Annotated in this window: 49 protein-coding genes and 1 pseudogene; 26 read left to right on the forward strand and 24 right to left on the reverse strand. The window is 64.6% G+C overall.

The annotated features are described in order from the left end of the window. Window positions 1–71 precede the first annotated feature (71 nt). A pseudogene (locus tag QYH69_RS18785) lies at window positions 72–962 on the forward strand (molecular chaperone HtpG); the annotation flags it as partial. A gap of 207 nt (window positions 963–1169) precedes the next feature. On the opposite strand, the gene QYH69_RS18790 reads toward QYH69_RS18785, so the two are convergent. Further along, entirely contained in the window at window positions 1170–1436 is a 267-nt protein-coding gene (locus QYH69_RS18790; protein WP_075156610.1) for a hypothetical protein, read from the reverse strand. Between the two features lie 216 nt (window positions 1437–1652). Here QYH69_RS18790 and QYH69_RS18795 point away from each other — a divergent pair, with 216 nt between their 5' ends. The 11 genes from QYH69_RS18795 (at window position 1653) to QYH69_RS18845 (ending at window position 15428) form a co-directional block, all read left to right on the forward strand. Next, the gene (locus QYH69_RS18795; protein ID WP_308833334.1) at window positions 1653–3530 is read left to right on the forward strand and encodes a glycosyltransferase family 9 protein; all 1878 of its coding nucleotides are present in this window, start codon (window positions 1653–1655) and stop codon (window positions 3528–3530) included. Between the two features lie 50 nt (window positions 3531–3580). Beyond that, on the forward strand, window positions 3581–4303 hold the full coding sequence (locus tag QYH69_RS18800) for a chorismate lyase (RefSeq protein ID WP_308833335.1): 723 nt from the start codon (window positions 3581–3583) through the stop codon (window positions 4301–4303). A gap of 41 nt (window positions 4304–4344) precedes the next feature. Beyond that, complete coding sequence (locus QYH69_RS18805) at window positions 4345–4854, forward strand: DNA-deoxyinosine glycosylase (protein WP_308833336.1); 510 nt, start codon at window positions 4345–4347, stop codon at window positions 4852–4854. Window positions 4855–4884: 30 nt separating this feature from the next. Beyond that, a complete protein-coding gene (locus QYH69_RS18810; protein ID WP_308833337.1) occupies window positions 4885–5802 on the forward strand; it encodes a spermidine synthase in 918 nt (305 codons plus the stop codon). A 390-nt stretch (window positions 5803–6192) separates the two neighbouring features. After that, window positions 6193–6468, forward strand: coding sequence for a DUF3311 domain-containing protein (locus tag QYH69_RS18815; RefSeq protein WP_308833338.1), 276 nt, complete (start codon window positions 6193–6195; stop codon window positions 6466–6468). Beyond that, a complete protein-coding gene (gene mctP, locus QYH69_RS18820) occupies window positions 6465–8015 on the forward strand; it encodes a monocarboxylate uptake permease MctP (protein ID WP_308833339.1) in 1551 nt (516 codons plus the stop codon). The genes QYH69_RS18815 and mctP overlap by 4 nt, the downstream gene beginning before the upstream one ends. 274 nt (window positions 8016–8289) lie before the next feature. Further along, on the forward strand, window positions 8290–10062 hold the full coding sequence (locus tag QYH69_RS18825) for a methyl-accepting chemotaxis protein (protein ID WP_308833340.1): 1773 nt from the start codon (window positions 8290–8292) through the stop codon (window positions 10060–10062). A 160-nt stretch (window positions 10063–10222) separates the two neighbouring features. Beyond that, window positions 10223–10972: a gluconate 2-dehydrogenase subunit 3 family protein gene (locus tag QYH69_RS18830; RefSeq protein WP_308833341.1), complete on the forward strand. Its 750-nt coding sequence runs from the start codon at window positions 10223–10225 to the stop codon at window positions 10970–10972. 2 nt (window positions 10973–10974) lie between these two features. Then, window positions 10975–12747, forward strand: a complete 1773-nt coding sequence (locus tag QYH69_RS18835; RefSeq protein ID WP_308833342.1) for a GMC family oxidoreductase — start codon at window positions 10975–10977, stop codon at window positions 12745–12747. Then, the gene (locus QYH69_RS18840) at window positions 12744–14057 is read left to right on the forward strand and encodes a cytochrome c (protein WP_308833343.1); all 1314 of its coding nucleotides are present in this window, start codon (window positions 12744–12746) and stop codon (window positions 14055–14057) included. Before QYH69_RS18835 ends, QYH69_RS18840 begins: the two co-directional genes overlap by 4 nt. Window positions 14058–14261: 204 nt before the next feature. Beyond that, window positions 14262–15428 (forward strand): FUSC family protein, encoded by a 1167-nt coding sequence (locus tag QYH69_RS18845; RefSeq protein WP_308833344.1) that lies wholly within the window; start codon window positions 14262–14264, stop codon window positions 15426–15428. A gap of 48 nt (window positions 15429–15476) precedes the next feature. On the opposite strand, the gene QYH69_RS18850 is transcribed toward QYH69_RS18845, so the two are convergent. From QYH69_RS18850 to QYH69_RS18870, 5 genes are all read right to left on the reverse strand, one after another. Next, window positions 15477–15908 (reverse strand): VOC family protein, encoded by a 432-nt coding sequence (locus QYH69_RS18850; RefSeq protein WP_308833345.1) that lies wholly within the window; start codon window positions 15906–15908, stop codon window positions 15477–15479. Between the two features lie 377 nt (window positions 15909–16285). Next, a complete protein-coding gene (tal, locus tag QYH69_RS18855; RefSeq protein WP_075156619.1) occupies window positions 16286–17239 on the reverse strand; it encodes a transaldolase in 954 nt (317 codons plus the stop codon). A 342-nt stretch (window positions 17240–17581) separates the two neighbouring features. Beyond that, window positions 17582–18805 carry a benzoate/H(+) symporter BenE family transporter gene (locus tag QYH69_RS18860; protein ID WP_308833346.1) on the reverse strand — a complete coding sequence of 408 codons (1224 nt, stop codon included), beginning with the start codon at window positions 18803–18805 and terminating at the stop codon, window positions 17582–17584. 161 nt (window positions 18806–18966) lie between these two features. Next, window positions 18967–20142: a VWA domain-containing protein gene (locus QYH69_RS18865; protein ID WP_308833347.1), complete on the reverse strand. Its 1176-nt coding sequence runs from the start codon at window positions 20140–20142 to the stop codon at window positions 18967–18969. Between the two features lie 30 nt (window positions 20143–20172). After that, entirely contained in the window at window positions 20173–21015 is an 843-nt protein-coding gene (locus QYH69_RS18870; protein ID WP_075156621.1) for a MoxR family ATPase, read from the reverse strand. Between the two features lie 508 nt (window positions 21016–21523). Between QYH69_RS18870 and QYH69_RS18875 the strand changes: the two genes are divergently transcribed. Next, on the forward strand, window positions 21524–21892 hold the full coding sequence (locus QYH69_RS18875; RefSeq protein WP_308833348.1) for a c-type cytochrome: 369 nt from the start codon (window positions 21524–21526) through the stop codon (window positions 21890–21892). Between the two features lie 73 nt (window positions 21893–21965). Further along, the gene (locus tag QYH69_RS18880; protein WP_374992449.1) at window positions 21966–22352 is read left to right on the forward strand and encodes a c-type cytochrome; all 387 of its coding nucleotides are present in this window, start codon (window positions 21966–21968) and stop codon (window positions 22350–22352) included. A gap of 134 nt (window positions 22353–22486) precedes the next feature. On the opposite strand, the gene QYH69_RS18885 is transcribed toward QYH69_RS18880, so the two are convergent. From QYH69_RS18885 to rsxB, 3 genes are all read right to left on the reverse strand, one after another. Then, window positions 22487–22921, reverse strand: a complete 435-nt coding sequence (locus tag QYH69_RS18885; protein WP_308833349.1) for a DUF1841 family protein — start codon at window positions 22919–22921, stop codon at window positions 22487–22489. A 215-nt stretch (window positions 22922–23136) separates the two neighbouring features. Next, on the reverse strand, window positions 23137–23781 hold the full coding sequence (nth, locus tag QYH69_RS18890; RefSeq protein ID WP_308833350.1) for an endonuclease III: 645 nt from the start codon (window positions 23779–23781) through the stop codon (window positions 23137–23139). A gap of 18 nt (window positions 23782–23799) precedes the next feature. Then, a complete protein-coding gene (gene rsxB, locus QYH69_RS18895) occupies window positions 23800–24807 on the reverse strand; it encodes an electron transport complex subunit RsxB (protein WP_308833454.1) in 1008 nt (335 codons plus the stop codon). Between the two features lie 340 nt (window positions 24808–25147). Between rsxB and QYH69_RS18900 the strand changes: the two genes are divergently transcribed. Next, entirely contained in the window at window positions 25148–25780 is a 633-nt protein-coding gene (locus QYH69_RS18900) for a TetR/AcrR family transcriptional regulator (protein WP_308833351.1), read from the forward strand. Between the two features lie 121 nt (window positions 25781–25901). Here QYH69_RS18900 and QYH69_RS18905 read toward each other — a convergent pair whose 3' ends face one another. Both QYH69_RS18905 and QYH69_RS18910 read right to left on the reverse strand, forming a co-directional pair. Continuing rightward, entirely contained in the window at window positions 25902–27179 is a 1278-nt protein-coding gene (locus tag QYH69_RS18905) for a polyhydroxyalkanoate depolymerase (protein ID WP_308833352.1), read from the reverse strand. A 194-nt stretch (window positions 27180–27373) separates the two neighbouring features. Then, the gene (locus QYH69_RS18910; RefSeq protein ID WP_308833353.1) at window positions 27374–29242 is read right to left on the reverse strand and encodes a glycoside hydrolase family 15 protein; all 1869 of its coding nucleotides are present in this window, start codon (window positions 29240–29242) and stop codon (window positions 27374–27376) included. Between the two features lie 283 nt (window positions 29243–29525). On the opposite strand from QYH69_RS18910, the gene QYH69_RS18915 reads away from it, so the two are divergent. Beyond that, window positions 29526–29771, forward strand: coding sequence for a hypothetical protein (locus QYH69_RS18915; protein ID WP_308833354.1), 246 nt, complete (start codon window positions 29526–29528; stop codon window positions 29769–29771). Between the two features lie 200 nt (window positions 29772–29971). Here the strand turns inward: QYH69_RS18915 and QYH69_RS18920 are convergent, their stop codons facing one another. Beyond that, window positions 29972–30112, reverse strand: a complete 141-nt coding sequence (locus QYH69_RS18920) for a DUF3096 domain-containing protein (protein WP_175113261.1) — start codon at window positions 30110–30112, stop codon at window positions 29972–29974. Window positions 30113–30471: 359 nt separating this feature from the next. Here QYH69_RS18920 and QYH69_RS18925 point away from each other — a divergent pair, with 359 nt between their 5' ends. Continuing rightward, window positions 30472–31629: a lactonase family protein gene (locus tag QYH69_RS18925; protein WP_308833355.1), complete on the forward strand. Its 1158-nt coding sequence runs from the start codon at window positions 30472–30474 to the stop codon at window positions 31627–31629. A 104-nt stretch (window positions 31630–31733) separates the two neighbouring features. Beyond that, window positions 31734–32303 (forward strand): antimicrobial peptide resistance and lipid A acylation PagP, encoded by a 570-nt coding sequence (locus QYH69_RS18930; protein WP_308833356.1) that lies wholly within the window; start codon window positions 31734–31736, stop codon window positions 32301–32303. A gap of 61 nt (window positions 32304–32364) precedes the next feature. Here QYH69_RS18930 and QYH69_RS18935 read toward each other — a convergent pair whose 3' ends face one another. Both QYH69_RS18935 and QYH69_RS18940 read right to left on the reverse strand, forming a co-directional pair. Beyond that, complete coding sequence (locus QYH69_RS18935; RefSeq protein ID WP_308833357.1) at window positions 32365–36180, reverse strand: DNA translocase FtsK; 3816 nt, start codon at window positions 36178–36180, stop codon at window positions 32365–32367. A 93-nt stretch (window positions 36181–36273) separates the two neighbouring features. Beyond that, window positions 36274–36777, reverse strand: a complete 504-nt coding sequence (locus tag QYH69_RS18940) for an META domain-containing protein (protein ID WP_308833455.1) — start codon at window positions 36775–36777, stop codon at window positions 36274–36276. A 362-nt stretch (window positions 36778–37139) separates the two neighbouring features. Here QYH69_RS18940 and purT point away from each other — a divergent pair, with 362 nt between their 5' ends. The 3 genes from purT (at window position 37140) to QYH69_RS18955 (ending at window position 40946) form a co-directional block, all read left to right on the forward strand. Further along, window positions 37140–38354 (forward strand): formate-dependent phosphoribosylglycinamide formyltransferase, encoded by a 1215-nt coding sequence (purT, locus tag QYH69_RS18945; protein WP_308833358.1) that lies wholly within the window; start codon window positions 37140–37142, stop codon window positions 38352–38354. Between the two features lie 135 nt (window positions 38355–38489). Continuing rightward, on the forward strand, window positions 38490–38888 hold the full coding sequence (locus tag QYH69_RS18950; RefSeq protein WP_308833359.1) for an MliC family protein: 399 nt from the start codon (window positions 38490–38492) through the stop codon (window positions 38886–38888). 591 nt (window positions 38889–39479) lie between these two features. Next, a complete protein-coding gene (locus tag QYH69_RS18955; RefSeq protein WP_308833360.1) occupies window positions 39480–40946 on the forward strand; it encodes a DEAD/DEAH box helicase in 1467 nt (488 codons plus the stop codon). 63 nt (window positions 40947–41009) lie between these two features. Here the strand turns inward: QYH69_RS18955 and QYH69_RS18960 are convergent, their stop codons facing one another. The 4 genes from QYH69_RS18960 to QYH69_RS18975 are packed head-to-tail and all read right to left on the reverse strand — an operon-like array spanning window position 41010 to window position 45945. Continuing rightward, window positions 41010–41876 (reverse strand): HlyD family secretion protein, encoded by an 867-nt coding sequence (locus tag QYH69_RS18960; RefSeq protein ID WP_308833361.1) that lies wholly within the window; start codon window positions 41874–41876, stop codon window positions 41010–41012. A 22-nt stretch (window positions 41877–41898) separates the two neighbouring features. After that, window positions 41899–42099 (reverse strand): DUF1656 domain-containing protein, encoded by a 201-nt coding sequence (locus QYH69_RS18965; RefSeq protein ID WP_308833362.1) that lies wholly within the window; start codon window positions 42097–42099, stop codon window positions 41899–41901. Next, complete coding sequence (locus QYH69_RS18970) at window positions 42089–44290, reverse strand: FUSC family protein (RefSeq protein WP_308833363.1); 2202 nt, start codon at window positions 44288–44290, stop codon at window positions 42089–42091. Before QYH69_RS18970 ends, QYH69_RS18965 begins: the two co-directional genes overlap by 11 nt. Before the next feature lie 17 nt (window positions 44291–44307). Further along, a complete protein-coding gene (locus QYH69_RS18975; RefSeq protein WP_308833364.1) occupies window positions 44308–45945 on the reverse strand; it encodes an efflux transporter outer membrane subunit in 1638 nt (545 codons plus the stop codon). Between the two features lie 159 nt (window positions 45946–46104). Between QYH69_RS18975 and QYH69_RS18980 the strand changes: the two genes are divergently transcribed. After that, complete coding sequence (locus QYH69_RS18980) at window positions 46105–47043, forward strand: LysR family transcriptional regulator (RefSeq protein ID WP_308833365.1); 939 nt, start codon at window positions 46105–46107, stop codon at window positions 47041–47043. A gap of 202 nt (window positions 47044–47245) precedes the next feature. Then, complete coding sequence (locus QYH69_RS18985; protein ID WP_308833366.1) at window positions 47246–47419, forward strand: hypothetical protein; 174 nt, start codon at window positions 47246–47248, stop codon at window positions 47417–47419. Between the two features lie 15 nt (window positions 47420–47434). On the opposite strand, the gene QYH69_RS18990 is transcribed toward QYH69_RS18985, so the two are convergent. The 3 genes from QYH69_RS18990 to wrbA all read right to left on the reverse strand — a co-directional run bounded on the left by QYH69_RS18990 (window position 47435) and on the right by wrbA (window position 49447). Then, window positions 47435–48256 (reverse strand): metallophosphoesterase, encoded by an 822-nt coding sequence (locus QYH69_RS18990; protein ID WP_308833456.1) that lies wholly within the window; start codon window positions 48254–48256, stop codon window positions 47435–47437. Between the two features lie 140 nt (window positions 48257–48396). Next, window positions 48397–48804 carry a DUF2069 domain-containing protein gene (locus QYH69_RS18995; RefSeq protein ID WP_308833367.1) on the reverse strand — a complete coding sequence of 136 codons (408 nt, stop codon included), beginning with the start codon at window positions 48802–48804 and terminating at the stop codon, window positions 48397–48399. 40 nt (window positions 48805–48844) lie between these two features. Beyond that, window positions 48845–49447, reverse strand: coding sequence for an NAD(P)H:quinone oxidoreductase (wrbA, locus tag QYH69_RS19000; protein ID WP_308833368.1), 603 nt, complete (start codon window positions 49445–49447; stop codon window positions 48845–48847). Between the two features lie 110 nt (window positions 49448–49557). Here wrbA and QYH69_RS19005 point away from each other — a divergent pair, with 110 nt between their 5' ends. Beyond that, entirely contained in the window at window positions 49558–50916 is a 1359-nt protein-coding gene (locus tag QYH69_RS19005) for a YihY family inner membrane protein (protein ID WP_308833369.1), read from the forward strand. A 101-nt stretch (window positions 50917–51017) separates the two neighbouring features. Here QYH69_RS19005 and QYH69_RS19010 read toward each other — a convergent pair whose 3' ends face one another. The 3 genes from QYH69_RS19010 to QYH69_RS19020 all read right to left on the reverse strand — a co-directional run bounded on the left by QYH69_RS19010 (window position 51018) and on the right by QYH69_RS19020 (window position 53661). Next, a complete protein-coding gene (locus QYH69_RS19010; protein WP_308833370.1) occupies window positions 51018–51344 on the reverse strand; it encodes an Mpo1-like protein in 327 nt (108 codons plus the stop codon). 98 nt (window positions 51345–51442) lie between these two features. Continuing rightward, complete coding sequence (locus QYH69_RS19015; protein WP_308833371.1) at window positions 51443–52279, reverse strand: alpha/beta hydrolase; 837 nt, start codon at window positions 52277–52279, stop codon at window positions 51443–51445. Window positions 52280–52281: 2 nt separating this feature from the next. Further along, window positions 52282–53661 carry an O-acetylhomoserine aminocarboxypropyltransferase gene (locus QYH69_RS19020; RefSeq protein WP_308833372.1) on the reverse strand — a complete coding sequence of 460 codons (1380 nt, stop codon included), beginning with the start codon at window positions 53659–53661 and terminating at the stop codon, window positions 52282–52284. 257 nt (window positions 53662–53918) lie between these two features. Here QYH69_RS19020 and QYH69_RS19025 point away from each other — a divergent pair, with 257 nt between their 5' ends. After that, window positions 53919–54371, forward strand: a complete 453-nt coding sequence (locus QYH69_RS19025; protein WP_075156646.1) for a CBS domain-containing protein — start codon at window positions 53919–53921, stop codon at window positions 54369–54371. A gap of 395 nt (window positions 54372–54766) precedes the next feature. After that, complete coding sequence (locus QYH69_RS19030; RefSeq protein WP_308833373.1) at window positions 54767–56704, forward strand: MFS transporter; 1938 nt, start codon at window positions 54767–54769, stop codon at window positions 56702–56704. Window positions 56705–56750 lie beyond the last annotated feature (46 nt).

The raw sequence follows: 56750 nt of genomic DNA on the forward strand, positions 1-56750 counted from the left end.
TAGCCATGTCGTTCTGTGAGCCAAGGAGTTGGTAGAATGTTTTGTCTTCCTAAGACCGCTTGGCCTCCGACTTGCTGCAGGAAAGCCGCGATGTAAAAGCGATCCGCGAGGGCGTGACGAAGCGCGCGCTGTCGATGCTCGAAGAACTGGCTAACCTCGAAACCGAAGCGGAAACCGACGCCGACAAGCAAAAATACGCGTCGTTCTGGAAGGAATTCGGGCAGGTGCTGAAGGAAGGCATCGGCGAAGACTTCACGAACAAGGACCGCATCGCCAAGCTGCTGCGTTTCGCCTCGACGCAGAACGATACGGACGAACAGAACGTGTCGCTGGCCGCCTATGTCGAGCGGATGAAGCCCGAGCAGTCGAAGATTTACTACGTGACCGCCGATACGTGGCAGGCCGCGAAGAACAGCCCGCATCTCGAGGTGTTTCGCAAGAAGGGCGTCGAAGTGCTGTTGCTGACGGACCGTGTCGACGAATGGATGCTGTCGTTCCTCAACGAATTCGACGGCAAGCCGCTCGCGAGCGTCGCGCGTGGCGACCTCGACCTCGGTGAACTCAACGACGAGGAAAAGCAGGCCCAGGAGAAGGTTGGCGAAGAACTGAAGCCGCTTGTCGAACGCATGAAGGAAGCGCTGAAGGACAAGGCAAAGGACGTACGCCTGACGTTCCGCCTCACCGATTCGCCGTCGTGCCTCGTGGCCGACGAAGGCGATATGAGCGGCTACCTGCAGCGGATGCTGAAGGCGGCGGGTCAGAAGGCGCCGACGATGCAGCCGATTCTCGAAGTGAACCCCGAGCACCCGCTTGTAAAGGGCTTGCATACCGATAGCGCGAACTTCGACGATTGGGCGCATCTGCTGTTCGACCAGGCGTTGCTGGCGGAAGGCGGCTCGCTCGAAGATCCGGCGAGCTTCGTGAAGCGGACCAATGCGCTGCTGCTGACGCGCGCGGCGTAACCTGCGGGCGATACAGTTGCGACGGATCGTGTCGCGCTGTTGACGACCGCCGCCGTTGATGACTGCCGCGGTTGATGACCGCGGTTGGTAACTGTTGATTCGATTTGAAATGCGCTGCCGTGAAAGAACGGCAGCGCTTTTTTTTGCCTGTTGTCTTGTTTCGTTTCTTTTCGTTTCGCTGCCGCCTTCCAGCGAGTGCCTCGGATGCTAACGTTCCGGCGCGCGCTCATGCATATTGCGAACCTGCGCGAGCACCGACCCCGCCAGTTCTTTCGCATGCTCGCATGCATGTGGATCGGCCAGCACCTTGCCCGCTATTTTTCCGATTGCCGCGCTTGTGTGCTTGAACGTGTGATGCTGTGAGAGGGCGGAACCCGCGAGTTCTTTCTCGATCGGCGATGCATTCAGTTTTGCGAGTACGACCGCGGCGAGATGCGCGATCCTCTCGGATGTTTCTTTCGAATTCTTAAGCAATTTATACTCCTTTGAGATTATTCTTGATCTAAAACGAGTGCATTCAATTGGCCAGAATGAAAGCCGATTAAGTATGGTTTACTAACTAAAAATTTTCAACGAAACTGTGGCGCTCGATGTTAATCGCCATGGCTATCTGGTTGGCGTCATGCGCTGTAAATCGAGGTAAATCGTAAAGCGAAGTAAATCGAAGTGAGCTGAAGCAAGGGGTGTTGGATGTTGCATTCGGTATCGGCGCTCGCGGGCGGGCCTTTGCGGGCGATCTGGGCGGTGTTGCGCGAGCGGGGTTTCGATGCGGCCGAAGCGTTCGCGAACGGGTTGGTCGCAAACGGCGCATCGCCGCAAATCTACGCTGATCTATGCGCAAGCGCGGGGCAGTTCGAGCGCGCCTATCACAGCGCATCGGCTGCGCATCGGGACGCAGACCCGGGCGAACGTTTCGTGCGGCTTGCGCTATTTGCCGATGCGATCGGCAATCGGGCCGCGGCGGCTGCGGCGTGCGAACAGGCAATCGAGATATTCGCGCCGGACCGGGCAATCGCATGGATCGCTTGGATAATCGACGAATGCGGCGCACCGCCGGCGGCCATTGATCTGTTGCGTGCTTACGAAAAGCGTGTGCCGAACGATGCGCGCGCGCCGTGGTGGCTCGCGCAGTTGCTGGCGGTGCATGACGAAAGCACGGTCGAAGAACGCCGTGAAGCGTTGATGCGCGCTTATGCGCTCGATCCGGACTTGCACCCCGCGTTGGCATTGCACGTCGCGCTTGGCTTTCGCGCGATGCGTGACTGGGACGCGGTGATGCAGGTCGCGCGCCGTGGGCTGTCGCGCAATCCCGTCGATGCGGAACTCGCATGGCAACTGAGCCACGCGCAATGGCAACTGGGCGACGCGCGGGCGGCCGAAGCGACGATGCGTGCGGTCGATGCGGCCGCGCCCGGCAACGCGGCCGTGCTCGCCGCGGCCGGCACGTATCAGCTGGAGCAGGCGCGCTATCGCGACAGCGAAGCGACCTTGCATGCGGCGCTCGCGCTCGATGCATCGTGTGTGGAGGCCGCCGTCGATCTCGCGGAGCTCGAATTGCGGCGCGACGACTGGGCATCCGCATGGCCGCGCTACGAGGCGCGGCTCACGCGCGCGGACCGCGACGCGCGCAATATCGTCAAGGTCGTCGAGCGGCACTATCCGCGCTGGCGCGGCGAAGCGCTGAACGGCAAGACGCTGGTCGTGCACAGCGAGCAGGGCAACGGCGACGATATCCAGATGGTGCGCTTTCTGCCGTGGCTCGCCGCCCGCATACGCGACGAGGGCGGGCGGCTCGTGCTGGCCTGCCGGCGCCCGTTGCAACCGTTGTTTGCAAGAATCGTCGAGCGTTGCATCGCGATCGAAGACGGCTTGCCCCGCGACGCGCACTACGCGCTGCCGATGATGAGCGTGCCGTTCGCCATCGGCTTGCAGCCCGAGCGGGTGGACGGCGCCGCGTACCTGCAAGCCGACGAAGACCTGTGCACCGTATGGCGTCAGTTCGTGCGGGTCGAAGGGCAAGCGCATGCGCAATCGCAAGCTCCATCTCGATCGCAACGCAAACCGTCGGGCCATCCGGTGCTGCATGCGGGGCTCGTATGGTCGGGTAGTCCGACGCACCGGCGCGATATGCAGCGTTCGATTCCGCTAGAAGCATTGCTGCCGCTTCGTGCGCTCCGGCATGTGGTGTTTCATCCGTTGACGCCGGGCAAGGAAGCGGAAACCGAAACGCTCGCGCAACTCGGCTTCCACGTTTGTAACCTGACTGCGCGCTATCGACAGGGCTTCGATGACGTCGCCGCGCATGTCGCCGCACTCGATGTGCTCGTGACGATCGACAGCGCGCCGCTGCATCTGGCCGGTGCGCTCGGGCGTCCGGTGCTCGCGATGCTCGACCATGTGTCGCACTGGTGCTGGGGTGTCGCCGAGTCGCAGCGCTGGTACCGGTCGGTCGAACTGTTCCGGCAGCCGTCTGCGGGAGAATGGGCGCCCGTCGTCGAGCGCGTAGCGCAGCGGCTCGCAGAAGGGCTCAACGAGGGCTTTGGCGAACGGCCCCGGCATGCTCGATAGCACGGCCCGCGTCGCTGCGCGGGCCCGCCGCGCACCCTATAATGCGGCGCATGCCTACTCGTTTCGATCCTGCGGACGCGCACTGGCGTGTCGAACCGCTTCCCGGCTTTTCCCCCGACCAGAAAGACTGGCTGACGCGCGGCGGTTCGCTGACTGCGCACTTGCGCACGCTCGGCGCGGTCGTGGTGCGTGTGACGCGCGAAGCGGTAGCGCTGCCGTGGGATGACGAGCATCGTGCGCTCGGCGTCGCACCGCGCGCGCCGGTGTGGGTGCGCGAAGTCGTGTTGTCGGTCGATGGCGTGCCGTTCGTTGCCGCGCATAGCATTGCGCCGGTCGCGGCGAGCACCGGCGTCTGGCAGGCGATGCGGCGTTTGCGGACACGCCCGTTGGCCGAGTTGTTGTACAGCGACAGCAGCGTCGCGCGCTCGCCGCTGGTCAGCCGCCGTTTGACCGCGCGGCATCCGTTGTTCCGGCTTGCGGCGCGCGAGGTCGATGAACTCGACGCGCGTTGCCCGCATGCGCTCGTGGCAAGGCGTTCGGTGTTCGAACGTTACGGCGCGCCGCTAATGGTCACGGAATGCATGTTGCCCGCGCTGTGGTCGCATCTCGCCGCGCGCGCGGGTATGCCGGCGGCGCAGCGTCGGCTGATCCCGCGTGAACATGGGCGTTCGCTCGAGCACACGGCGGCGCGCTCGCATCAGGGCGGGGCGCAAGCGGCGCGTGACGCAGATCGCCCTGTCCCGAGCGAAGCATCGCAAGCACGGAAGTGCTGAAGCGTTGAAGCATTGAAGTGCTGAAGCGAAGCGAGGACGTCATGACGCTCAAGCGGTGTTTTCCGCCCGTGGTGGACCAGAACACGAGAGTATTGATACTCGGCAGCCTGCCCGGCGAAGCGTCGCTCGCACACAACCAGTACTACGCTCACAAGCAGAACCGGTTCTGGACGCTGGTCGGCGAAGTCATCGGCGAAAACCTGCCTGCCATGGAGTACGCCGACCGTTTGCGCACGCTGCTCGATCACCGGATCGGTCTTTGGGATGTGGTCGCGCAGGCGCGGCGCACCGGTAGCCTCGACAGCCAGATACGCGATCATGCGAGCAACGATCTCGTCGCGCTCGTCGAAACGTTGCCCGCGCTGGTCGCGATCGCGTTCAACGGCGGCACGGCGGCGAAGATCGGCGAGCGGGCGCTGGGCGGACTTGCGAGTCGATACCGGATACTGAAGCTGCCGTCGACGAGCCCCGCGCATGCTTCGCTGCCGTATGCGGCCAAGCTCGTTCAGTGGCGCGAGATCCGCCCAATGCTATCCTTCGCTTCGCCTTGAATCCCAGCGCCTCGCGCGCACTCTTCATCAATGACGAAACTGATCAAACGCGCTTCGGCCGAAGCGCGCGCCTTCCGCCACCACGGCGACGACGCACTGGCGTCGCGGCAAAAGCTGCATCGCAAGAACCGCCACCCGTCGCGCAACGAAGCGCATCTCGACGACGCCCCGCAAATCGAAGCGCCGCGCAAGCCGCGTTTCGCTCCGGTCACGTTCTCGGAAGAGGGCGGCGTGCGCTACCTGCATTTCGGCACCGAGTGGGTGCAGGGCGCGATGCGTCTGCGCAAGCCCGATCACATCGAACTCGAATACGCGCAGCAGATGATGGCCTGGCTGCTGTTCCTCGAAACGCCGCGGCGCATCGTGCAACTCGGCCTCGGCGCCGCATCGCTGACCAAGTTCGCGTATCGCTTCCTCAAGCGCGCAAAAGTCGAAGCGATCGAGCTGAACCCTGCGGTCGTCGTCGCCGCACGCACGATGTTCGAGCTGCCGCCCGACGACGCACGCCTGAGCGTTCGCGAAGCCGACGCCTGGGACTTCGTCAACGATCGAGCGAATCACGGCACGGTGGGCGCGATGCAAATCGACGTCTACGATGCGACCGCGCGCGGCCCCGTGCTCGATAGCGTGGCGTTCTATCGCGCGGCGCGCGCGTGTCTTGCGCAAGCGGGTGTCGCGACGATCAATCTGTTCGGCGATCATCCGAGCTTCGTGCGCAACATGAAGCGCCTGAACGAAGCCTTTGACGGACGTGTCTTCGCATTACCCGAAGTGCATGAAGGCAATCGCATCGCGATCGCCTTTTCGGGGCCGCCGCTGCATGTGTCTTTCGCGGAGCTGCAGCAGCGCGCGAAGCTGATCGAAAAAGAACTCGGCCTGCCGGCGCGCCAATGGCTCAAAGGCCTGCAAGCGTCGACGGGGCAGAACGGCGACGCGTTCACTATCTGAACGATCGAACGACCGCATAAGCGGTTGCATGAGCGGCTTGCATGAGCGCCAGCCGAAAGGTTAGGCGGCAAGCAACGGATATGACCGGCGAGGCGGCACGACCGCTTCGGGTCCGCCCGGCTTGACCGGTCATTCCACGCTCTTATACTCTTTCGGAGCTTCCTGGGACGCACGGTCAGTCTTCCCGGGACGATCGCCTGTCGAACACAGGCCGCACGACAAATCAAAAGCAACCGCGTCGCATGGGACCGCAGTTGACCGCGAAGGCGGCAACCGGATCGACTCGCTGCATAGACAAGGGGGAGAGACGTCATGGCTCACGACGCCGGCGCCAGAGCACACGACAAACAGAACGCCAGAGAAGATGCAGCTGGCAACGCCAACGGCGGCATGAGCACGAGAACCCGCTCCGGCGCCGGTCAATCCGGCAAGCACTGGCTGTGGCTGCTGTTGCTGCCGTGGATCGCGATGATCTGGGTGCCGTCCTATAACAAGGTCGAGCCGCAACTGTTCGAATTTCCGTTCTTCTACTGGTACCAGTTGCTGTGGGTGCTGATCAGCGCGGTCATCACGGCGCTCGTCTATTTCAAGACCAAATCGAAATCGTCGAAATCGTCGAAATCGGCAAATTCGTCGGCATCGCGTCCGCAAGGGGGCGCACGATGAATACAATCGCAACTTTCGTCTTCGTGCTGTTTTTCATCGGCGTGACGATTCTCGGTTTCGTCGCGGCCCACTGGCGCCGCGGCGATCTCGCGCATCTCGAAGAATGGGGCCTCGGCGGCCGCCGCTTCGGCACGGTCGTCACGTGGTTTCTGCTCGGCGGCGACCTGTACACGGCCTATACGTTTATCGCCGTGCCGGCGCTCGTGTTCGGCGCCGGCGCGACCGGTTTCTTCGCACTGCCTTATACGATTCTCATCTATCCGTTCGCGTTCGTCGTGTTTCCGAAGCTGTGGAGCATCGCGAAGCGCCACGGTTATGTGACGTCGGCCGACTTCGTCAGCGCGCGTTACGGCAGCCGCATGCTCGCGCTCGCCATCGCGGTGACCGGCATCGTCGCGACGATGCCGTATATCGCGCTGCAGCTCGTCGGCATCGAAGTGGTGATCGGCGCGTTGGGCTTCGATACGACGGGCTTCGTCGGCGACCTGCCGCTCATCATCGCGTTCGCGATTCTCGCCGCCTATACGTACACGTCGGGGCTGCGCGCGCCGGCGATGATCGCAGTGGTCAAGGATGTGCTGATCTACATCACGATCGCCGCCGCGATTGTCTGGATTCCGCCGCAGCTGGGCGGCTTCGGACATATCTTCGCCGCGGTGCCGCCGGCGAAACTGCTGCTGAAGGCGCCCGACGTGTCGAGCCTCAATGGCTACAGCGCGTATGCGACGCTCGCGGTCGGCTCCGCGCTCGCGCTGTTCCTGTACCCGCACTCGGTCACCGCGATTCTGTCGTCGTCATCGGGCAATACGATCCGCCGCAACATGGCGATGCTGCCCGCGTATTCGCTCGTGCTGGGCCTGCTCGCGCTGCTCGGGTTCATGGCGCTTGCGGCCGGCGTGAAGGACATGCCCGAGTTCGCGCCTTACTTCAAGGCATTCGGCCCGAACTTCGCGGTGCCCGCGCTCTTTCTCCACTATTTTCCGTCGTGGTTCGTCGGCGTCGCGTTCGCGGCGGTCGGCATCGGCGCGCTCGTGCCGGCGGCGATCATGTCGATCGCGGCGGCCAACCTGTACACGCGCAACATCCACAAGGAATTCGTCAACCGCAAGATGACGCACGAGCAGGAGACGAACATCGCGAAGATGGTCTCGCTGATCGTGAAGGTCGGCGCCGTTGCGTTCATTCTCGGCTTGCCGCTCACGTACGCGATCCAGCTCCAGCTGCTCGGCGGCATCTGGATCATCCAGACGCTGCCCGCTATCGTGCTCGGCCTCTATACGCGCATGCTCGACTACCGCGGCCTGTTGCTCGGCTGGGCGGTGGGCATCGCGACCGGCACGTGGATGGCGGTTTCGCTGAAGCTCGCGGGCTCGATCTACACGATTCATATCGGCGGCTACGCGATTCCAGGCTATGCGGCGGTGTGGTCGCTGGTCGTCAATCTCGTGGTCGCGGTGGGGGTTAGCGTGCTCGTGCGCGCGCTCGGCATGAAGGGCGCGGAGGACCGCACGCGGCCGGAAGATTATCTGGACCCGGTCGAAGGTTGAGGTACCGGGAAGTGCCTCTGCTGTGACGGCCCGCGCGACGCGCGAAAGCCCTCGGCACTTGCCGCGGGCTTTTTTTCTGGCCGATGACGAGGCCCTCGTCATCCTCGTGCGCTGGTTCTGCTCATCAACCTTTCTAAAACCAAACATTAGTCAAACGCTAATCTTACGATTTCAATGTATTTCGCATAGTTTGAAGCATTTGCTAAAGAATTACCCTTATGCGCCGTAAATCTATGCATCGCATAAATTCAGATAAGGCCTCGGGGTTTAGCACATGCATGTCTCGATCAAATCGCGTCTCGCTCTGGCGATGGCGCTGCTTTCCGTGCTGTTGCTCGTCATTGGTGCATTGGGTATCGCGGGTATGACGAACGCGAACGACGGGAATCGCGATACCTATAGCAACAAGCTGCCTGGTGCGACCGCGATCGGCGACGCGGAAATCGATCTGCAGCGCGAGCGCTCGGCGCTGTTCCGGGCGGCGCTCAATCCCGCCGCCGCGGACCTGCGCGGCATCATTACCCATTCGCGCGACTATCGCACCGAGGCGCGCACGGCGCTCGCCAGTTATATGAAACTGCCGCGCTCGCCCGAAGAAGATCAGTTGGCGCGCGACATGATGGAACGGCGCACTGCAATGGACGCCGGGCTCGACGCATTCGGCGACGCGCTGATCGGCGGCGACAGCTCGCAGATCATGAAGTCGGCGCTTTCGAATAACGATCTGTACGCCGCGTACCACAACGCCAGCGCGAAGCTGCGCGCCTATCAGTACGCCGCCGCCAAGCAGAATTTCGACGAGCAGGAGCACACGTTTGCGCTGTTCCGTGCGATTACGATCGTGTCGGTGGTGCTGGGTGTATTGACCGCGATCGGCAGCTTCCTGAGCTTGCGTCGTGCCATTTCGAATCCGCTTGCCGACGCGCTGTCGCATTTCGACGATATCGCGCAAGGCGATCTCACGCGCTCGATTCGCGTGAAGTCGCGCGATGAAATGGGCCAATTGCTGCAGGGTGTGGCGAACATGCAGGAGCGCCTGCTGCAGACCGTGCGTAACGTGCGCACCGGCAGCGAAGCGATCGCCACCGCGACGCGGCAGATGGCCGCGGGCAATGTGGACCTGTCCGCGCGTACCGAAGAGCAGGCCGCGTCGCTGCAGGAGACCGCGGCAAGCATGGAAGAGCTGACTTCGACGGTCAAGCACAACGCCGACAATGCGCAGCAGGCGAGCCAGCTTGCCGCCACCGCACGGCACGTGACCGTGGAGGGCAATGAAATCGTGAGCCAGGTCGTCGAGACGATGAACGGTATCGGCGACAGCTCCGGCAAGATTGCCGAGATCACCAGCATCATCGAAGGCATCGCGTTCCAGACCAATATTCTTGCGCTGAACGCGGCGGTCGAAGCCGCGCGGGCGGGCGAGAACGGCCGCGGCTTCGCCGTCGTCGCCGCGGAGGTGCGTTCGCTTGCGCAACGTTCGAGTTCGGCCGCGAAGGAGATCAAGGATCTGATCGGCACGTCGGTCGATCGCGTGCGTGTGGGCACCGAACTCGTGGCGCGCGCGGGCAGCACGATGGAACAGATCAGTCAGTCGATCGAGCGCGTGCACGACATCGTCGGCGAGATTGCGGCGGCATCCCAGGAACAGAGCCGCGGCATCGAACAGGTCAACCAGGCCGTCTCGCAGATGGACCACGTCACGCAGCAGAACGCCGCGCTCGTCGAAGAGGCCGCGGCGGCAGCCGCTTCGCTCGAAGAGCAGGCGGGTCGTTTGCGCGCCGCCGTGGTCAGCTTCAAGGTCGAGCAGGGTGGAGCCGCGGCGCTCCCGGCGCCGCGCCCGGCTGCCGGGACGCCGCCGCGCGCCAGGGCAAGTGCGCCGGCTGCGTCGGCGGCGCGCGCGACGACTGCGGCGCGTCCCGCGCGCCGTGCGGTTCCCGCGGTCTCCGCCGAAGCCGGAACCGCAACCGGAACCGCGGCGGCGACGGCGGCCGCCGAGCCCGTCGCGAGCGGGTCCGCGCGCGACGATCAGGACTGGACCACGTTTTAACCACACCTGCAGCGCGCGGACAGCGGCGCGCTGCATTCACCTGGCCGCCGCCCAGCGCGCGTCCGACCGCCGCGATTCACCGAATCGCTTCCCGTGAACACGAACGCACCGGCGACATCCCGCTGCGTTTTCGCTGCCATTTGACGATCCACGCTACCCGATGAAAAACGACGACCAGCCGCGCAGAAAATTTCTGCGCCAGGTATTCACTATTCTTCCCGCCACGGCGATCGCACCGGTGATCGTGACGCAAGAAGGCTGCACGCCGTCACATGCGACTGACGGCGCCGGCGCAGCCGCGACGGTGCCCGGCGCCGCGTCGGCCGCCGCGAAATACACGCCGGCCTTTTTTACCGCGGCCGAATGGGACTTCATCCATGCGGCCGTCGACGAACTGATTCCCGCCGACGACACGGGCGCCGGTGCGCTCGAAGCCGGCGTGCCTGAATTTATCGACCGCCAGATGGAAACGCCGTATGCGTATGGGCGGCTCTGGTACATGCACGGGCCGTTTCATCCGGAAGCCGTGCCCGAACTCGGCTATCAGCTGGGTCTCGTGCCGCGCGACGTGTACCGGCATGGCATCGAGGCGTGCAACGCGGCATGCGTGCGCGATCACGGCAAGGTGTTCGCCGAATTGCCGCGCGCGACGCGCGTCGAGGTGCTCGAACAACTCGAGGCCGGCAAGCTGCATCTCGACGCCGTGCCGCCGAAGCTGTTCTTCAGCACGCTGCTGAAGAACACCAGGGAAGGCTATTTCGCCGACCCGATGTACGGCGGCAACAAGGGCATGTCCGGCTGGAAGATGATCGGTTTCCCGGGCGCCCGGGCGGACTTCGCGGATTGGGTCGAACAGCCGGGTGCGAAGTACCCGCTCGGCCCCGTATCGATTCTCGGGGAGCAGGCATAACGATGGCGATCAAAAAAGACAAAGTCGATGCGGTCATGGTCGGATTCGGCTGGACCGGCGCCATCATGGCGATGGAACTGGCCGATGCAGGGCTCAACGTGCTGGCGCTCGAGCGCGGCGAAATGCAGGACACGGCGAATACCGCGAAATATCCGAACATCGCGGACGAACTCGCGTATGCGGTGCGCGGCAAGCTGTATCAGGATCTGTCGAAAGAAACGCTGACATTCCGCCATTCGCCGGACGGCCTTGCCGTGCCGTATCGCCAGCATGGCGCGATGCTGTTCGGCAACGGCGTCGGCGGCGCAGGCTTTCACTGGAACGGCCTCACGTGGCGCCCGCAGGCATCGGACCTGCAATTGCGCAGCCACTATGAGCAGCGCTACGGCAAGTCGTTCATTCCGGACGGCATGACGATTCAGGATTTCGGCGTGACCTACGACGAACTCGAACCGTATTTCACGCACTTCGAGGAAGTCGCCGGCATTTCCGGCAAGGCCGGCAATCTGAACGGCAATATCGTGGCGGGTGGCAATCGTTACGAGGCGTGGCGCAGCAAGGAATATCCGACGCCGCCGCTGAAGGACATTTACGGCGCGCAGCTCTTTTCGCGTGCCGCGCGCGAACTCGGCTACGAGCCGTTCCCGATCCCGGCCGCGAACGTGTCCACGCCGTATACGAATCCGTATGGCGTGCGTCTCGGTCCGTGCAACCTGTGCGGATTCTGCGAGGACTTCGGCTGCTACATGTACTCGAAGTCGTCGCCGCAGACCACGATTCATCCCGCGCTGTTCCAGAAGAAAAACTTCGAGCTGCGCACGCGCTGCCAGGTGCTGCGCGTCAATCGCGACGCGAGCGGCAAGGTCGCGACCGGCGTCACGTATATCGATGCGCAGGGACGCGAGATCGAGCAGCCGGCCGACCTCGTCGTGCTCAGCGCGTTCCAGATGCACAACGTGCGGCTGCTGCTGCTCTCCGGCATCAGCCAGCCGTACGATCCGGCCACCGGCGAAGGCGTGGTCGGCCGCAACTTCGCGTATCAGATGAACGGCGGCGTGAATGCCTTCCTGCCCAAGGGCACGCAGCTCAATCCGTTTATCGGCGCGGGCGCGGCCGGCCAGGCGATCGACGACTTCAACGGCGACAACTTCGACCACGGCCCGCTCGGCTTTATCGGCGGCGCGAACGTGCGGCATATGCGCACCGGCGGACGCCCGATCGGTCAGGCGGGCGTGCCGAAGGGCACGAAGCCGTGGGGCAGCGCATGGAAGGCCGCGGTGCAGGACAGCTACCAGCGCATGCTGACGGTCGTCGCGCAGGGCTCGGTGATGTCGTATCGCGACACCTACCTGAGTCTCGATCCGACCTACAAGGATGCGTACGGGCAGCCGCTGTTGCGCGTGACGTTCGACTGGCACGACAACGAGCACAAGATGACCGAGTACACGGTCGGCCAGGCCGCCCGCATCGCGCGCGTGCTCAGCGATCACGTCGACGTGAATGTGCGCAAGACCGGTACGCGCTTCGACACGCGCGCTTATCAAAGCACGCATACGACCGGCGGCGCGGTGATGGGCGCCGATCCGAAGACGAGCGTGGTGAACCGCTATCTGCAGAACTGGGATGTGCACAACGTGTTCGTGGTGGGCGCGTCGGCGTTCCCGCAGAATTTCGGCTACAACCCGACCGGGCTGGTCGGCGCGCTCAGCTACTGGTCGGCACGCGCGATCCGCGAACAGTATTTGAAGAACCCCGGCCCGATGGTGCAAGCATGAGAAACGCGCTCAGAAAAATCCGTTCCTGCGCGGCGCTCGCCGCTGCATTCTCGCTGTTTGCGGCGAGCGGCGTGTCAGCCGCAGCTTCGTCGAATGGCGCCGGCTTCGGCGATGCGGCGCTCGTCAAGCGAGGCGAATACCTCGCGCGAGTCGCCGACTGCGCCGCATGCCATACGGCGAAGGGCGGCAAACCGTTCGCGGGCGGACTGCCGCTGCAAACGCCGATTGGCACCGTCTACTCGACCAACATCACGCCGGATGCGCAGAGCGGCATCGGCGACTACACGTACGCGGATTTCGACAACGCGCTGCGGCACGGCAAGTCGAAGGCCGGCTATACGCTGTATCCGGCGATGCCGTATCCGTCGTACGCGCGCATCCAGCCCGACGACGTCAAGGCGCTGTACGCGTACTTCATGCATGGGGTGGCGGCCGTTCAGCAGCCGCGCACGCCGAACGGCATCCGCTGGCCGCTGTCGATGCGCTGGCCGCTCGCGCTGTGGCGCATCGCGTTCGCGCCCGAGGTCGCCGCCGGCGCGAGTCCGCAAGCCGCGGACAGCGAGACGGTGTCGCTCGAGCGCGGCCGATATCTGGTCGAAGGCCTTGGCCATTGCGGCGCCTGCCATACGTCACGCGGTGCGCTGTTGCAGGAGAAGGCGCTGACCGACAGCGGCGGCCCTGCCTTCCTGCAAGGCGGCGTGGTCGAGCAGTGGTTCGCGAACAGTCTGCGCGACGATCGCGTGGACGGCCTCGGCGACTGGACCCGCAACGATATCGTCACGTTCCTCAAGGCCGGCCGCAATGCGCATTCGGCCGCGTTCGGCGGAATGCACGATGTCGTGCTCGACAGCACGCAGTACATGACCGATGCGGACTTGAACTCGATCGCGACGTATCTACAGTCGCTTGCGCCGGCGCGCCAGCAGGCCGCGCTCGCATACTCCGACAAGGCGGCGCTTGCGCTGCACGCGGGACATACCGACATGCGCGGCGCGCGGACCTTCCTCGACAACTGCGCGGCTTGCCATCGATCGGACGGCAAGGGCTACGACGGCGTATTCCCTCGGCTTGCGCTGAGCGCGACGGTCAACGCGCAGGATCCGACGTCGCTCGTGAGTCTCGTGCTGCACGGCGCGTCGATGCCGGGCACGCACGAGGCGCCGACCGTGTTCACGATGCCCGCGTTCGGACAGCGGCTCGATGACCAGCAGGTGGCGGACGTCGTCACGTTCATCCGTGGCGCGTGGGGCAATCGGGCGCCGGCGGTCGATGCGGACGAGGTGCGGCAGATCCGCAAGAGCAGTCGATGAAGTGAGACGATGCGCGTTGCATTCGCGACGCGCCGCCTCGGCATCTGCAGTCGCCCGGCGCGCCGTTGACGCGCGCGCCGGGCGATTTTCTTTGCGCGGGCGGCCCGGGTGCGGACGAGGTGCGCGATACTGCGCACAGCACGCACAGCACAGCGCGCACCGACCTGACGCGAAACCTGAACTCGAAACGACCGCGAGGCGCCTATGGCTCTGGACGATTCGGAACACGCCGCCGGCGGCGCGGCCAGCACGTACGCCGCGCGCCGCCGCTCGTCCGTCGCGCGGCTGTTGCGCGCGGTGACCTCGCCGTACTACCGCTACCGGAACGCCAAGGTGCTGCACGGCATACGCGTCGGCGCGGCGATGCTCGTGTCGGTTGCGTTGATCCGCGCGCTCGACGTGCCGTACGGCATCTGGGCATCGATCACGGTGCTGATCGTGATCGGCGGTTTGCAGCACCACGGCAATATCCGGCGCAAGGCGCTCGAGCGGACCATCGGCACACTGCTCGGCGCCGGGCTCGGGCTTGCGATGATCGTCCAGCACAGCCTGTTCGATTCGATCGTGGTGACGGCGCTCCTGATGGCGGTGGTGGCGGGTGTCTGCGGCGCGTTCGCGATCGGTTCGTACGGCTATATGGCGCTGCTGACGGCGATCACGATGTGCATCGTCGGCGGCTTCGGCGACAACCAGGTGTCCGAAGGGCTCTGGCGCGCCGCCGACGTCGCGATCGGCACGGCGATTGCGCTCGCGTTTTCGTTTGCGCTGCCGCTGCACGCGACGTACACGTGGCGCTACCTGCTCTCCGACAATCTGCGCGACTGCGCGCGCATCTATACACGCATGGCGCAGGGCGACTGGCTTTCCGCTGAAGAACAGAATGCAGTGTTTTTGCGCATGGCGCGCCGGCTCGTGCAACTGCGCGCGGTCATGCCGTGGGTTGCAAAGGAGATCGAAGTCGCGCCGGGGCGGCTCGATCAGATTCAGCAACTGCACCGCATGCTGTTGAGCGCGCTCGAAATCATGTCGAACGGCGTGTTGACGCGTGCCGACCCGGCGCTGCGAGCCGGCTTTGCCGGACAGTGCGGACGCGATGCCACGGTGGTGCGTTCGGTGCTGCTCGAACTGGCGCGCGCGCTGCGTTTTACAAATGTGCCGCACTTCCGCATGCCCGATGCGTTGCCGTCGGCGCTGCTGGACCCGGCCGCGGTCGCGAACGCCGCCGCCGGGTTGCAGGGACCGTGCTGGCTCAACGAACGTGTGGCCGAGCAGGTCGAGCGACTGCGCGCGCTACTCGTCGAGACCGAGCCGGCGTGGAATATCGAGCGCCGCACGCGCATCGCGCATCGTCACGAACGCCAGCAGCACTAAGCGTGGCAGCGGCGGCCTCGCGCGCCCCTTCGGGCGCCTGGCCGTCCATCAGCTCGCATAGCCCTTGTCGTGCGGAATCGTCACCATCCACATGATTCCAAAACGGTCGACGAGCATGCCGAAACCTTCGGTCCAGAAGGTCGGCTGCCACGGCATCATCACATTGCCGCCGTCGGCAAGTGCATTGAAAAGCCGTTCTCCCGAGGCCTTGTCGTCGGCGGTCAGCGACAGGCTGAAGCCGCTCGGCGCATCCTGTCCCGGCTCGCAGTTACCGTCGGATCCCATCAGTTCGGTGGTGCCGATGCGGAACGTGCAATGCATGATCTTGTCTTCGTTGCCGGGCTTGATCGGGCGCTCGGGATTCGGCGGCGCGTCCTTGAAATAAGTGTGGAACAGCACTTCGGCGCCGAGCTTCTCGCGATAGAACTTGAGCGCCTCTTCGCAGCGGCCGTTAAAGAACAGGTAAGGTTGGACTAGCATCGTTGTCTCCCAGAAATGGACACGCCGGTTGGCGTGCCGGTTGCCATCGCGGTGACGCTTGCGCTTGCCATGCCGGACGCAGCATGCCGTGCGCCTCATGTCGCACGCCTCATCTCGCAGGCGAAACCTGCCTGCAAACGATTCTAGTCGGCGAGCCTGCCCACACTGTGAAAGTTTGTCCGCACGGCATACGGCGGTTCTGGAAGATACGGAGCACGTAGAAACGGAAACGGCGCGTGCGGCTCGAATGCCGCACGCGCCGTGATACGAGACGCGCAACCGATGCGCGAAACGGATCGCTCGAGCGAACTCCGCAAACCGCGGCTAAAAAGAGCCGCCGAAAGCAGCGCCGCGGTTGCCGCGCTGCTTTCGCGTACTCAACGCAGCGCTTCGACGAGCTTCTCGAGCTTGATCGCGTCGGCCGCGAATGTGCGGATGCCTTCGGCGAGCTTTTCGCTGGCCATCGCTTCGTCGTTGACGAGGAAGCGGAACGACGGCTCGTCGACGGGCACGCGCGCGATTTCCGTATTCTTGCTCGCATCGGGCGACAGCTTGCGCTCGACCTTGTCGGTGCTGTCGTGCAGCTTTTGCAGCAGGTCGGGGCTGATCGTCAGCAGATCGCAGCCGGCCAGTTCGAGAATCTGGCTCGTCGTGCGGAAGCTCGCGCCCATTACTTCGGTCGGGTAGCCGAACTTCTTGTAGTACGCGTAAATGCGGCGCACCGACTGCACGCCCGGATCATTCGCGCCGCCGTCGCGTGCTTCGTCCCAGTTGCTGCCTGCGTTCTTCTTGTACCAGTCGTAGATGCGGCCGACGAACGGCGAGATCAGCTGCGCACCCGCTTCGGCAGCGGCGACGGCCTGCGCGAGCGAGAACAGCAGCGTCATGTTGCAGTGGATGCCTTCCTTTTGCAGCACTTCCGCCGCGCGGATGCCTTCCCACGTCGACGCAAGCTTGATCAGCACGCGCGAGCGGTCGATGCCGGCGTCCTTGTACAGCTTGATGATCTCGTGTGCCTTATCGATCGACCCCTTCGTGTCGAACGACAGCCGTGCGTCGACTTCGGTCGAGACGCGGCCCGGGACGATCTTCAAAATCTCGGTGCCGAACGCGATCAGCAGATGGTCGATGATCGCGGAGACCGGCTTCGACGAATGATCGCGCACGGTTTTTTCGAGCAGAGGCTTGTAGTCGTCCTTCTGCACGGCCTTCAGCACGAGCGATGGGTTAGTGGTCGCGTCTTGCGGCTTGTACTGCGCGAGTTGCTGGAAGTCGCCGGTATCGGCGACGACCTTCGTGAATTGCTTGAGCTGGTCGAGTGCAGTAGTCATATCGAGCCTTTGAGGCGCGTGCGCGCCGTGGTCAGAAAACGATGACGCTGCCGGTGCCGGTTGATTCCGACTGGCCGGCGGCAGCCGGTCATCCCGCAGGGTCCCGCAATGCCCGGGGCGGTACGGTGTTCGATGTCAGCGCCTGATGGACGCTAAACCTCACACGGAACGCCGCCCGATCCCTTCATTCTATGGCGGAACGGCAAACAATGGTTCGACTGATCGTGCGGGCCGCGTGCAGCGGGCGTTCGATCGACCCTCGGTGCTCGCCTCGCGGCCCACGAGCGGCCGGCGCACGTCACCGCTGGAGCGCATGGCGCATGCCACGTCCTCGCACCGGTCTCATCGCTTGCGCGCGTTCAGCACGATCTGCGTGAGCAGGCCGGCGACCAGTCCCCAGAACGCCGAACCGATCGACAGCAACGTAAGTCCCGACGCCGTCACCATGAACGTAACGAGCGCGGGTTCACGCTGCCTCGCGTCCTGCATCGCGTTCGTCAGGCCGCTCATGATCGAGCCGAATAGCGCGAGCGCTGCCACCGACACCACGAGCGCCTTCGGCAGCGCCGCGAACAGCGCGGCGATCGTCGCGCCGAAGACACCGGCTATCAGGTAAAACACGCCGCACCAGAGTGCCGCGGTGTAGCGCTTCGTGCGGTCTTCGTGCGCCTCGCGGCCCGTGCAGATCGCGGCCGTGATCGCCGCGAGATTGATGCCGTGCGAGCCGAACGGCGCGAGCACGAGCGATGCGAGGCCCGTGGTCGCGATCAGCGGCGAGGATGGCGTCGTATAGCCGTCCGCGCGCAATACCGCGATGCCCGGCACGTTTTGCGATGCCATCGCCACGACGAACAGCGGAATGCCGATGCTCACGATGGCGGACAGCGAAAACGCGGGCATTGTCAGCACGGGTTGCGCGAGCGCGATGCGCAAGCGGCTGAAGTCGAGCAGGCCCAGGCCGCCCGCCACCAGTGTGCCGACCACGAGCGTGGTGACGATCGCATAGCGAGGCGCGATGCGCTTCATGACGAGGTATGCGAAGAACATCGGGAGCACGAGGGCGGTCTGATATTGCGCGGCGCGGAAAATTTCGATGCCGATCTCGAACAGAATGCCCGCGAGCAGCGCCGACGCGATGCCGGCCGGAATCTTTTCCATCAGCGCATCGAACCAGCCGGTCAAACCGACGGCGGTCAGCAGCAGCGCGCACGCGACAAATGCGCCGATGGCCTCGCCATAGGCGACATGCGGCAGCGACGCCACGAGCAGCGCTGCGCCGGGCGTCGACCACGCGATGACGATCGGCGCGCGATAGCGTAGCGAAAGACCGATCGTGCAGAGCCCCATGCCGATCGACAGTGCCCAGATCCACGACGAAATTTGCGCGTCGCTCAGGTGCGCGGCCTGGCCGGCCTGGAACATCAGCACGAGCGAACTTGTGTAGCCGGTCATCATCGCGACGAAGCCCGCGACGAGCGCCGATAGGGACGTATCGGCGAACGGCTTCAGCGGTTTCAGCGGCGTAGGGGTTTCCGGCGACAGGTCGGAAGACGAGGGTGAACTCATGCGGGATACCGGCTGTAGTTGTTTTTGTTGCGCGATTGATACGGATTCGCGCAGAAACAGTGCGGCATTCTGCCGCATTTTGCAGCGTTTGTGACCCCGGGATAGTCCCGGACGGGTCCCTCACGGGCAGTCCCGGACGGGCAGCCTTGCGCCGGCTATCGCTACTTGCTCAGTACGCGCATCGCCGCTTCGAGCCCCGCGAGCGTAAGCGGGTACATCCGGTGCCCGAGCACTTCGCGAATCACCGACACCGACTGCCGGTACTCCCATAGCCCCTCCGGTTCCGGATTGAGCCACGCGAAGTGCGGGAAATGATCGGCGAGACGCCGCAACCATACGGCACCCGCTTCGTGATTGTTGTACTCGACCGAACCGCCCGGCTGCAGCACTTCGTACGGACTCATCGTCGCATCGCCGACGAAGATCAGCTTGTAGTCCGCCGAAAACCTGTGCAGCACATCCCACGTCGGCGTGCGCTCGGTGTGGCGGCGGCGATTGTTCTTCCACAGGAAGTCGTACACGCAATTGTGGAAGTAGTAGAACTCGAGATGCTTGAATTCGGCCTTGGCGGCCGAAAAGAGCTCTTCCGTGCGCTTGATGTGGTCATCCATCGAGCCGCCGACGTCTAGCAGCATCAGCACCTTCACGTTGTTGTGCCGCTCCGGCACCATCTTGAGGTCGAGCCAGCCGGCATTTGCCGCCGTGCTGCGGATCGTGTCGGGCAAATCGAGTTCTTCGGCCGCGCCTTCACGCGCGAAGCGGCGCAGGCGCCGCAGCGCGACCTTGATATTGCGTGTGCCGATTTCCACCTGATCGTCGTAGTCGCGGTACGCACGCGCTTCCCAGACCTTGACCGCGCTGCGGTTGCCCGCCGTGTCGCCGCCGATGCGGATGCCTTCCGGGTTGTAGCCGCCGTTGCCGAACGGCGACGTGCCGCCCGTGCCGATCCATTTGCCGCCGCCTTCATGACGGCCTTTCTGCTCGTCGAAGACTTCCTTCAGGCGCTTCATCAACTGGTCGAGGCCGCCGAGCGCTTCGATCTGCGCCTTTTCCTCGGGCGTCAGATCGCGTTTCATCTTTTTCGCGAGCCAGTCGTCGGGCAGATCGAGCGCGAGCGACGCGGTCTGTTCGATGCCCTTGAAGTACTCGGCGAACGCCTGGTCGAACTTGTCGAAGTACTGCTCATCTTTCACGAGCGTCATGCGCGACAGGTAGTAGAACTCGTCGAGCGACGGCTCGATGACTTGCGCATTCAGCGCTTCGAGCAGCGTCAGATACTCCTTCACCGAAACCGGCAGCTTCGCCGCGCGCAGCGAGTAGAAGAAGTTGATCAGCATGTCGGTTCTCCGCGGCGGGTGCGCGCACGCCTACCGATTGTTGCGGTTCATGAACACGAGGCGCTCGAACAGCGCGACGTCCTGCTCGTTCTTCAAGAGCGCACCGGCGAGCGGCGGCACGATCTGCTTGTGATCGGTCGAACGCAGCGCCTCGGGCGGAATGTCTTCGGCGAGCAGCAGCTTGAGCCAGTCGAGCAGTTCGGATGTCGACGGCTTTTTCTTCAGGCCCGATACGTTGCGCAGCTCGTAGAAGCTTTCGAGCGCCGCGCGCAGCAGTTCCTGCTTGATGCCGGGATAGTGGACCTCGACGATCTGCTGCATCGTCGCCGGATCGGGGAACTTGATGTAGTGGAAAAAGCAGCGGCGCAGGAACGCGTCCGGCAATTCTTTTTCGTTGTTCGACGTAATGATGACGAGCGGCCGCTCCTTCGCCTTCACGAGTTCGCGCGTCTCGTACACGTAGAACTCCATGCGATCGAGTTCGCGCAGCAGATCGTTCGGAAACTCGATGTCGGCCTTGTCGATTTCGTCGATCAGCAACACCGTCTGGCGGTCCGCTTCGAACGACTGCCACAACACACCTTTCACGATGTAATTGCGAATATCCTTCACGCGCTCGTCGCCGAGCTGGGAATCGCGCAGACGCGAGACCGCGTCGTATTCGTAGAGGCCTTGCTGCGCTTTCGTGGTCGATTTGATGTGCCACTGCATAAGCGGCTTGCCGAGCGCGGCCGCGACTTCCTCGGCGAGCATCGTCTTGCCGGTGCCGGGTTCGCCCTTGATCAGAAGCGGGCGCTTCAGCGTCATCGCGGCGTTGACCGCGAGCTTGAGGTCGTCGGTGGCGACGTATTGCGATGAGCCTTCGAAACGCATGACAGGACGCTCGTTCGGGGAAAATCCCAGTATAAGTCAGATGGGCTGGCGGCTTTGGCCACGCGGTCTTATCGTCTCGCGATGCCCGGGCGTGATGTGTCGCATGAATATGCGGTCGCGTTCGGGGTTGCGTCGACGGCCACGCGCAGGCCACGCGCAGGCCACGGCCCGCGCATTGCAGGCCGGCCCGGCCCTTGCCCGTCCGGTGGACGCCCGGCGCGGCGTCTTGGTACAATTGGGCCGATTTTTTTGGCCTGCGTGGCGATCGACAAAAAAGCGGCGTGGGCCGCCGCTTTTTTGAGCGTCCGTTTTTTGAGGCCATGAGTCGGGACTATATTCGGGGTCATGATTCGGGAGCCTGTATGCCGTGCACTGCGGGTTGTGCACTGCGTCGCGGGCGTATATCGGGGTTCGGTTCTGTGTCGTTGCGCTGTGCCCTCGAGAAGTGTCTTCGTATTTGTGCCTTCGTTTTTTGCGCCATTTCCCCTCAAGCCAGGTTACAAGAGCTATGAAAAAATTCGTCGGCAAACACGTCGTGATCGCAGCGCTGGCGGGCATTGCGGGCCTCGCGGCCACTGCCCGCGCAGCGGACGTCGTCGGCAACGCGAAAGCGGGCCAGGGCAAGGTCGCGATGTGCATCGGCTGCCACGGCATCCCCGACTACCGGACCGCTTACCCGGAGGTGTACCGGGTACCGATTCTCGGCGGCCAGAACGAACAGTATCTGCGCAACGCGCTGCATGCCTACAAGAAGGGCGACCGCCATTTCGACACGATGCGCGCCGTCGCGACCTCGCTCTCGGATCAGGACATCGCGGACATCGCGGCCTACTATGCGGCGCAAACCGCCACTTCGAAGAACAACCCCGACAAATGACCGGCCGCGCCTGCTTTAGCAGCCGTTTGGGCACAGTCGCACGGTCATTCCGCTACGCGGGCCAGGAGAATTCATGAAGAAGCACCCACACCCCCTCCACACGATGTTCAAAGTCGCATGCGCGTCGTTTGCGTTCGCGGGTTTCGTCGTCGCTTCGACTGCGGCGCAGGCGGCCGACGCGGACAACGGCAAGAACCTCGTCGCAAGCCATAACTGCGCGGCCTGCCACGGCGCGCAACTGAACAACCCGGTGAGCCCCGAGTATCCGAAACTCGCGGGGCAGCATGCCGACTACCTGTACTGGGCGATGCGCCAATATCAGATGGGCACCGGCAATCCGCACCTCGGCCGCAACAACCCGATCATGCAGGCGCAGGTGCAGAGCCTGTCGCTGAACGACATGAAGGACATCGCCGCTTACATCGAATCGCTGAAGGGCAGTCTGGTCGAGAAGAAGTAAGCGCTGCGCGTCGCGATCGGCGAGCCGGGGCTGTTAGCCGTGGCAGCGGCTTCGACTGCGATCAAATGAAAACACCCCGCTTTGGCGGGGTGTTTGTTTTTGGGGCGGGCACCGCCAGCGCTTGCTGCGTTCGATCAATCACGCGACGCGCGGCGCTCGATCCGCTGCAGGTACGCGTCCGTATCGGGCGGCGTGTTCGTGCGCTGTGCTTCCCAGATCGTTTCGCCGAGGCACTCCATGATTTCGTGCTGCGCGTCGTGCGTCGAGCCGCGTCGCGCGGCGAGCCGGTCGTGCGCCGCGCGAATGCCGGGCGGCTGGTCGATCGACAATTGCTCGCTGATTGCAAGGTGCATCGACAGATGCAGAAACGGATTCGTCTGGCCGCGCTCGGGCGAATAGTCCTGCGTGTTCGCTGCGTCGGGATCGCCCAGATCGGTGTGGTATTCAGGGTGCTCGACGATCCAGTCCGCCGCGATCGATTCGAGCGGCGTGAGGATTTCGCCCGCGCGCTGCTTGCGCCAGGTGTCGGTGAAAAAACGTCGGACTTCTTCGCGGCTGGGATTGAACATCGGCGGTGGCCAGAGCAAATAGCAGGGTCGGCAAGGACAAAAACACGACACGACACGATCATCGGTCATGCGTGGGACGTCGCGACACAGGTAACGCGGTGCGGCGACGTCGCACGGAGAGGTTTATTTTACGCCGCGGCGCCGGAGCGCGCCGCCCCTCGCGAACGCGTGCACAAGCCGCGCACATCCGCCCAGAGCGATGATGCTCGTGCGCTTCAGAGATCGGGCGGCGGCGTTTTCGGCTTGAACTCGCAAAGCGGTTCGATCACGCAGTGCCAGCATTCGGGCCGGCGCGCCTTGCACACATAGCGGCCGTGCAGAATCAGCCAGTGATGCGCGTCGTGCCTGAACTCGGCCGGCGTGAATTTCTCGAGCGCGGCTTCGACGGCGCGCACGTCCTTGCCGGGCGCGAGACCGGTTCGATTCGCAACCCGAAAGATGTGCGTATCGACGGCGATGGTCGGATGACCGAACGCCGTGTTCAACACGACATTGGCCGTCTTGCGGCCGACGCCGGGCAGGCTTTCGAGCGCCTCCCGGTCGGCCGGTACTTCGCCGTCGTACCGGTCGATCAGGATCTTGCATGCCGCGATCACGTTCTTCGCCTTGGTGCGGTAGAGGCCGATCGTCCTGATGTAGTCGGCGACCCCCTCTTCGCCGAGCTTGACGATTTTCTGCGGCGTGTTCGCGACCGGGAACATCCTGCGCATCGCCTTGTTGACCGACACGTCCGTTGCCTGCGCCGACAGCATCACGGCGATCAGCAGTTCGAACGGCGTCGTGTATTCGAGCTCCGTCGTCGGATGGGGATTCAGGCTTTGCAGCGTCTCGTAGATCGCGCGGCGTTTATTCGCGTTCATGCGGGAGGATCGGCGTTTCTAGCGCTTCGGGTTCGAGTGGTCGGGAGCGGGGTTCGTGCCGTTATCGCGGTGATCCGCGTCGATGCGAGGTGCTTCGGCGTCCGATGCATTGTCGTTGCGCGGCGCGCCGGTTTCATCCTCGATGCCGAGGCGCCGGCGGCGTGCTTCGGCGGCGTCGATCTGCGCCTGCACCTGGGCACTGACGTTCGCCGTGTTCTGCGGTCCTTGGCCCTTCGCCTGCATTTCCTCTTTCTTCTTTCGCGCACGCTCGAGCGCGGCTTCGATGACCGCGCGTTTTTTTGCGTTGGCGTCCGCGTTCGCGGCGGGCGATGCTGCGCCCGTCTCTCGCGGCGGCGCGCTTGCAGGTGCGGCGTGAACATCGCCAGGGGTGGCCCCGGCGGCATTGCCTGCTCCACTGCTGGCAGCGCCGGCAGCCGCGCTTCCTGCTGCTGAGCGTCGCGCTGCCGCGCGCGCTTCGGCCGCTTCGCGTTCGCGATCGAGCCGCGCGAGCCGCCGGTGGTAACGCTCGCGCGCCGCGTCGGCCTGCGGCTGGCTCCATGCGTCCCAACCCGTCGCGTCGCCGGTCACCGGAATCATTGCGATGCAGTCGACGGGGCAGGGCGGCACGCATAGATCGCACCCGGTGCAGAGTTCGGCGACGATCGTATGCATCTGCCTGGCCGCGCCGACGATCGCATCGACGGGGCACGCCTGCATGCACAGCGTGCAACCGATGCACAGGTTTTCGTCGATAAAGGCGACGGGCCGCGGCCGTTCGATGCCGTTGTCCGGATTGAGCGGAATGACCGGTTTGCCGAGCAGCGCCGCGAGCCGCGCAATGCCCTGCGCGCCGCCGGGCGGGCACTGGTTGTAGTTCGCGCTGCCGTCTGCGATGGCTTGCGCATACGGGCGGCAACCGTGGTAGCCGCACTTCGTGCATTGCGTCTGCGGGAGCAGATCTTCGATGCGGTCTGCGAGTGTTTTCGAATCAGTCACGGTGACGTGGTCGGGACTTGCTGCTGCGATTCATCGATGCTCCGCGGTGCGGTGACCGGCGGCATGCGCGTCGCGTGCGGTTTGGTTCGTTGTTTCCGTGCGACTCAATGCGATGCCGCCGTTGTGCGAGGTACTTCCGCCGCGCGCGGCTTATGCGACAAGGTTTTCGCCGAATTCGCATTATCGCCGATTTCCCCAGTTGCCATTACGAAAGCATGTGCCATAATCGAAGCGCTTTACGAATGACCGCAGGACGGTGTCTCCCACCAACCAGCCCGCGCAACGCCGCCATGCCGCTTCGACCAGGAAGCCCGGCCATGAAGCTGGCGGTGTGAATCGGAATACGCGGCTCACGAAGCACGTTGCCACCATGAATCAGCCGAAAATCAAAAGAGATCCTGAAGGCACCCGTCGCCGTATTCTGCTCGCGGCGGCCGAGGAGTTTGCGAATGGTGGGTTGTTCGGCGCGCGCGTCGATCAGATTGCCCGCCGCGCGGAAACCAACGAACGCATGCTCTATTACTACTTCGGTAGCAAGGAGCAGCTGTTCACCGCGGTACTCGAACACGCGTTCAGCGCGCTCACCGAAGCCGAGCGCACGCTCGACCTCGCGGGCGTTGCGCCGGTCGAAGCGATCACGCGTCTCGCGCATTTCGTGTGGGACTACTATCGCGATCACCCGGAACTGCTGCGGCTCGTCAACAACGAGAACCTGCACGAGGCGCGATATATGCGGAAGTCGACGCGTATTCGCGAGATGATCTCACCGATCGTCGCCACGCTCGGCGGCATTCTCGAGCGCGGTCAGCGTGCGGGATTGTTTCGTACGAACGTCGACCCATTGCGTTTTTACGTGACGCTCTCCGGCATGGGGTACTACATCGTGTCGAACCGCTTCACGCTCGAAGCGACGCTCGCGCGCGACTTCAGTTCGGCTGCGGAGCGCAGCGAGATGATCCAGATGAACACCGAAATTCTGCTCGCGTATCTGCTGCGACGTTGATCTCGCATGCGCGCCGTGGCCGTCGAAGCGACGGGCAGAGCGCGCAATGCAGAGACAAAAACGGCGACGCCTCATGGAGGTGTCGCCGTTTTGTTGCGTTGGTGCTCTGTTCGAGTGCTTGTTAAGCCTCGGCGTGCTCGACCTCGGGCTTCTTTGCCTTGTTGTGCTCGAGGATAAAGTCGCGCAGTTGCGGGTAGATGATCGTGCGCCAGCGGCGGCCCGAGAAGATGCCGTAGTGGCCGCATTTCTCGGCAGTGAAATGCTGACGGTGCTTCGCCGCAATGCCCGTGCAGAGTTCGTGCGCGGCGTGCGTCTGCCCGCTGCCCGAGATGTCGTCGAGCTCGCCTTCGATCGTGAACAGGGCGGTGTGCTTGATGTCCTGCGGCCGCACCCGTTCGCCGGCGACTTCCCACGTGCCTTCCGCAAGCCGGAATTCCTGGAACACGACCTGGATTGTCTGAAGATAGTACTCGGCGGCCATATCGAGCACCGCGTTGTATTCGTCGTAGAAACGGCGATGTGCTTCGGCATCTTCTTCGTCGCCGCGCAGCATGCTCTGATAGAAGTCCCAGTGCGATGCCGCGTGCCGCTCCGGATTCATCGCGACGAAGCCCGCATGCTGCAGGAAGCCCGGATAGACGCGGCGCCCGACGCCTGGATAGTTCGACGGCACGTTGTAGATCACATTGGACTCGAACCAGTTGATCGAGTGCTGGGTGGCGAGCGAGTTAACCGAGGTCGGGCTTTTGCGTGCGTCGATCGGGCCGCCCATCATCGTCATCGTGCGCGGCGTGTCCTCGCCGCGGCTTGCCATCAGCGAGATCGCGGCAAGCACGGGCACGGTCGGCTGGCACACGGAAATGACATGCAGGTTCTTCGCGCCGATATGGCGGATGAATTCCTGGATGTACGCGATGTAGTCGTCGAGATCGAACGGGCCGTCTTCGAACGGCACCATGCGCGCATCGATCCAGTCGGTGATGTAAACCTTGTGGTCTTGCAGCAACGTGCGCACCGTATCGCGCAACAACGTGGCGTGGTGGCCGGACAGCGGTGCGCATACGAGTACGACAGGCTCGTCCTTCAGTTGCGCGACCGCGTCGCTATCGTCGGCGAAGCGCTTGAAGCGCAGCAGACGGCAAAACGGCTTTTCGACGATCGTCTGTTCGACGATCGGAATGTTGTGGCCGTCTTTGACAATCTGGTGAAGATTGAACTCGGGCTTTTCGTAGTCTTTGCCGAGCCGGTACAGCAGTTCGTAGCCTGCCGATAGCCGGGTCGCTCCCGGCACATACGCGAGCGGACTGGCCGGATTCGCGAACGACTTCGATGCTGCCTGAGCCCAGGCGGTAAGCGGACTCAAAAGCGCCCGCTGGAATTCGTGAAATTGATAGAGCATGGTTGCTCCAGCGTTATTGCGGTGCGCGCGGGGCTGCGCGAAAACACGCGTAGCGTCGAGGCGGCCCGTACGGGTTGTTGAAATTGGAATTGTCGGCCGACAGACTCGTCGATGATATCCGCGCGCGCGAAGTTGTGCAATGCAGCAACGGTGCGGCAGGCCACAAACCGAATGTCATCAGAAGCATCATCCAATCATGCTACCGGCGACGCTTGCGCGCCGGCGTTCAAGGGACCGGCTGCCGGTCCTTCCCCGTCGTGCGGCGGCTGGCCGGTTGCCTTTGCCATTTCCTGCTCGTGTTTCATCAGATTGAGGCCCGTATGCACGAGCGCGACATGCGAAAAGCCCTGCGGGAAATTCCCGACGAGCCGCCCGGCAGTCGGATCGTATTCCTCGGCAAGCAACCCGACGTCGTTGGCAAGCGACAGCAGGCGTTCGTACATGTCGCGCGCTTCTGCCACTCGCCCTTGCAGCGCAAGGTTGTCCACGAACCAGAATGAACACGCAAGAAATGTTCCTTCGCCCGGCGGCAAGCCGTCGTCGACGCGGGTCGTACGATAGCGCATCACAAATCCGTCGTGCATCAGATATTTCTCGATGGCGGCGACGGTTCCCGCAATGCGCGGATCGGACGGCGGCAGGAAACCGAGCAGGGGTAACAATAGCACGCTTGCATCAAGTTCGCTGCCCCCATAGATTTGAGTAAAGGCGTTGATGTCGGGGTTCCAGCTCTTCGCGCAGACGTCGGCATGGATGCGCGCGCGCATCTCGCGCCAACGGTCGAGCGGCGCGGGCAGGTCGAACGACTCGGCCGACTTGATCGCCCGGTCGTAGGCGACCCACGCCATGACCTTCGAGAACGTGAAGTGCTGGCGCCCGCCGCGCGTTTCCCAGATTCCTTCGTCAGGTTCTTCCCAGATCGTCTCGAGGTGCGCGAGCATCGCGCGCTGCACGTTCCACGCGGTCTCGTCGGCCTGCAAGCCGCCGACGCGCGCGAGATGCAGTGCATTCATGACTTCGCCGTACACGTCGAGCTGCAGCTGGCCGACTGCGTTATTGCCGATGCGCACCGGCTTGGCGCCCTGGTAGCCGGGCAGCCAGTCGAGTTCGAATTCGGGCAGGCGCCGCTCGCCGCCAAGACCGTACATGATCTGCACCTGCTCCGGCGCGCCCGCCATGACGCGGCCGAGCCAGGCGCGCCACGCGCGCGCTTCGTCGTAGTAGCCGCCGCGCATCATCGCGAGCAGCGTGATCGTCGCATCGCGCAACCACACGTAGCGGTAGTCCCAATTCCGCGTGCCGCCCAGCTGCTCGGGCAGCGACGTGGTCGGCGCCGCGACGATGCCGCCGGTCGGCTCGTACGCGAGCGCTTTCAGCGTGATCAGCGAGCGCTGGATCTCCTTCGCATAGCGGCCTTCGACCTTGCTGCGCGACGACCATTCGAGCCAGTGGTTTTCGGTGCGCGCGAGCGCGGTCAGCGGATCGTGCGCGGGCGGGATGCGCAGATGCGACGCCGAATACGTGAGCGAGAACGGCACACGTTCGCCTTCGGACACCGTGAACTCGGCGACGGTGCGCATGTTCTCGCCCTTCAGGTCGACCGGCGTGCGTAACGCGACCGTATCGGGGCCGACGATCGCCTTGATGCCGCTGTCGTGCTGGAGGCGGCTCACCCACGGAATCGAGAAGCCGTAGTCGAAGCGCAGCACGAGTTCCATCTGCATCTTCACGCTGCCGCGCTTGCCGACCACGATACGGATCAGTTCCGACCAGCCGTTGCCAGGCGGCATGAAGTCGACGACGGTGACTGCGCCGTCGGCTGTTTCGTAGTCGGTCTCGAGAATCAGCGTTTCGCCGCGATAGCGGCGCCGCGTCGCTTTCGGGTTGTCGCCGCACGGCGCGATGAGCCAGCGGCCGTTGCTTTCGGTGCCGAGCAGCGCGGCAAAGCATGCGCAGGAATCGAAGCGCGGCCAGCAAAGCCAGTCGACCGATCCATCGCGGGAAATCAGCGCGGCCGTGTGGCCGTCGCCGACGAGTGCGTAGTCTTCAATGGGTGCGGGCATAGATGTCAAATTCGGCGTGAGATCCGGCTGAATTCGATCGAGCGATCGGATTGAGCGATGAGTAAAAAATGCGCATCGCGCGAATGCGCCCATTCATAAACGCCGATCTTACCGGAGCGGCGCAGTACATATTGATTTAACGCAAGCGGGAGAAATTGAGTACTGGCAGGCCTCTTTTCGAATGCCTACAATCAGACTTCCCGGATATGTCATGCGAGCGGCGGCGTTGTTCCCGACATCGTCGCCGGTTCGCGCCCAAGGTGCAGTTTCGAGGACGAAAGCCATGCTGAACCCGTCGAAAACCGATTGCATCACCATTCTTTCCGCCGCCAGCGAATTGCCTGATGGCAAGCTGTTGCCTCTCGATTGCCGTTCACTCGGTCTGACTCGTAATGGAATGGAAACCGCCGCCGCGTTTCTGATCGAGCGCGCGTGTTTCAAACGATATAGCGAAACCGGTGGTCATTATGCCGTCGGCGGCCTGTCGCTGCAGGGTCGCTTGCGTCTGGACCAACTGGCGAACGGTTGAGCGAATTGCGGGGCGAGCGAAGTCGCCCCGTCAGCCGCATCCATTAGCGAATTCCTGTCGGTAACAAACCATCCTCCCGCGCACGCAATGCGGCGCGCGGGCATCGTTTGCGCATCGATGATGCGCAAACGATGCATGACCGGATGGATGTTCGAACGAGCGGTTCCGCACGCATCCGCTCAACGAACAGTCGCGCGCGCTCACTTCATGCCGAACAATCCGATTACACCGATGATGATCAGATACAGCGCGACGATGTAGTTGAGCAGACGAGGCATGACCAGAATCAGAATGCCTGCGATCAGCGAGACGAGCGGTCCGAGACTGAGAGTGACGTTCATGAAGACTCCATTGTTTGAGTTAGCCTGATTGAGCCTCGAAAGGCTGCAACGCTCCTATACTTGCTTGCGCGTACAACCAATACACCGACTCGCTACACCGGTGGCCTGCGCCAACCTCTGCTGCCAGCCCCGCGAGCGGACCGCCATGGGTCCGCATGCATGAACTGGAGACCAGCGACACCGTAATAACCGAAGAATCGATGTCAGAGGAGACCGTCATGCATTGCTTCAACCGGGCCGCGGCGCCCCGTGCCCCGCGGTCGCGCCGACGCGGGCTTACGTTTGCGTTCCGGTTTCTGCCCGGTTTTCGCCGTCGGCTTCCTGCTTCGACAGCCTCGATCATAAAAGGACTTGCACTCATGGTCTCGATCATTGCCACGTCCGCTTCCGCACAGCGTACCGCCGCCCCGCCTGCCGACGGCGTCTACGATCTGCTCGTCGGCACCTACACGGGCCCGAAGAGCGAAGGGATCGACGTCTACCGCTTCGACACGAAGACCGGCGAGGCGTCGCGCGTGTCGTCCGCGCAGACCGTCAATCCGTCGTATCTCGTCGCCAGCCGCGACGGCCGCTTCGTCTACGCGGTCAACGAATTGCCCGGCGACAACGGTCCGGCCACGACGCGCGGCGATATCAGCGCGTTCGGGTTCGACGCGAAAAGCGGGCAATTAACGTTCCTGAACAAGGTATCGGCCGAAGGCAACGATCCGTGCTATCTGAGCATCTCGCCCGATGGCCGCTATCTGAGCGCAGCCAACTATTCCGTCGCGGCCGATCCGGGCGGCAGCTTTGCGGTGTTTCCGCTCGCGTCCGACGGCAGGGTCGGCCAGGCGGTGCTGACGGTGCATCACGAAGGCAGCGGGCCGGTGAAAGGGCGGCAGGACAACGCACACGTGCATTCGACGGTGTTTTCGCCGGACGGACGGTATCTGTTCGCGCAGGATCTCGGCGCCGACAAGCTCTTTTCGTATCGGTACACGCCCGACGGCAGCCGCGGGCTGCTGGGCCCGACCGAGCGCCGCTATGTCGACATGAAGGCGGGCACGGGTCCGCGTCACCTCGTGTTCGCGCCGGACGGCAAGCATGCCTATCTGACGAGCGAGCTTGCGGCGACAGTCAGCGTGTTCGACTATCACGACGGCAACCTGACACTCGTGCAGACCTTGCCGATGACGAAGCCCGGCTTCAAAGGGCAGGTCGGCGCGGCGGCGCTTCACCTGTCGCCCGATGCGCGCTTCCTCTACGCGAGCAACCGCGGCGATGCGAACGAGATCGTGATCTACGCAGTCGATCCGGCCAATGGGCACCTGCGCGAAGTCGGACGCCAGTCGAGTCACGGCAAGGCGCCACGCGAGTTTTCGATCGACCCGACCGGGCACTGGCTGATCGTCGGCAACCAGAATAGCGACACCGCGTATGTGTTTCGCCGCGATGCCCGCAGCGGGCTGCTCGACGCGAACCCGACGCGCCTCGATATCGGCTCGCCCGTCGATTTCGTCTGGGTGTCGCCGTCGTGAACGCGCACTGGTCGGCTCGTCGTTGATGAATGGGGCATACGCCGCGTCGGAAAGTGGTAAGCGCAATCGTCTTCGCCGTTGTGAAGTAATCGTCCTGGGACACGATGAGAACAACGTTCGCGACGGTCATGCTGGTGACGACGGTGGCGCTGCAAACCGCGCCGCTGCCCGCGCACGCCGATTGCGATTACTCGATCGACTGGGTCGCGCGCGCGTGTTCGCGCGTCTCGCGCGTTGTGCATGAAGGCACGTGGGATCTCTATCTGACTGGCTACGGTTGGCATATCGACGGCTATACGGAAGAGCATCGCCAGTCGCTGAACGCGTATTCGTGGGGCGGCGGCGCGGGCAAGCACTTCACGGACGAGAACGGTAACGACGACATCCTGTTCGCCTTCATCTTCCTCGATTCCCACGAGAACCCGGAGCCGATCGGCGGCTGGGCGCGTCAGTGGTACACGAAGCCGGTGCTCGGCGGATTGTCGGTCGGCGGCGGCTATTTCATCGGCTTCACGGCGCGCAACGATATCGCGCACTATCTGCCGGTTCCGCTCGCGTTGCCGATCGGATCGTTGCGTTACCGGAACGCGTCGTTGATGGGCACGTTCATTCCGCGTATCCCGGGCCTTAACGAAGGAGACGTGGCCTTCTTCTGGGCGCGCTACGAGTTCTGATGCATACGGCGGGCAGCGTTCTGCCGCCCGACGAATGCCTGATTCGATGCCCGATTCAAGCCTAATCGGGCGCGGGCCCCGGCGCCAGTACCTCGCGGCTGCCGTTGATGCCCATCGACGAGACGAGCCCGGCCGCTTCCATCTGCTCGACGAGCCGCGCCGCGCGGTTATAGCCGATGCGCAATTGCCGCTGCACGGCGGAGATCGATGCGCGCCGCGTGCGCACGACGAAGGCGACCGCCTCGTCGTAGAGCGGATCGGCTTCCGCGTCGGGCGCATCGCCAAACAGGTCTTGCGGCGCGCCGTCGGCGGCCGGTCCGTCGAGAATGCCTTCCTCGTACTGCGGCTCGCCGAACTGCTTCAGATGCTCGACGACGCGATGCACTTCTTCGTCGGCGACGAACGCGCCGTGCACGCGCTGCGGATAGCCTGTGCCCGGCGGCAGGAACAGCATGTCGCCCTGGCCCAGCAGCGACTCGGCGCCCATCTGGTCGAGAATCGTGCGCGAGTCGATTTTCGACGACACCTGGAATGCGACGCGCGTCGGAATGTTCGCCTTGATGAGGCCGGTGATCACATCGACCGACGGCCGCTGCGTCGCGAGTATCAGGTGGATACCGGCGGCGCGCGCCTTTTGCGCGAGGCGCGCGATCAGCTCTTCGATCTTCTTGCCGGCCACCATCATCAGGTCCGCGAGCTCGTCGATCACGACCACGATGAGCGGCAGCGGCGACAACGGTTCGGGATCGTCGGGCGTCAGCGAGAACGGATTGCCGATCTTTTTTTCGTGCGCTTGCGCGTCGCGGATCTTCTGGTTGAAACCGGCCAGGTTGCGCACGCCCACGGCCGACATCAGCCGGTAGCGTTTTTCCATTTCGCCGACACACCAGTTGAGCGCGTTCGCCGCGAGCTTCATATCGGTGACGACGGGCGCGAGCAGATGCGGAATGCCTTCGTAGACCGACAGCTCGAGCATCTTCGGGTCGATCATGATGAGCCGCACGTCCTCGGGCGTCGCCTTGTAGAGCAGCGAGACGATCATCGCGTTGATCGCGACCGACTTGCCCGAACCCGTTGTGCCCGCAACGAGCATATGCGGCGCCTTCGCGAGATCGGTGACGACGGGATGCCCGGTGATGTCCTTGCCCATCGCGAGCGTCAGGTTCGACGCGGAGTGCTGATAGACATTCGCCTCGAGAATTTCCGAGAGGCTGATCATCTGGCGCTTTGCGTTCGGCAATTCGAGGCCCATGCAGGTTTTGCCCGGAATCGTCTCGACCACGCGGATCGACGTCAGACCGAGCCCGCGCGACAGGTCCTTCATGAGGCCGACGATCTGGCTGCCGCGCACGCCGAGCGCCGGCTCGACCTCGAAACGCGTGATGACGGGGCCTGCCGATGCGCCGACCACGGTTACCGGCACCTTGAACTCCTGCAGCCGCTGCTCGATCAACTGGCTCGTTTCGGCAAGCTTCTCATCGGAGATCGGCTCGACTTCGGTCGATGCGCGAGCGAGCAGGGCGAGGCCCGGCAACTCGATATGCGAGGCGGCGGGCGCGTGGAACTCGAAGCTCGTTGGCGCGTGGCCGCGCAGTGACGCGCGCGAGGAATCGGGCGCCGCCGGGGCATCGGCGGCGGCGTTTGCGCTGGCGGGAGCGGCAGTGCTGCCGCTCGGCGACTCGCCTCCGTTGGTCGGGGCGTTGCCGCTGGCGGCATCGTCGTCAAGCTGTTGTGCTGCGCCGTCGCGGTCAAACGATGCGCTCGACGCGATGGGCGTCACCGGATGCGCCGCCTGCGCGCCTGGGAATTGCACGACGTTCGAGGGCGCGGGCTCGGCGGGAGTCGCGGGTGATGCGTCTTGTGGTTGTGCAACCAATGTGGGCGCGGCTGTCTCTGCTGACGTCTCGTCGACGGACGATGCGGGGGCCGGCGTCGGATGCGCACTCACGATATGCAACTGGGGCCCGCCGTGGCGTGCCCCTTGCGCATCGAGCGCAACTGCCGCGGACGTCGACAGCGTATGCGATGTCATCGACGAACCGGTGCGCAGCGTGGCCACGGTTTCTTCGATCGCATCCCATGGGGCGAGCGTGGGCGTCGTGGCCGGGACCGGAGGTGCAGGGTAGGGCGTGCCGCCCGTGCTCGACGGGTTCTCGATTGCGCTGGAAGCGCCCGATGCGGCTGGCGTGCGCGGTGCGCCCGATGCGGCAGAGTCGCCCGGGACACTCGGGACACCGCCGATCTCGTCTGACCGACGCTCATCGCTCGCAGCCGGCGGCGCGGCGGGCGCCGACCCGTTCGGCGCGGCGTTTGCGCCTGTCTCGCGAGTCGGCTCGTCGGCGCGGGCTGGTACGTCATGCCCCGTTCGTGGCTTTGAGTCGTCGGGCGTTGTGCCCATCGCGGCGACATCGCTTGCAGCTGCGTCGCCTCGCGTCGCCTCATCGGTTCCCGCCGCTTTCGCGGGTTCCGCCTGGCTGCGCCGCGCGAGGCTCGCGCCCGCAAGCGTCGTCCAGCGCGCGGTGTTTTCCTCGATGCTGCGCAGCGTTTCGCGCACGCCCGGTGCCGGTTCGACGCGTGGCCCGGTCGACGCCGGACGCTTGAAGCCCAAGGCGGGTGAGCGTGTCGACGACCCGACGGCGGAACTCGGCTGCGCAGGTGTCGACGCACCCGGTGCGGCCACGCGGCCCGTCTGCGGCGAAGCCATCTGCGAAGACGACGAAGTGGATGGAGTGGACGAAGTGGACGGAGTGGCGGAGGCAGGCCGCATCGGCGCGCGGTGCATTGGCGTCGTCGCGCTCGATCCCGCGGTTCCGGTCGGACTCGACGAAGCCGGCGCCGGCCGCTGCGCCGCCGTTTCGCGCGCGGACGCGACCGCGCGATTTCCTGGCGCATTGCTGCCGCCACTGCCGCCAGTGCCACTACCGGCAAGCGGCATCGACATTGCTGGTGTTCCCGTCGCGCTTGCCGCATTGACGGGCGAAACACCGACACCACCTGCTACTGAACCACGCGACGCGAATCCCGCGCCACCCGCAGCCGATGGCGTGCGATCGCGCGGCAAGCCGCCGTCGGACCCGCCGCGCAGCCACCCGGCGGGCGCGACCGGTTCCGCGGGCGCCCATCCAGCACCGGTCTGCGCGCCCCGCGCGCCGACGTTTCCGCCGGCGCTGTCGGCGGACGAAGCATGGCCGGCGCGCGAGGCACCGGCCGCCCCCGTTGCCGACCCGGCCGCAGCTTTACCGCGCGTCGTTGCAGGCGGTTTCCAGACGGTCGGCCGTGTGTATCGTCCGTTCGAGCGTGGCGTGATCGCGTTGAGGCGAGGATCCGCGTTTGCGTTGATCCCCGAATTGATCCCTGAATGGACCCCTGAATGGACCCCCGAGCTCGCGCCCGAGTGAATGCCCGAGCCGATCCCTGCGTTGCTGCGTGCTCCGGCATGCCGTGCCGCATGCGCCGCCGCCGATGCATCGTTATCGGCGCGCCTGCTGCGCCGTGCCGCGCCGCGTATGCGCGGCAGGCCGAGCCCGAAGGCCGCATCGGCCCACGCCAGCAGGCTCGACCAGCGAAACCCGAGCAGCCACGGCAAGCTCACCGCGAACAGCACGCCCATCGCGACCGGTGTGCCGACGCGTCCCAGCAGATGGCCCAATCCGTTCGCAAGCGCATGACCGGCGCCGTCCATGCCGGCGATATCGACGAGCGACGCTTCCAGCGTGCAGCTCGCCACCATCACGCAGACGAAGCCGAGCCACAGCCGGATCGTGCCTGGACCGCGCAGGCCCGTGCCGCCAGGCAGCGCGGATTTCACGAGGCGCCAGATGAGAGGGAGCAACCAGACGGTCGACCCGCCGAACCAGCCGAAAACTGCCGTATGCATGCTAGACATCAACGAATGACGGACGCGCCGCAGCGCAACCCGTCGAGTTTAAACTGACGAAGCGCTTCGTTTGCGCGCCGTCATCGCGCATCGTCATTTTTCGCTGCGTGCGAACACGAGCGTGTCGCCGGATGCGGTGATCAACTGCAGTTCCTGCGGCGCACGCATCTGCACGCCGCTCTTGTCGACATGCGCAAGCGCGTCGAGATAGTCGCTTTCGAGTTTGCCGCCGACGCTCGCACAGGCCATGCGTGTGCCTGCAAGCGGCCCGAAGCTGAGCTTGCCGTCCCTCAGCATGTACGTGCCCGTATAGCGGTTGCAGCCCGAAAAGCCGCTTGCGCGGCGTTGGCCGTTTGCGGTCGACAGCACCAGCGTGATCGACGCATCGGCGGTTTTGTCGGCCTCGCCATGCGGCACGTCGCGCGTGGCGCCGTCCGCGCGCGTCCAGCTGGTCAACTGCCAGCTCGTGTCGTCGAGCAATTGCGTGGCGGCCGGGTTGAACGGGTCGGGCGGCGGCGCGTCCGCGTCGGTGTGCTGCGGTAGCGAGCAAGCCGCGCAGAGTGCGGCGGCCGCGAGCAATGCGCCGACACTGCGCATGCGTGCCGCGCGGCGCCTGCCGCGGTGCTCGCCATCGTTCTCGAGTGAGAACGGCGCGGCAGCAGGCAAAGATGCAACGCGTCGCGCAGCGGACATGAGAACCATGGCGTCGTTCCTGTCGAAACTGGAAAGGCGTAAGGGTAACGCACTACGCACCGCGCAAGCGAGTGCGAATCGCCGGTACGTACCGGTACATACCGATACGTACCGGTACATACCGATACGCAACGGCCGATACGCAACGCCGTTGCGCAACCGCGGCCGCATTCGTCGAAGCCCCGGCGCGGCGCGGACAGCGGGGCCGCGCATGTTAACATCGCCGCACCCCTTCGATCCACCCATTGCATTTGTTTGGAGTTTCCATGCAGACCGGCCAACGTATCGGCACACCGCTTTCTCCTTCGGCTACGTGCGTCATGCTGCTCGGCGCAGGCGAACTGGGCAAGGAGGTGATCATTGCACTGCAGCGTCTGGGCGTCGAAGTGATCGCCGTCGACCGTTATCACAATGCGCCGGGCCATCAGGTTGCGCATCGCGCGCATGTGATCGACATGACCGATCCGGCCGCATTGCGCGCGCTCGTCGAGAAAGAAAGGCCGCATCTGATCGTGCCTGAGATCGAAGCGATCGCGACCGACGCGCTCGCCGCGATCGAAACCGACGGCATTGCCGAAGTGATCCCCACCGCGCGCGCCACGCAGCTGACGATGAATCGCGAAGGCATCCGCCGCCTCGCGGCCGAAGAGCTTGGCCTGCCGACCTCGCCGTATGCATTTGCCGACTCGCTCGACGAACTGAAGGCAGGCATCGCCAGGGTCGGCTATCCGTGCGTCGTGAAACCGGTGATGTCGTCGTCGGGCAAAGGGCAGTCCGTCGTGAAGAGCGCGGCCGATGTCGACGCGGCATGGCAATACGCGCTCGCCGGCGGGCGCGTGAATCATGGGCGTGTGATCGTCGAGGGTTTTATCGACTTCGACTACGAGATCACGCAGTTGACCGTGCGCGCGCTCGATTCGGCCAGCGGCGAAACGCGCACGTATTTCTGCGACCCGGTCGGCCATGTGCAGGTGGCCGGCGACTACGTCGAATCGTGGCAGCCGCAACCGATGAGCCCACGCGCGCTAGAACGCACGCGCGAAGTCGCGCATAAGGTCACCGAGGCGCTTGGCGGCCGCGGCCTGTTCGGCGTCGAACTCTTCGTGCGCGGCGACGAAGTGTGGTTCTCGGAAGTGAGTCCGCGGCCGCACGATACGGGGCTCGTCACGCTCGCCTCGCAGCGGCTCTCGGAATTCGAACTGCATGCACGCGCCATTCTCGGCCTGCCTGTCGACACGTCGCTGCGCGCGCCGGGCGCGTCGGCGGTGATCTACGGTGGGCTCGACGAAGCCGGCATCGCATTCGAAGGCGTCGCGCAGGCGCTTGCGGTGCCCGGTGCGGACTTGCGGCTGTTCGGCAAGCCGGAGAGCTTCGTGAAGCGCCGCATGGGTGTCGCGGTCGCGACGGGTGCGGATGTCGAGGAGGCTCGCGCGCGGGCTAAAGAAGCTGCGGCGGCAGTGCGGCCGGTTTCGGCCAAGTAGCTGCGCACACGGTTGGCAAGTCTCGGCGCGGCAGTGGCAAACGCGATTCGCTGCACGGTGAACTGCGCGGTGAACTGCGCGGTCAACTGCGCGTTCGACCACATCGGCGCCATCTCTGAATATGCGGAGTGTTCGATGAATCAGCGGTTCATTCCAGCAGCGGCGGCGCTTGCCGCTGTCTCGATCGTATTGTCGGCGGCGCTTCCCACCGTTGCGGTCGCAGCCACCGGCAGTACGCCGCGCTTCGGCGACCTGCGTACGGAAAAACCGCGCATGCAGAAATATACGTGCGCGACGGGCCGTATTCTGCACGTCACGTATCTGAGCGCGTCGAACGGCCAGAGCTTTGCGGTCGTGCCCGTGAACGGCAGGGACATGTTGTTCGTAAGCACGATATCGGGCTCCGGCGTGCGCTATCAGGCGGGCAGCTATACGTGGTGGACGAAAGGCCCGCGCGCGGACCTGTACGACTCGATGCAAGGAGGGCCCGATGCGCCGCCGATCCTCTCCGATTGCGTGACGATCGTGCGCTAGAGCTCACTTTGGCTGCGCGTGTCACGCCATTGTCGCGAGAGCGCGCCAGTCTTCTGGTTTTGGCCGGTCGGTGGCTATCGCATGCCCGTCGCGCGTGCGATAGCCGCCAAAAGCCCATCGGAGCCGCTTGCGTCGAAGTGCTACAATAGCGCCCTTTGCGGCGGGTATATGTGCCGCCCGACGCGGACGCGGGCCGATTCGCCCTGTTTTATGCAGGTGGGGTCGCGGAGGGCAGTCGCCCTCGGGGTGCTTGGGCCGCCAGGTCTTGCCGATCGCCCGGCTTTGCGTTCTCCGGGCTTTATGTTAGCCCGGCCGTGTGTTCGCCCGGCTTTGTGTTCGCCCGGCTTTGTGTTCGCCCGGCTTTGTGTTCGATTACCCGGCGCGCCCGCGGCACATCGCGTGCTCAGCGTTCACCTGATGCCGTCGGCGGCGCCGGCCGCTTCACCAGACAGTCAAACGGCGCGCAAGCTCGCCGCATGCTTGCCCGGTGGCCATATAGCGGCCATGCAGGCGGCCGCCGTTCAGATCAGGCAGGCAGTACGAGGCTTCGCGCCGTCGCGCGTAGTCGCATTTTTACCGATAGCAGCCACCATGTCCGACACAGTTGTCACTCCTAGCACCGCGACCTTCGACCAGTTCGGCCTGTCGGCCGACATCCTGAAAGCCATCGCGGAGCAGGGCTACACGACGCCGACGCCGATCCAGGCGCAGGCGATTCCTGTCGTGCTGGGCGGCCGCGACGTAATGGGCGCCGCGCAGACCGGCACCGGCAAGACTGCCAGCTTCTCGCTGCCGATCATCCAGCGGCTGTTGCCGGCCGCGAGCACGAGCGCCTCGCCGGCGCGCCACCCGGTGCGCGCGCTGATCCTGACGCCGACGCGCGAACTGGCGGACCAGGTGGCCGCAAACGTGCAGGCGTATGCGAAACACACGCCGCTGCGAAGTGCCGTTGTGTTCGGCGGCGTCGATATGAACCCGCAATCGGCGGAACTGCGGCGCGGCGTCGAAATCCTGATCGCGACGCCGGGGCGCCTGCTCGACCACGTGCAGCAGAAAACCGCGAATCTCGGCCAGGTGCAGATTCTCGTGCTCGACGAAGCGGACCGCATGCTCGATATGGGCTTTCTGCCCGACCTGCAGCGCATCCTGAACCTGCTGCCGAAAGAGCGTCAGACGCTGCTCTTTTCCGCGACGTTCTCGGGCGAAATCAAGAAGCTGGCCGCCACATACCTGCGCAACCCGCAGACCATCGAAGTCGCGCGCAGCAACTCGACGGCCGCCAACGTCACGCAGATCGTCTATGAAGTCGCGGAAGGCGACAAAACCGGCGCGGTCGTGCAACTGATACGCGAGCGCAGCCTCAAGCAGGTCATCGTGTTCTGCAACAGCAAGATCGGCGCAAGCCGGCTCGCGCGGCAACTCGAACGCGACGGCGTGGTCGCGACCGCGATTCACGGCGACCGTTCGCAAAGCGAGCGGATGCAGGCGCTCGACGCCTTCAAACGCGGCGAGATCGAAGCGCTCGTCGCCACCGATGTCGCGGCGCGCGGCCTCGATATCGCCGAATTGCCGGCCGTCATCAACTTCGATTTGCCGTTCAATGCCGAAGACTATGTGCACCGCATCGGTCGCACGGGGCGAGCGGGCGCATCGGGCGATGCGCTGTCGCTGTTCAGCGCGAACGAACGCAAGCAGTTGCAGGATATCGAGAAGCTCATCAAGCGGCCGCTCGAAGTACAGCGGCTCGTCGTCGATGTGCCGGTGCGGCACCATCACGACGATCGCGGCGGCCGTCGCAGCCGCGACGAGCGCGATGACCGCGGCAGCCGGCGCCGTTCGGGCGGCGGCTTCGAGCGCGGCGCTTCGCATTCGCACCGTCAGCCGCCGATCGACGATTTCTTCCTGAAGCCGTACGAGCCGTCGCCGAGCGCGCTGTCCGCGGCGTCGGCGAAGCGCGACGAGAACGACGGTGCGCCGCAAAAGCCGGCGTCGAAGCAGCCGCTCGCCGCGCTGCTGGGCGGCTTCGGCATGCCGCGCAAGACTTCTTCGTCTTCCTGATCTTTGCTGATCACCCGGGCCGTGACGGCCCGGCGTCGCGTGTTCTCTCTTCTCTAGGCGCGCTTATTTCTTCGACGGCGTCACCACGACCGTACAGGTCGTGCCGGCCGACAGCAGCACGCCGTCGGGCACCGAATCGATCTTGATGCGCACGGGTACGCGCTGCGCGAGGCGCACCCAGTTGAAGGTCGGATTCACGTCGGCGAGCAGTTCGCGGCTTTCCGGGTTGTCGCGGTCGTAGATGCCGCGCGAGATGCTCTCGACGTGACCGCGCAGCACGCCGCCGCTCATCAGCCGCATTTCGGCCGCATCGCCGAGGCGCACGTGCGGCAGCTTCGTTTCCTCGAAGTAGCCGTAGACCCAGAACGAGTGGCTATCGACGATCGCAAGCTTCGCCGACCCTGCGATCGCATAGTCGCCGCGAAACACGTTGAGATTCGTCACGTACCCGTCGACGGGCGAGAGCACGCGCGTGCGCTCGAGATTGAGCTTCGCCGCATCGAGCGCCGCGACGGCCTGCTGATACTGCGCTTGCGCCGAATTGGCGGTATGCGTCGCGTTTTCGCGCGATTCCTTCGACACCACGAGACTGTCCAGATCCGCGCGCCGTTTCGCGTCGTCGCGGCGCATCTGCAGCTCGGCCTTGCGCGCGGCGACCGCCGCCTGCGCCTGCTCGACCGCGATCCGATAGTGCGACGGGTCGATCTGCATGAGCAGATCGCCTTTCCTGACGAGCTGGTTGTCGCGCACCGGCAGCTCGACGACCGCGCCCGACACGTCGGGCGCGATATTGACCACTTCGGCGCGCACGCGGCCATCGCGCGTCCACGGTTCGTCCATGTAGTGGATCCACAGCGCGCGGCCGATCAGTATCGCGACGATGAAAATCGCCACAGTCGCGATAAACCCGAGAATGTTACGGATGGTCATGATTCGACTCTTTTCGACTCTTTCAACGATAAACCGCGAGACCCAGGCCGCCGCACACGCAGACGAGCAGGCTCGCGCGAAACAGCGACGGGTGCCAGACGACGCTGTACACGCCGATCTGCGCGAGCACCCGGTCGATCATCCATGTCAGCACCGCGCCAACGAAAAACAGCACGATGACGGCAGGCATGTACGCGTCGAGAATTGCAACTTCACGAGGCATGGCGAGCTCCTGGTGGCGGATGGCCGGCGCCGTTGCCGCTCAGTTCGGCCAGCGGCGATTGGGGGTCGAGCAGCGCGCTGCGAACGAAGTGCGCGTGGCTCAGGATGCGCTGCATCCGGTGGCGTTCTTCGCGTTCCGGCGCGACCAGCGCGAGCATCTGCTGGACCGCGTCGATCGCGGCGTCGGTCGAGGCAAGCGCGATATCGAGCCGTTTCGAGGTCGGCGTTTCGAACAGGCGGCCGACGTCGTCGCGCATCGCACGAAGCTTCACGCGCCATGGCGCCAGACGCGCATAGCGTGGTTCGCGCGGCAGTCTGTCGATCTCGACGCGCAAGTCGGTAATCGCGTTGCCCACTTCGAGCACGGCAAACAGCCAGCGCAGCGTGTCGCGCTTCACTTCGGGCTCGTCGGCTGCGAGCGCGTTGATCTGGAACATCAGGTCGCGCGCGCCGCTTTCGAAGCGCGTGCGCAGCCCGCGCACGCTGCCGCGGCAGCCGGCTACGACCTGGCGGCGCAGGTCGATCAGCAGGCGATTGCGCAGCCATGGCGTCGACGGCGGCAGCAGCACCGCGAACGCGACCGCGGTGACGAGCATCGACAGCACGAGCGCGAGCGCATCGTTCATAAAGCTCGTTGGCTCGTAGATCTCGAGGTTGTCGGGCCCGGCGAGGAAGCAGAAGAAGATGCAGTAGCCGACGCCGTAGCCGGCCAGCTTCGGGCGCGTCGTCATGAACACGCCGAGTGCGAGAAACGGCGTGAGCGCCGCGCACAACAGCGCAAAGCCGTCGATGTGCGGATAAATGCCGAAGGTGACGATCAGCGCCATGAACGACGACAGGGTCGTGCCGACCGCCATCTGCCAGGCCATGCGCGGCGGGTTCGGCGACGACGATGCAAGCGCGCAGGTCGCGGCCGCATTGAGCGTGAGCGTCGTGCCGCTCGGCCAGGCGGTGGCGATCCAGAACGCGCCGAGCACGCACATGACGATCGCCGCGCGCACGCCGGAGATGCCGGCCGTGAGCGGATTCGTCTTTGGCTCGTAGTGCTCGATCCAGCGCTCGCGCGCGTGCGTGGGCACCGCGAGCGACGCATAGGTGGCCGTGTACGCGTGCAGGTCCTCGACGAAGCGGTAGAGCAGCTCGGAGGCGGTGTCGAAGTCGAGCAGCGGCTCGTCGGGATGCACGGCGAGCTCGGCGCGCGTCGCGCGAATGCGCTGCGGCAGTTCCGCCTTGTACGCTTCGAGCTGGTCGGCCGAATGGATTGCGTCCGCGGCGGTGCGCACGGGCTCGCCGGACCGGCGGTGCAATAGCGGCGCAATTTCGCGGAAGTAGGGCTCGAGCGCGTCGATCGTCACCCACGCGCTTTGCATGTGCAGGCGGTTCATCAACTGATGCAGCGCGTGAAAACGCGTCGACGCGGCCATGAATTCGGTATTGAGCCGCGCAAGGCGCCCACCGCGCATGCGCGACTCGGCACTTTCGAAAACGGCCATGCTGCGCATCGCTTCGAGGCCGACGATATCGGCAATGAAGCGCGCATTCGTTTCTTCGATCTGGGCGCGCTCGATGCGGCCGCCCAGCGCGTTGCCTACGTAATCGACGAACGAGCTGAAGCGCGCGCGCACGGTCGTGCGCACCAGTTCGCCCGTGTGTTCGGGAAAGATAAGGGCGCTGACGGCGCCTGCGCAGACGATGCCGAGCAGCACTTCCGAGACGCGCGTCAACGCCGACAGCAGCGCGCCGTCCGGGTGCTGCGAAGCGGGTATGCCGATCAGCGCGGCCGTGTAGCCGGCCAGCACGAAGCCGTACGAGCGGAAGTTGCGGTTGCGCGCGGCGCCGGCCGTGCAGATGCCGACCCACAGCGCGGTCGACAGGATGAACAGTTCGGGCTGCTGCGGAAACAGGCCAAGCAGCGCGAGCATCACGACGAGGCCGACGAGCGTGCCGCAGATCCGGTAGAAGCTCTTCGCGAATACCGCGCCGCTTTGCGGCTGCATCACGATAAAGACGGTCGTCATCGCGGTGCGCGGTTGCGGCATCTCGAGCTTCATCGCGATGCCGATCGCGAGAAACGCCGCGGTCAGCGCCTTCAGGATGTAGATCCAGTTGCGGCCGTCGGTGCGTGCCCAGTCGGCGGCGGCCGCGTAGAGCGACGGCAGCAGGGCGCCTGGCGTGGAGGACGGAGTGGTCATGGCGGGCGGCGCGGCGGTCAGGGCGCTTTCGCGTCGGTTTGATCGGGCGGCGCGGCGTCCGTCGCGCGCGCCGCCGCGGAATTTGCCGCGGAACTTGCTCGGGTTGGCTTCGTCGCACTGGCGGCGTTGAGGGCGGCCGGCGCCGCGGCGGCGCGGCGCTTGTCCTTGTCATGTTCGCTCGCTGGCCAGGTCTCGGCTTCCGATGGTCCGTCGGCCGGCGCCGCGAGGCCGCCGCCGAGCGCGGCGACCAGCGTGGCGTGTGCGTTCAACCGGTCGGCCTCTACGCGCGCTACGCCTTCCTGCGCGCGCAACTGTTGCGTCTGTGCGATCAGCACGTTCACATAGTCGGTCAGGCCGCGCCGATAGCCTTCGCGCGAAAGCCGATAGTTTTTCGTCGCGATATCGACGGCGCGCCGCGCTTCCTTCGCCTGTATTTCGAGCGAGCGGATCCGCACGACCTGATCGGAAATCTGTTTCAACGCGCTCACGATCGCCTGGTTGTACTGCTCGGCCGCGATGTCGTAGCCGGCCGATGCGGCGCCGAGCTGCGCGCGCAGACGCCCGCCGTCGAGAATCGGCAGCGACGCGGCCGGCCCCGCGGTCCACTGGCCGTTCTGCGCATGCAGAAACTGGAAGAGCGGCCCCATCGCGGCAAAGCCGCCGACCGACGCGAGCAGATCGATATTCGGATAAAAGTCCGCATGCGCGACGTCGATGCCGCGCGCCTGCGCCGCCACGGTCCAGCGCGCTGCGACGATATCGGGACGATGACCGATCAGTTCCGCGGGCAGCGTCGACGGCAGGCCGGCCGGACCGTTCAGCGCGAGTTGCGGCCGCGTGATCGTGTCGCCCGCGCCCGGTCCCTTGCCGGCGAGTGCCGCCAGCTGGTTGCGGCCGAGCGCGATTTCCTCTTCGAGCGCATCGATGCGCCGTTCGGACTCGGGCAACGGCGTTTCGGCCTGCGAGACTTCGAGCTGCGTGCCGAGGCCGCCCCTGAGCCGCCGGTTCGCAAGGTCCGCGACCTGTTGCTGTTGCGCGAGCGTGCTCTTTGCGATGTCGAGCAGCTCGTAGTTCATCGACATGTCGATATACGTGCGCACGACGTTCGCTTCGATTTCGAGCTGCGCGGCGCGTGCGTCGGCCGCGCTTGCATGCGCGAAGTCGAGGGCGGCTTCCGCGGCGTTTTTATCGCGGCCCCATAGGTCGAGGCGATACGACAGACTCAGCACCCCGGTGTTGTTCCACGTGGTCTGGTCGGCGAGCGGGCCCGGGCCGTAATAGACGTTATCGGGCCAATGCTGCCGTTGAATGGACAGACTGCCGTTGACCTGCGGTGCGAGCGCGGCCGCATTGACCGCCGAGAGGGCCTGCGCGTTGCGTACGCGCGCCTGGGCAACGGCAAGCGTCGGATTGCCGGCCACTGCCGCTTCTACCCAACTGTTCAGCTGAGGGTCGTTGTAGGTGCGCCACCAGTCGGCGGCGGGCCATTGCGCATCGAGATCGGCGGCGCGAATCGCCGCGCCCGCATCGAGCGACATCGGGTCGTTGGCGTGGGCCTGGGGCGCCACGTTTCCAGGAGACGCGCAGCCGGCAATTATTAGCGAGATCGCAAGAACCGCGAACGCGGCGATCCCATTCCTCACCGAAAACCGCACGATTTTCTCCCAAATTGACTATGAACCGCTGGTCGTCATTATATTTTTCAGTTGATTACTGAATAACAGGCAAAGGTGTAACGCATCTTTACCGGATTTGCGATAATCGCCCTTACGGTATGTGCAACAATCGCCTCCAACGGTAGTCAAGGATTCGACATGGATACGCTCCAGAACATGCGCGTCTTTTCCCGCGTCGTCGAGGCCGGTAGCTTCACCGCTGCCGCGCAGCATCTGAACACCACTACCGCGTATGCGTCGCGTGCTGTTTCGGACCTCGAAGCACATTTGCGCACGCGGCTGCTCAATCGCACCACGCGGCGAATCGCGCTCACGGAAGCCGGCGAGCGCTACCTGCAGCGGTGCGAGCAGATTCTCGCGTATGTGGATCAGGCCGAGGCGGAGGCGAGCGATGCGCATGCCCGTCCGTCAGGCAAGCTCAAGGTCCATGCGATGACGAGCTTTGGTCAGCACTACGTCGTGCCGGCGGTCGGCAAATACCAGGCGCTCTATCCGGAAGTCCACGTCGAATTGACGCTCGCACAGCGTATGCCCGATCTGCTCGACGAAGGCTACGACGTCGCGCTCGTGCTCGCGCAGCACCTGCCCGATTCGGGGCTCGTTTCGCAGCGCCTTGGCAGCGCATTCAGCATCACGTGCGCGTCGCCTGCGTATCTCGAACGCAACGGCATACCGCAAACGCCCGGGGATTTACGTCACCACGTGTGCCTGCGCCTGCTCACGCCGATTTTCCCGACCGATGAATGGACCTTCGACGGTCCCAACGGACAGGAGACGGTTGCGCTCGGTTCGTCGTCATTCCAGGTGAACGTGGCGGAAGCGCAGGCGGTGGCCGTCCGTGAAGGCATGGGCATCGGACTGTTGCCGATCTACTCGGCCATCGCGGGGTTGCGCAGCGGCGAGCTCGTGTGGGTTTTGCCCGAGTACACGTCGCAGGAAATGACGCTGTACGCGCTGTATGCGTCACGGCAATACCTCGACGCGAAGATCCGCACATGGGTCGAGTATCTGCGCGACGGGTTGCCGGCGACGCTTGCCAACGATCACGCCGAATTGCGCAAGTTCGCCCGCACCTGATTTCACGCCTCGTGCCTCGGGCATGCCGCGCTTTGGTACGACGTTACAGATGCCGTTGCATCGCAACACTTCCTTACTTCCCACGCGGACCGGTTTTGTTAACGTGGAGTCGATGCCGCTGCCGGCTACCGCGGCACCGCGGCACCGCGGCGCAAGACGCCCTGCGCAACCCATCCGCAACGAATGGCAAGAAGAGGAAAACATGGATACGCATCTGATGATCGGTGTCGCCGTCATTTTTGGACTGATCGCGGTGGCCGCGTCGCGCGACCTGCTTCGACGCATGCGGCCGCAGCCGCGGCTCGTGCCGGTGAAAGTCTCATCAGCTAGCTCGTCGATGAAGCCCGCGCGTAGGGACGATGCGAGCAGTCTCTGATACGCCTCTACCTGCTCAGATTTCCACTATCTTCGTCCAGCTGAACTGCCCGTTTTCGAACCGGTGCGTGCGCCTGTCGAAGTAGCCGCGCGGATTGCAGACGACGCGCGTACCGTGTTCGACGTAGTCGAAGGCGGTGTGCGTGTGGCCATGGACCCATAACGCGACGGGCTCGCGCACCAGTTCGCGCAAATCGTTGACGAAGCCCGCCGATACAAGGTCGTTCGCGTAGCGCGCCGCGAGGCTGCGCCGATGCGGCGCATGATGCGTGACGACGATGGTTTGGCCCGCGAACGGTTGCGCGAGTGCGTCGGTAAGCCATGCGCGTGCGCGCGCATGGAGCGCGAGCGAATCGGCGGGGGTGAACGGGCGAGGCGCGCTGCGGTTTCCTTCGGCGCTTCCCGCATCGCCCCACGCAACCTGGATCAGCCCACGATAGTCGAGCATGACGCGCTGCGCGGCCGCGATCGACGCGTCGCGTGTATCGGGCTGCGCGCCATACAGCTCGAAGTCGGTCCACAGCGTCGTGCCGAGCACACGCCAACGGCCGCACGGATCGATCAGCGCGGCGTTATTGAGGAAGTGCACGTTGTCGACCGAATGCGCTGCATCGTGCATGGCCGATTCGAGCGCGCCGAACTCGCCGTCGTAGTACTCGTGATTGCCGGGCACATAGACGACCGGTACCGCGCCATCGAAGGTTTGCGCGGCCCAGCGCAGGCCTTGCGCGTGGTTGTGGATGTCGCCCGCAAGTACGACCAGATCGGCGTCGGCATGCGGAATCAGGTCGGGCTCGTCGTGCTCGAGGTGCAAATCGGACAGCACGCGAATCTTCATCGCTACGGCTCCCATGCGCCGCAAGCGCGCGGCGTGTGTTCGTTCCATGCCGCGCGGTAGCGGCGTGGTGGTCCGTGTAGCCTAGCACCTTCGCGGGCGGTGTTCGCAGGGGCCCCTTGGGCCTGTCGCTTGCGCGTGCGCTACGCCGCTTTCTTCGCGCGCCGCGCGGCACGTTTGAACGGCGCGACATAGACCAATGCAGATGTGAAGAACAGTACCGCGAGCAGCGCTTCGAGCCATGCCAGCGCCGCGCTCGGACCACGATCGCTCATGCCGCGCACGATGCCTTCCATCAAATAGAGCAACACGAGCATCGACGCCCACTGCAGCGTATAGAGCCTGAGGCGCCAGACGCCGGGCAGCGCGAGCAACAGTGGCAACGCCTTCAACACGAGCGCCGAGCCGCCCGGACGCAACGGTGCGATGCGCCATTCCCAACCGACGCACAACGCGATCAGCAGCACGAGCGATGCGGCTGCGCCGTAAGCGGCCCACGCCGATGCGCGTGGCGCCGCGGTCGGTGGGGCAGGCGGGTGTCGTGTATTCATCGGTACGGTGCGCTTCGATGTTGCCGCGTCGCGAGGCGGCCTACGGACGGTCGCTCATCGACGCGGCGGTGCGTGCGATGCGTGCGCCGAGTGCGATCGCGAGCGCTTTCTCGTCGGCGGAAATACCGTGTGCGGCGGAATCGGCGCGTGCATGGTGGGAAGCGCCGTATGGCGAGCCACCCGTTTGCGTCGTGTTCAGCAGGCTTTCGGTGTAGGGGATGCCGACGATCAGCATGCCGTGGTGCAGCAGCGGCAGCATCATCGATAGCAGGGTGGTTTCCTGTCCGCCGTGCAGGCTGCCCGTCGACGTGAACACGCATGCGGGCTTGCCGGCGAGCGCACCCGATAACCATTGCGGCGTCGTGCCGTCGAGAAAGTATTTGAGCGGCGCGGCCATATTGCCAAAGCGCGTCGGCGAGCCGAGCGCAAGGCCCGCGCATTCCTCGAGGTCGCGCAGCTCGGCATACGGCGGCCCTTCGCTGGGGATGTCCGGTGCCGTTGCCTCGCAAACGGTCGAAACCGGCGGGACGGTGCGCACACGCGCCTGCATGCCGGGCGCGCTATCGATGCCTTGCGCGATTGCGAGCGCGAGTTCGCGCGTCGCGCCGTGCCGACTGTAGTAAAGAACGAGAATGTCTTTCATAAGCTTGTTCTGGGTGAACGGGTATTATAGGGGCTGGGTCCAGCGCTCATGCCACGCACTCGCGTCATACTCGGGGTCATCGCTCGGCACGACGGCGTTTCGGAGACATCATGAAGTGGAAGGAGCTCGGTTTGCTGTCGCGCGTGTTGCCTCTCTTGTCCCGTCTGCGTGTCGACTTCGATACGATCAAACGCCTCGCGCAATTCGCCGCGCAGCGCAGCGGCGAAGACCGTATTCCTCAGGTGGCCGGCAGCCTTACCTTCACGACGATGCTTTCGCTCGTGCCGCTCGCGACGGTTGCCTTCGCGCTCTTCACTGCGTTTCCGATTTTCGCGTCGTTCCAGACTTCGCTACAGAGCTTTCTCGCCGATCATCTGATGCCGGCGCAGTTCAATAACCAGATCTTCAAGTATCTGAACCAGTTCGCATCGAAGGCGAAAGGCCTGACAACGATCGGCATGATCGTTCTGCTCGTCACCTCGGTGATGACGATGATGACGGTCGAATCCGCGTTCAACGTGATCTGGCGCGTGCGCAAGGCGCGGCCGTTCGCGCAGCGCGTGCTCGTCTACTGGGCGATCCTGACCCTCGGGCCGCTGCTGATCGGAGTCAGTCTTTCGATTTCGTCGTATCTGTTCACGCGGTCGATGGCGTACACGGCGACGCAGCACATTCCGTCGCTGATCGAATGGGCGCTGACAGGCGCCGCGTTGCCGCTGACGGTGCTCGCATTCACGCTGATGTACATGTATCTGCCGAACTGTCGCGTCGAATGGCGCGACGCGGCGGTGGGCGGCTTGTGCGCGGCGATCGCATTCGAGTTGGCGAAACGCGGCTTCGGTTTCTACATTCGCCGCATACCGAGCTATACGGCCGTGTATGGCGCATTCGCGGTGGTGCCGCTGTTCCTGCTATGGATGTACCTGAGCTGGTTCATCACCCTGGTCGGCGCGATGATCGCGTCGGCATTGCCTGCGATTCGCATCGGGCAGTTTCACCGGCCTTATTTCGCCGGCGGCGATCTGCTCTATGCGCTCGAACTGCTCGCAACACTGAGCGCTGCGCGCGACACCGGCTCGCGCGGCTATACGGTGGCCGAACTCGCGCGCCTGCTTCGCCGCGACATGGACACGACCGTGCGCCTGCTGCAGCAACTCGAGACGATCGGCTGGATCGTGCCGCTCGACGAGAACGGCTTGCAGCCGCACCACGTGCTGCTTGCAAACCCGAATCAGATCACCGTGCGGCAGCTTTACGACCTGTTCGTCATCGATCGCAACGAGCTTGCGTATCAGGCCAATCTCGATTCGACGCATGTTCACGGCGCAACGCTGCTGGCCGCGCTCGATAACGACAAGCTCGATGTCACGCTCGCTGCGCTGGTCGCGGCACGCGCGGACGAACGCTCGGCGCAGCGGGCCGACGGCGCCGCACGTGCGGCCTCGACGATGCCTCAGAGGGTTGCGTGAGCGGGTTGCCTGAGCGGGTTGCCTGAGCCGGCTGCCTGAGCCGGCTGCCTGAGCGGGTCGCCTGAGCGGGTCGCCTGAGCCTGCTGCACCAGCGGCTGCACTTACAGCGAAATCTTCCCCGTGCCGATGTCCCTGAACATCACCCAGTCGCCCATCAGGCTGTAGATCGGATGGCGGAACGTGGCGGGCCGGTTCTTTTCGAAGAAGAAATGTCCGGCCCATGCAAACCCATATCCACATATGACGGCTGCCGGCAGCCACATCCAGTCGGCCGACGCGAGCGCCATTGCGAGGCAGCCGATCACGCCGAGCGAGCCGAGAAAGTGCAGACGCCGCGACGTGAGATTGCGATGCTCTTCCAGATAATACGGATAGAACTCGGCGAAGCTCGCGAAGCGCGGTTCGTGTTGCGTGGAATGCGGGTCCATCGTCAGCTCCCGTGCGTTGCCGCTTGCAGGATGGATCCATTTTGCTGCGTTCCATTTGGGCGTGCAACCTGGCCATTCGGCCAATGGTGCGCAACCGCTCAGGCGAGTACGCTGGCGGGTGACGTCAAGGCGAACGTAAAAAGCGCATCGAGCGTCGCGTCGGGCTGTTCGGTCATCAGCGCGTGGCCGGCGTCGAGCGTGACGATGTCGAACGGCACCTGCGACTGGCCGAACGCATCGGCCAGTGCACGCGTCGCGCGCGGCGGCGTCATCAAGTCGCGCTTGCCGACAATCATCCGTACCGGGCAGCGCACGCGAGCGGCGCGATCGAGGCCGCCGGCATAGGCGTTGCACGCGCTGAAGTCGGTATGAAATAGACGGGGCTCGCCGGTTGCCGCAACGCGCTCCATCAGGCGCTGGTTCATGCCGTGCAGCCAGAAGCCCGGCGCGGGGCATGACGGCTTGGCGGTGATCGTCGAATGCGACCATTGGTTGACCATGTCGATCGCTTCGGTCTCGCGCTCGCGCGCCGCGTCGAGCAGCGTATCGGAAACGGTCATCGGAACGGCGGTGGCGAGAAGCGCAAGATGCGTCGCGCGTGCCGCGTAACGGGCCGCGAAGTCGAGCGCGATCAGCGAGCCCATGCTGTGTCCCGCGACAAACGCGCGTGCGATGCCGGCTGCGTCGAGCAGTGCCGCGAGCCAGTCGGCGAGTTCGCCGATGCTGGCGAGCGCGGGGCCCGCGCTACGGCAGTGCCCGGGCAGGTCGAGTGCAAGCACGCCAAAGCCGTGATGCGCGAAGTAGCGCGTTTGCAGCGCCCAGACGCTGTGGTCGTGTTCGGCGCCGTGGATAAAGACGGCAGTCGGCAGCGCAGGGTCGAAGGGTTTGCCGCCTGTGTACGCGTAGGCCGCTTTGCCGTTCACGTCGACGATCATGGTCACTCCTTGCGCGTGGCATCGGCTTGTGCAGCGGAGGACGGCGAGGCGGCGGCCGGCTGTGGCTGGCGTTCCTTTGTGCCGACGCCCGCGCCGGCGGCCTTTTGCACCGCTTTCAGGGCCCGCCTGAGATCGTCGATCAGATCGTCCGGGTCTTCGAGGCCGACCGACAGGCGCACCGTGCCCTCGGCGATGCCGGCGGCCGCGAGCGCGGCGGCGTCCATCCGGAAGTGTGTCGTGGAGGCGGGGTGAATCACGAGCGAGCGCGCATCGCCGACGTTCGCGAGATGCGAAAACAGCGTGAGCGCCTCGATGAACTGGCGCCCGGCCGCGCGGTCGCCGCGCAGGTTGAAGCTGAACACGGCGCCGGCGCCGCGCGGCAGCAGACGCTTCGCGAGCGCATGATCCGGATGCGATGGCAACTCGGGGTAGGCGACCGATTCGACAGCCGGATGCGCGGCGAGAAAGTCGACCACCTTGCGCGTGTTTGCGACATGGCGCTCCATGCGCAGCGGCAAGGTTTCGATGCCCTGCAGCAATTGCCAGGCGGCTTGCGGGTGCAGGCATGCGCCGAAATCGCGCAGCCCCTCGCGACGCGCGCGCAGCAGGAACGGCGCGACGGTGCTTTCTTCGGCGAACACCATGCCGTGAAAGCCCGCATAGGGCTCGGTGAACTCGGGAAAGCGGCCCGATGCGGCGAAATCGAAGGTCCCGCCGTCCACGAGCACGCCGCCGATCGTCGTGCCGTGGCCGCCGAGGAATTTGGTCGCCGAGTGGTAGACGAAGTCGGCGCCGTGCTCGAACGGCTTGATCAGATACGGCGTGGTGAACGTCGAGTCGACGAGCAGCGGGATGCGCTGCGTATGTGCGATTTGCGCGAGCGCCGCGATATCGAGCACCTCGAGGCCCGGGTTGCCGAGCGTCTCGCCGAACAGCAGCCGGGTAGCCGGCCGCACGGCCGCGCGCCAGCCATCGAGGTCGCCGGGCCTGACGAAGGTCGTTTCGATGCCGAAGCGCGGCAGCGTGTAGCTGAGCAGATTGTGCGACCCGCCGTACAGCGCGCTCGACGCGACGATATGCGACCCCGCGCCCATCAGCGTCGCGATGGCAAGGTGCAGGGCGGCCTGTCCGCTCGCGGTGCCGATCGCTCCCGCGCCGTTCTCGAGTGCCGCTACGCGTTCCTCGAATACGGCGACGGTCGGGTTCGAGATCCGCGAGTACACGTGGCCCGCGCGCTCCATGTTGAAGAGCGCGGCCGCATGGTCGGTATCGCGAAACGTGAAGGACGTGGTCTGATAGATCGGCGTCGCCCGCGCGCCGGTGGCGGGATCCGGGGCCGCGCCGGCATGCAGCGCGAGCGTATCGAAACGGTTGGCTGGCATTGGAACGGCAGGGCGTGAAGCCGCGCGGAGGTGGGAGTGCGATCATCGTATCACCGGCGGATCGGGCTGGCCGGGCAAGACAGGCATGGGTTCGCCGCCTGGGTCCATTGCTTGCCGGAACCGCCTGTGGCTGGACAGCTCACGCTGAGCTCGCCCCTTGCCGCGCCGTTCTTCGCTGCTTTCCTTTTAAGGGTCTTTCCGATAGCATCAAAAATAATGCCATCCAAGCCTATCCGCGCATCATCAGGAGACGAATCATGCGAGTCAGCGACATCCTCAAAGTAAAGGGAAACACCTTGTTCACGGTGACTCCCGACACCCCCCTCACCGACGCGATCGATACGATGGCCGGACACGATATCGGCTCGCTCGTCGTGATGGAGTACGGCGATCTGGTCGGCATGCTGACCTTCCGCGAAATCATCCTCACGCTGTCGCGCAACGGCGGCAGCGTCGGCACCACGACGATCCGCAAGATCATGGACGACCATCCGCTCACCTGCACGCCGGAAACGGACGTCAACGAGGTGCGGCGCATGATGCTCGAGCATCACGTGCGCTATCTGCCAGTCATGGAAAGCCGCGCGCTGATGGGCGTGATCTCGTTCTACGACGTCGCGAAAGCAGTCGTCGAAGAGCAGGGTTTCGAGAACCGTATGTTGAAGGCCTATATCCGCGACTGGCCGGAAGAGCGGGAACCGGCACAGTAAGCGTCGGGCCGGCCACGCCACCGGGTCGCGAGCTTCAGCCGGTTTCACGTTACTGGCCTGGCGGTTTGGTGTAGGGTACGGGTTATCCCGATGTTGCCGCGCCATGCTGCCGCAATGTGGTGCTGCGACTGTGCTGATACAGGGTGGCTGACGATGCATAGGAGCGCGCGCGAAAGCGTGCGCTTTTTTGTGTCTGCTCGCTACGCTGGTTTGCTGCGTCCGTCTGCTGCGTCCGTCTGCTTGTTGGCCTGCGCGAGCGCCCCGTGCTTGCCGCTTCGCCTGCCGACTGTGTCGACGCCACGCACTCCGTCATAACCCGCGGGCAGTCTCGTAGGGCGTTGTCTACCTTACATTGTGCCTTCCGGCTTGCGCCGCCACTCCGCATTTCGCATCCGATGAGCGATCGACCGCTATCCGCCGCCCGCCGTGCCGCCCGCGAAGGCCACGTGCACGAATCGCAGTTCCGTCTGCTGCGCGAGCGGCGCTTTGCGCCGTTCTTCTGGACGCAGTTCCTCGGCGCGATGAACGACAATGTGTTCAAGATCGGCTTTACGTCGCTCGTCACCTATCAGGCAGCGCGTTTTTCAGGCGTCAATGCCGATACGGCCGCGTTCCTGATCTCCGCGATCTTTATCCTGCCGTTCGTGCTGTTTTCCGCGACCTCCGGCCAGATCGCCGACAAGTACGACAAGGCGATGCTGACGCGTTTCGTCAAGACTTTCGAGATCGGCGTGATGCTCGTCGGCGGCGCGGGCTTCTGGTTGCATAGCGCGCCGCTGCTGTACCTGTGCACATTCATGATGGGCGTGCATTCGACGCTATTCGGTCCGGTCAAGTATGCGTATCTGCCGCAGCATCTGGAGAAGCCGGAACTCGTCGGCGGCAACGGGCTCGTCGAAATGGGCACCTTCGTCGCGATTCTGCTCGGCACGATCGCTGGCGGCGCGGCGGCGGGACTTGCCGCGCACAGCGAAGCGATTCTCGCGGGCGGCTGTCTTGCGATCGCGGTGGTCGGACGCATCGTATCGGGTTTCGTGCCCGCATCGCAGCCCGCGCAACCGGGTCTCGAGATCAACTGGAATCCCGTCAGCGAAACGTGGCGCAATCTGAAGCTCGCACGCGAACACCGGACGGTGTTTCTGAGCCTGCTCGGCATTTCGTGGCTATGGTTCGTCGGGGCGACGTTTCTGTCATCGTTTTTCCGTTTCGCGAAAGATGTGCTGTCCGCGAACCCCGATGTGGTGACCGTGCTGCTCGCGACGTTCTCGGTCGGCATCGGCATCGGTTCGCTGATGTGCGAGCGGCTGTCCAAGCGCCGCATCGAGGTCGGGCTCGTGCCGCTCGGTTCGATCGGCATGAGCGTGTTCGCGATCGACCTGTTTTTTGCGAGCCACACGTTGCCGCGCGCGCCGCATCTGTTGTCGGTCGCCGGGTTTCTCGCGATGCCCGCGCACTGGCGCGTGCTCGCCGATCTGTTCCTGCTTGCGATGTTCGGCGGCTTCTACAGCGTACCGCTCTATGCGCTGATTCAGGCGCGCAGCGTGCCGAGCCATCGCGCGCGCATCATCGCGGCGAACAACATTCTGAACTCGCTGTTCATGATCGTATCGGCGCTGATGGCCGTTGCATTGACGTCGGCGGGCGTCGGGATTCCGGGGCTTTTCCTCGTCACGGCGCTGCTCAACGTCGTGGTCGCGATCTACATCTATTCGCTCGTGCCCGAGTTCTTGCTGCGCTTCGTCGCGTGGCTGCTCGTGCATACGTTTTACCGGATCCGCCTCGTGCATGCGGAGCGTATTCCCGAAGAGGGCGCCGCGGTGCTGGTCTGCAATCACGTCAGCTATGTCGACGCGATCGTGATCATGGCCGAAAGCCCGCGGCCGATCCGGTTCGTGATGGATCACCGGATTTTTCGCACGCCGTTCGTCGGCTGGCTGTTCCGGCACGCGAAGGCGATTCCGATTGCGCCCGCGCATGAAGACGCCGCATTACTCGAGCGCGCTTACGACGCGTGCGCGCAGGCGCTGAAAGACGGAGACCTCGTCTGCATTTTTCCCGAGGGCAAGCTCACGCGAACCGGCGATATCAATCCGTTCCGCGGCGGCGTGACGGAGGTCTTGCGCCGTACGCCGGCGCCGGTCTTGCCGATGGCGCTGCGCGGATTGTGGGGCAGCGTGTTTTCGCGCGGCAGCGATTCGCAATGGCCGCGCCCGGTGCACAAGGGCGTGATGAGCCGGCTCACGCTTGCGGTCGGCGAGCCGCTCGACCCCGAGCATGTCACGCCCGAAAGATTGCAGCAGATCGTTGCGGACCTGCGAGGCGCGCGCAAGTAGCGAGACCAACAAGCGGGGCGAAGCAGCGGATCGCAAGAAGCGGATC

It is taken from the genome of Paraburkholderia sp. SARCC-3016 (assembly GCF_031119615.1).
Classification (GTDB): Bacteria; Pseudomonadota; Gammaproteobacteria; order Burkholderiales; family Burkholderiaceae; genus Paraburkholderia.

What these genes read in the sequence shown, in the direction of transcription:
- QYH69_RS18875 (WP_308833348.1), top strand. Translation starts at nt 21,524, where the DNA reads ATGAAAAAATTCGTCGGCAAACACGTCGTGATCGCAGCGCTGGCGGGC.
- QYH69_RS18880 (WP_374992449.1), top strand. Translation starts at nt 21,966, where the DNA reads ATGAAGAAGCACCCACACCCCCTCCACACGATGTTCAAAGTCGCATGC.
- QYH69_RS19030 (WP_308833373.1), top strand. Translation starts at nt 54,767, where the DNA reads ATGAGCGATCGACCGCTATCCGCCGCCCGCCGTGCCGCCCGCGAAGGC.
- wrbA (WP_308833368.1), bottom strand. Translation starts at nt 49,447, where the DNA reads ATGAAAGACATTCTCGTTCTTTACTACAGTCGGCACGGCGCGACGCGC.
- QYH69_RS18845 (WP_308833344.1), top strand. Translation starts at nt 14,262, where the DNA reads ATGGCTCTGGACGATTCGGAACACGCCGCCGGCGGCGCGGCCAGCACG.
- QYH69_RS18885 (WP_308833349.1), bottom strand. Translation starts at nt 22,921, where the DNA reads ATGTTCAATCCCAGCCGCGAAGAAGTCCGACGTTTTTTCACCGACACC.
- QYH69_RS19005 (WP_308833369.1), top strand. Translation starts at nt 49,558, where the DNA reads ATGAAGTGGAAGGAGCTCGGTTTGCTGTCGCGCGTGTTGCCTCTCTTG.
- QYH69_RS18835 (WP_308833342.1), top strand. Translation starts at nt 10,975, where the DNA reads ATGGCGATCAAAAAAGACAAAGTCGATGCGGTCATGGTCGGATTCGGC.
- QYH69_RS18830 (WP_308833341.1), top strand. Translation starts at nt 10,223, where the DNA reads ATGAAAAACGACGACCAGCCGCGCAGAAAATTTCTGCGCCAGGTATTC.
- QYH69_RS18995 (WP_308833367.1), bottom strand. Translation starts at nt 48,804, where the DNA reads ATGAATACACGACACCCGCCTGCCCCACCGACCGCGGCGCCACGCGCA.
- QYH69_RS18985 (WP_308833366.1), top strand. Translation starts at nt 47,246, where the DNA reads ATGGATACGCATCTGATGATCGGTGTCGCCGTCATTTTTGGACTGATC.
- QYH69_RS18815 (WP_308833338.1), top strand. Translation starts at nt 6,193, where the DNA reads ATGAGCACGAGAACCCGCTCCGGCGCCGGTCAATCCGGCAAGCACTGG.
- QYH69_RS18900 (WP_308833351.1), top strand. Translation starts at nt 25,148, where the DNA reads ATGAATCAGCCGAAAATCAAAAGAGATCCTGAAGGCACCCGTCGCCGT.
- nth (WP_308833350.1), bottom strand. Translation starts at nt 23,781, where the DNA reads ATGAACGCGAATAAACGCCGCGCGATCTACGAGACGCTGCAAAGCCTG.
- QYH69_RS18795 (WP_308833334.1), top strand. Translation starts at nt 1,653, where the DNA reads ATGTTGCATTCGGTATCGGCGCTCGCGGGCGGGCCTTTGCGGGCGATC.
- QYH69_RS19020 (WP_308833372.1), bottom strand. Translation starts at nt 53,661, where the DNA reads ATGCCAGCCAACCGTTTCGATACGCTCGCGCTGCATGCCGGCGCGGCC.
- QYH69_RS18840 (WP_308833343.1), top strand. Translation starts at nt 12,744, where the DNA reads ATGAGAAACGCGCTCAGAAAAATCCGTTCCTGCGCGGCGCTCGCCGCT.
- QYH69_RS18810 (WP_308833337.1), top strand. Translation starts at nt 4,885, where the DNA reads ATGACGAAACTGATCAAACGCGCTTCGGCCGAAGCGCGCGCCTTCCGC.
- mctP (WP_308833339.1), top strand. Translation starts at nt 6,465, where the DNA reads ATGAATACAATCGCAACTTTCGTCTTCGTGCTGTTTTTCATCGGCGTG.
- QYH69_RS18965 (WP_308833362.1), bottom strand. Translation starts at nt 42,099, where the DNA reads ATGCCTCGTGAAGTTGCAATTCTCGACGCGTACATGCCTGCCGTCATC.
- QYH69_RS18925 (WP_308833355.1), top strand. Translation starts at nt 30,472, where the DNA reads ATGGTCTCGATCATTGCCACGTCCGCTTCCGCACAGCGTACCGCCGCC.
- purT (WP_308833358.1), top strand. Translation starts at nt 37,140, where the DNA reads ATGCAGACCGGCCAACGTATCGGCACACCGCTTTCTCCTTCGGCTACG.
- QYH69_RS18940 (WP_308833455.1), bottom strand. Translation starts at nt 36,777, where the DNA reads ATGCGCAGTGTCGGCGCATTGCTCGCGGCCGCCGCACTCTGCGCGGCT.
- tal (WP_075156619.1), bottom strand. Translation starts at nt 17,239, where the DNA reads ATGACTACTGCACTCGACCAGCTCAAGCAATTCACGAAGGTCGTCGCC.
- QYH69_RS18980 (WP_308833365.1), top strand. Translation starts at nt 46,105, where the DNA reads ATGGATACGCTCCAGAACATGCGCGTCTTTTCCCGCGTCGTCGAGGCC.
- QYH69_RS18910 (WP_308833353.1), bottom strand. Translation starts at nt 29,242, where the DNA reads ATGCCCGCACCCATTGAAGACTACGCACTCGTCGGCGACGGCCACACG.
- QYH69_RS18865 (WP_308833347.1), bottom strand. Translation starts at nt 20,142, where the DNA reads ATGCTGATCAACTTCTTCTACTCGCTGCGCGCGGCGAAGCTGCCGGTT.
- QYH69_RS18930 (WP_308833356.1), top strand. Translation starts at nt 31,734, where the DNA reads ATGAGAACAACGTTCGCGACGGTCATGCTGGTGACGACGGTGGCGCTG.
- QYH69_RS18915 (WP_308833354.1), top strand. Translation starts at nt 29,526, where the DNA reads ATGCTGAACCCGTCGAAAACCGATTGCATCACCATTCTTTCCGCCGCC.
- QYH69_RS18935 (WP_308833357.1), bottom strand. Translation starts at nt 36,180, where the DNA reads ATGCATACGGCAGTTTTCGGCTGGTTCGGCGGGTCGACCGTCTGGTTG.
- QYH69_RS18990 (WP_308833456.1), bottom strand. Translation starts at nt 48,256, where the DNA reads ATGAAGATTCGCGTGCTGTCCGATTTGCACCTCGAGCACGACGAGCCC.
- QYH69_RS18805 (WP_308833336.1), top strand. Translation starts at nt 4,345, where the DNA reads ATGACGCTCAAGCGGTGTTTTCCGCCCGTGGTGGACCAGAACACGAGA.
- QYH69_RS18960 (WP_308833361.1), bottom strand. Translation starts at nt 41,876, where the DNA reads ATGACCATCCGTAACATTCTCGGGTTTATCGCGACTGTGGCGATTTTC.
- QYH69_RS18970 (WP_308833363.1), bottom strand. Translation starts at nt 44,290, where the DNA reads ATGACCACTCCGTCCTCCACGCCAGGCGCCCTGCTGCCGTCGCTCTAC.
- QYH69_RS18850 (WP_308833345.1), bottom strand. Translation starts at nt 15,908, where the DNA reads ATGCTAGTCCAACCTTACCTGTTCTTTAACGGCCGCTGCGAAGAGGCG.
- QYH69_RS19010 (WP_308833370.1), bottom strand. Translation starts at nt 51,344, where the DNA reads ATGGACCCGCATTCCACGCAACACGAACCGCGCTTCGCGAGCTTCGCC.
- QYH69_RS18920 (WP_175113261.1), bottom strand. Translation starts at nt 30,112, where the DNA reads ATGAACGTCACTCTCAGTCTCGGACCGCTCGTCTCGCTGATCGCAGGC.
- QYH69_RS18870 (WP_075156621.1), bottom strand. Translation starts at nt 21,015, where the DNA reads ATGCGTTTCGAAGGCTCATCGCAATACGTCGCCACCGACGACCTCAAG.
- QYH69_RS18955 (WP_308833360.1), top strand. Translation starts at nt 39,480, where the DNA reads ATGTCCGACACAGTTGTCACTCCTAGCACCGCGACCTTCGACCAGTTC.
- QYH69_RS18950 (WP_308833359.1), top strand. Translation starts at nt 38,490, where the DNA reads ATGAATCAGCGGTTCATTCCAGCAGCGGCGGCGCTTGCCGCTGTCTCG.
- QYH69_RS18860 (WP_308833346.1), bottom strand. Translation starts at nt 18,805, where the DNA reads ATGAGTTCACCCTCGTCTTCCGACCTGTCGCCGGAAACCCCTACGCCG.
- QYH69_RS19025 (WP_075156646.1), top strand. Translation starts at nt 53,919, where the DNA reads ATGCGAGTCAGCGACATCCTCAAAGTAAAGGGAAACACCTTGTTCACG.
- QYH69_RS18825 (WP_308833340.1), top strand. Translation starts at nt 8,290, where the DNA reads ATGCATGTCTCGATCAAATCGCGTCTCGCTCTGGCGATGGCGCTGCTT.
- QYH69_RS18905 (WP_308833352.1), bottom strand. Translation starts at nt 27,179, where the DNA reads ATGCTCTATCAATTTCACGAATTCCAGCGGGCGCTTTTGAGTCCGCTT.
- QYH69_RS19015 (WP_308833371.1), bottom strand. Translation starts at nt 52,279, where the DNA reads ATGATCGTCGACGTGAACGGCAAAGCGGCCTACGCGTACACAGGCGGC.
- QYH69_RS18800 (WP_308833335.1), top strand. Translation starts at nt 3,581, where the DNA reads ATGCCTACTCGTTTCGATCCTGCGGACGCGCACTGGCGTGTCGAACCG.